Origin of the sequence: Marinobacter xestospongiae (assembly GCF_023156385.1) — a bacterium.
Lineage (GTDB): Bacteria > Pseudomonadota > Gammaproteobacteria > Pseudomonadales > Oleiphilaceae > Marinobacter > Marinobacter xestospongiae.
Genome location: NZ_JAKZAK010000001.1, coordinates 339876 through 387707 on the forward strand (window position 1 = coordinate 339876; position 47832 = coordinate 387707).

The following is a 47832-nucleotide window of genomic DNA, read 5'->3' on the forward strand; positions in this document are numbered from 1 at the left end:
GCAGTAGGAGACCTGGTGGAGATTTCCGGCTTTCAGCGTGAGTCTGACGGCGTTGGCTACCTGGAAGTGTTCAAGCTTGAGCGTGAATCAGCGGATGACGATGACGATCAGGAGCCCTTTGAGCTGCAGGGGCGCGTCACTGACGCGACGGAAACCTCCATTACGGTATTGAGTGTCGAACTCCTGGCTGGTGATGTCGATATCTCTGATATCGAAGCGGGTCAGAAAGTCGAGGCTGAGTACGTGCCAACGGAAGGCGGGCAGTACAAACTGCTTGAGGTTGAGGCAATCGCCGGTATTGAGGACTGACGCCCTCAACTCTGATGAATGGAAGTAGGGTCGGTGCTGTGTTTTCCTTCGCAGTTACCGGCCTGCTTTCTGGTGTTATCCCTTCTATGGGAATACAATCCCAAACATGAGCACATCTGAAGATCGTCCCCTCCACAAGGCCCTGTTCCGTATACTGCGGCCACTGGCTAGGCTGTTGCTGCGTAATGGCATTCCCTATGGGGAATTTGCCGAGCTGGTCAAGCGCGCCTATGTCCAGGCGTCCCTGGAGGATTTCAATCACGGTCGCCGAAAAACCACGGACTCCAAAGCCGCGGTGATGACCGGCTTGACCCGTAAGGAAGTCAAGAGATTACGGGAATCCCTGGCCGACGAAGAGGCAACAGTTGAGGACCGGGTTCACACCAATCGCGCATCACGGGTAGTCTCCGGCTGGGTACACGATACGGATTTCCAGGATGATCAGGGAGAGCCCCGGGTACTGTCTTTTGATGGTGAGCTGGGCTTTTCGGAGCTGGTTCGTCGATACAGTGGCGATATGACGCCTCGGGCCGTTCTGGATGAGCTGTTGCGAGTTGGCGTTGTGGCACAGGCGGAAGGCCTGGTGCTGCGCAAGCGCGCTTACGTGCCAGTTGGGGACGATGCCGAACTCCTCAACATCTTCGGTGAGGATGTCTCCGATCTGATCTCGACGGTGGACTTCAATCTGGTCAGTACTGAAGCCGGACATCAGCCCCTGTTCCAGCGCACCTTGACCTACAACAATATCCCCGCCGAGGTTCTGGACGCCTGGCGTGATTACGCTGCCGACCAGTCCCAGGCACTGCTAGAATCTCTCGATCGCTGGTTGGGACCCTATGACAGGGACATATCCGGCAAACATGAAAGCTCCCAGTCCGTTCGGACCGGTGTGAGCATTTTTTACTTTGAAGATCCGATCCAGCCACCCAAGGAAAGAGAGCACGAATCATGACCGATCCGAAATCGCGCCCATCGCTGAAACTGGTACTGGGTGTCTCCGCACTGGGAGTCCTGGCGGCCTGTGACGGTGGCATTGATATCGCAGATGGCGGTATCCGGGGCACTGGTGACAGTGTAGGCCCGGTTTCGGGCTTTGGCAGTGTCTTCGTAAACGGCGTTCGCTTCGATACCAGCTCGCTGAATGGAAAGATCACCAGTAACGATGGTATTGACACTGAAGCCCTACTTGAAAAGGGCATGATCGTTCGAGTCGAGGGCAAGTGGCAGGATGATGGCCAAGGCACCGCCACAGCTCTGGAGTATGACGATACCCTGCGAGGCAAGGTATCTGATGTGGTCTTTGACGAAAAACGGGATCGTCTGACGTTCTCTATGTACGGACAGGCGGTGCGAGCGGATACTCAGACTGTATTCAAAGATACCAAACTGTCCTCGCTGAAAGACGGTGATTTTGTTCGGGTGAGTGCCTGGTTGGCAGATAATGGCTATCGTGCGTCGTTCATAGGGTTGATTGAAGACGGCCTTGAGGATGACATCGAAGTTGAAGGTTCGGTCGACAGCTTCTCGATGCAAACGAACCTGAACAGCTTCCGGATTAAGGGGCAGTTGGTTCAGTATTCTTCCGCCAGCCTGGCATCCAGTGGCCTCAGCGAAGACGCGCTGGGCGATGGCCGTTTGCTGGAAGTGGAAGGCGCACTGGTGGATGGCACCATTGTGGCGCGCTCCATACGTCCCCATGATGGCGCGCGCTACCGCAGCAGTGAGGGTGCGGATACCGAACTGTCTGGGCCTGCCAATGCTGTCAACCCAAGTTTGGGTTTCTATCGGGTTGGCGGACAGTTGGTTGAATTAAGTGCTGATACCGAGTTCGCTGGCTTGAATGCCGAAGACTTCGGCAACGATCTCCTGGTCAAAGTTGAAGGCGAAATCCGCGAAGGCGTCCTGGTTGCTGAATCGGTTGAGCGTCGGGAATCCGGTGCCAAAGTAGAAGCCGTTATTACCCAGGTTCCAGACCTTTCAACCCAGCGGCTGGAAGTGGGTGGCGTGCCGGTTCTCGTCAACTCCTCGACCCTGATTGCAGACGATGATCAGGAAGGTCTTCGAATGACCTTTGAGCGATTGCAGCTTGGCGATAGCATTGAAGTTGATGGTATTGAAAAACTGGATGCCGCAGGCAACGTTTACCTCGAGGCCGTCAAGATTGAACGGAACTCGGAGGATGGAGCCGACGGTGATAGTGATGAGCCGGGTGCAGTGGCCAGCTTTGAACTGGAGGGCAACCTGATTCAGTCCTCCATGACCGATCTGCAGATCCTCGGGGTGACCATGGCCATCACCGAGAATTCCACTCTCGACGACGCCGAGGCCCTGCTCCCGGGCCGGGTGGTTGGTGTCCAGTACCGCCTGCTGGACAATGGCTCCTATGAAATCCTGGAAGTCGACGTCGACGACGATGATGACGACTGACGCAAAGCCGGGCCTCTGAGCGTCAGAGGCCCGTCACCCTCACACCAGCCGGCTGCGGGCGTTGCGGTATTCCGTCTGCAGTTGGCTAACCAGTGACTCAACGGAGTCCACCGTATCGATCAGGCTGACACCCTGCCCCGCCGACCACACGGTTTTCCACGCCTTTGCCTCATCGTCCATGGGCTTCAGCTTTTCCCCGTAGTTCACATCCCCTGCCTGATTCAGCTTGTCCATCGGGAAACCGGCGGCTTCCAGGCTCTGGCGCATGAAACTGGCGGGTACCCCGGATACTGCAGGTGTATGGATAATGTCCTCGGAGGCGGATTCAATGATCATCTGCTGGTAGGCCTGCTCAGCCCGGGATTCCCGCGTATTGATAAAGCGGGTGCCCATATAGCTGAGGTCCGCACCCAGGGCTTGGGCGGCCAGCAGGTCTTCGCCTTTGGACAGGCCACCGGCGAGGATGACGGTGCCGTCGAACACCTGCTGGATTTCATGGACCAGGACCAACGGATTGGTGGTACCGGCGTGTCCACCCGCTCCCGCGGCCACCGCAATGATGCCGTCAACACCGGCCTCGGCGGCCTTGCGGGCGTGTTTTCGGTTGGTGACGTCATGAAACACCAGACCGCCATAGCTGTGCACGGCTTCGACCACCTGGCTGGCGGCGCCAAGTGAGGTAATGACAATGGGCACCTGGTGTTTCACGCACAGTTCCAGGTCTGCCTGCCAGCGCGGGTTGGTCCGGTGGACCACCAGGTTGACGGCATACGGCGCGACCGTGGTATCGGGGTGCTGCTCGCGGTAGGCGGCCAGCTCCGAGTTCATCTGCTCCAGCCAGTCTTCGAAGCCTTCACTGGTGCGCTGGTTGAGGGCGGGAAAGCTGCCGACAACGCCTGCCTTGCAACAGGCCAGGGCCAGTTCCGGGCCAGAGATCAGGAACATGGGGGCAGCAATCAGCGGCAGGGAGAGGGTGTTCTGCAGGGGGGTAGGTATGGCCATCGTAACTCCTGTTATTATCGTGTTGTCATAAAGCCAGGGGAGCTGATCAGAGGCTCCCAAGATACATAGGCACCTTACTAACTGTCGATCATAGCGGTTTCCCGCTCTGACACAAACAACCCGAATACAACGGAGACATTATGGGCGAGGCAAAGCGCCGCCAGACGGGTGGAGCACCAACGGGTCAAAGCCGTGGTGGCAAACGCACGGGATGGATGATTACCGGAGGCGCCATCGCGCTGGCATTGGTGGCCGGTGTGGTCTGGCTCAGCCAGCCGCCGGCGGCGGAATCGCCGTCGTTGCCGGTGGCGGCAGAGGACGCCGGGCCTTTCCCGGCGGAACTGGATCAGTATGGTGTCAGCATCGGCCCGGCGGATGCCCCGGTGGTGGTGCGTGAGTTCGCTGACTATCAATGCCCTGCCTGTGCAAACTTTGCTGAGGCCAGCCAGAAACTGAAGGCCGAGTTTGTCGCTTCCGGTCAGGTGCGTTTCGTGTACTTCGACCTGCCGCTGCGCCAGCATGCCAATGCCATCCCGGCTGCCATGGCCGCTCGCTGTGCCAGTGATCAGGACCAGTACTGGCCGATGCACGAACGCCTGTTCGCCCGGCAGAGCGCCTGGAGCGACAGCGAGTCCGCAGCGGAGATCTTCACCCGCTATGCCGGCGACCTGGGGCTGGATCAGTCCCGCTTCCGTCGCTGTATGGCAACCGACCTGCACCGGGAGGCCATCGAGAACAGTGCCGCGGTGGCCCGTCAGTTGCGGGTCATGAGCACGCCGACGGTGATGGTCGACAACATCCCGCTGACCCGGCCCGGTTGGGGGCAGTTGTCCGCTGTGGTTGAACGCGAACTGGCGCGCTGAAAGCGGCATGTGTAGACCGGCGGCGAGACGTTGGCATTGCCTCGTGGAGGCTACGGACTTGCGTCGCGCCGCCTGAGCCTTAGAATGCCGGACACTGGCGTCACCGCCGTGTCCACCCATCGTGCTCCGGATTTACGATCCGGCCCGCAGGAGAAAGTTATGAGTCAATCCGTTGTCGTCTGCGCGCTTTACAAGTTCGCCGTTGTTGATGATTTTCAGACCCTTCGCCAGCCACTGCTGGACCTGATGCTGTCCCGGGATGTTCGCGGCACCTTGCTGCTGGCCCGTGAGGGTATCAATGGCACCATTGCCGGCAGTCGCGAGGGTATCGATGCCGTGAAAGCGTGGATCGATAGTGACCCGCGCTTTGCCGGCGTTGATTACAAAGAATCGTTTGTCGATATCCAGCCGTTCAAGCGCACCAAGGTGAAACTCAAGAAAGAGATCGTCACCATGGGTGTGGAAGGCATTGATCCCAAGAAGGTTGTTGGCACCTACGTTGACGCTGCCGAGTGGAATGAGCTGATCTCCGATCCGGAGGTGTTGCTGATTGACACCCGCAACCAGTACGAAGTGGAAATCGGGACTTTCAAGAATGCGGTCAACCCGGCTACGGACACGTTCCGGGAGTTTCCGGATTACGTCCGCGACAATCTCGATCCTGCCAGGCACAAGAAAGTGGCAATGTTCTGCACGGGCGGTATCCGCTGCGAGAAGTCCACGGCCTATCTCAAGGAACAGGGCTTTGATGAGGTTTATCACCTCAAAGGCGGGATTCTCAAGTATCTGGAGGAAGTCCCCCAGGAACAGTCGCTCTGGCAGGGCGAGTGTTTCGTGTTCGACGACCGGGTCACCGTGGACCACAACCTTGAGCGGGGCGACTACGACCAGTGCCACGCCTGCCGCCGGCCCATCACCGACGCCGACAAGCAGCGGCCGGAGTATCGTCAGGGCGTCAGCTGTCACCAGTGTGCCGACAGCCTGACCGAGGCCCAGAAAGCCCGCTTTGCCGAGCGCGAAAAGCAGATGCAGCTGGCGCGGCAGCGGGGGGAAACCCATGTCGGTGGCGAGGCGGCCCACATTATTGCCGAGCGTAAGGCCCGCAAGAAAGCGGAGCGTGCGCGGCAGGCCGAACTCAGTCAAGCCGGGGAGAAAGGCTGACACCCCGGCCCACTCATCCTGAAACGAGGCGACCCATGCAACGTCTGCTATCCACTCTCATTCTGATGGCCTGCGCCTCCGGCGCCGGCGCCGTAACCAACCAGGAAGACTGGGGTGGGGAAGCCGAGCTGGGGGTGCTGATCACCTCCGGCAACACCGAAGAGACCAACATCAATACCCGCGTAGCGTTGGTGAATGACGTGCCGGGCTGGCGCAACCAGCTCAAGCTGGCGTCGCTGTATTCCAAGGCAGATGGTGAAACCACCTCGGAGGAGTATCGGGCCTCAGCCCAGACCGACTACAAGTTCAGTGAGCGGCAGTTCTGGTTTCTCCGCGGCAGCTATGAGGACGACCGCTTCTCCGGCTACGATTTCGAATCATCGCTGACCTCCGGTTACGGTCATCGGCTATGGCAGCAGGGGGAGCGATCTTTCCTGGAGCTGTCCGCCGGTGGCGGTTATCGCTTCAACCGGTTTGATGAACCGGATGATACCGGTGAGCGGGAAGAGAAAGAGGCTATTGCCAGACTCTCCGGGAGGCTGGATTACAGTCTGTCGGAAACCGCTCTGGTCCGACAGACGCTCAGCACGGAAGTGGGACTGGACGACGGTAATACCGTCAGCGAATCGGAAACCTCGCTACAGGCCGCCATCAATGGCAGCCTGTCGATGAAGCTGGCGTTCCGGCTCAAGCACCTGTCTGAACCGCCAGGAGACAGTGAAAACGTCGATACCGAGACTGCGGTGTCGCTGTTGTATGGCTTCTGAAGTGAGGGCTGAGCCCGGGTTAAACCCGGTTTCTCAGCCCCAGTTCGTCGGGGTAGGGGGTGAGGTAATGCTGCATTTCCACATAGTCCACCGGTTCCCGGCGCTGCGCCATTCGCAGTAGTGTCATGGGCACCACCAGCGGGGTTTCGCCCCGGTGGTACGCCTCGATCTGTTCCACCAACACCGCCCGATCCTCGCTGCCCATCGAGGCCCGCAGGAACCCCATCAGATGCTGCATGGCATTGACGTGGGCTCCGCGACTGACCTTCTGGGTCATCGCACCCATGAACGCTTGAATGTAACGATCCGCCAGTGCCTCAAGGGGCTGGGATTTCAGGTCCGCCAGCATTGGTCCCAGTTGGCGGTAAACCGCCTCGCTGTGAGCCAGCAACTGGAATTTGTGGCGGGTATGGAAATCGATCAGAGCCTTGGGCGTCAGGTCTGCCGCTACGTTTTGCAACCAATCGTCGTACACAAACACCCGCTCGACGAAATTCTCCCGCAGCTGGTCGTCGTGGAGCCGGCCTTCTTCCTCCACCGGCAGCAGCGGGTAGGCCTTCATCAGTGCTTCGGCAAACAGACCCTGGGCATCGCGTCGGATGGTGCGGCCTTGGTCGTTGTGGACCTTGATGCGCTCCATGCCACAACTGGGAGACTTGGCCATCAAAATGTAGCCGCGCAGGTGCGACAGGCCCGGCAGGGCGCGTGCGATGGTCTCATGCATGGCGTCGGTGTGGTCGGCGTCGCCCTTGGACTCCACCAGTCGAAGCTCCTCCCCGACCTCACGGAGGTGAATCGCCGGCCGCGGTGTGCCCATGCCGGTGGCCACCTCCGGACAGAAGGGCCGAAACTCAAAGTGCTTCGCCAGTACCTGCGTACAGAAGCGTGAATGCTTGTGGCCACCATCATGGCGGACGTTCTGCCCCAGCAGGCAGGTGCTGATACCAACCGGAATTCCTGTCACGGCGATCACTCCTTTCGTTGATTACCTAAAAGGCTCTACGAACCCTCAGTGTAATCCGATCTCTCAGACCCCGCCAGGGAGCGCATCAGAGCCTCCCCGGCACAGAAATACTGGCAAACCCACGATCTCCTGCAAACCCACGCCAAGCTGCTATTAATAACTAGTGTCCTGTCTGGCCAAGGAATTCGTCAGACGGGACATCAGGGCGCCTCTGATGAACTTCGAATCGCCTCTGCGCGATCCGAGGTTACCTCGACCAGCGTAATAGGTAGGCAAAAGCATAGCTGCCGGCAGGAGCACTCGGTTACCATGTCCATCAACACACCCAAACCATCCCGTCCATCGAAAACAATGGCTGACGCTTCCGCGCAGACCGCAGACGACCCTCTGGCCAACGATGAGGATCGGTTCTTCCAGCTGATCGAACAGCTGCCCATGGTCGCTGTGCAGGGTTACGACCGCGAACGGCGGGTCATCTACTGGAATCAGGCCAGCACCCGGATCTACGGTTATTCCGCAGAAGAAGCCCTGGGCCGCCGCCTGGAGGACCTGATCATTCCTCACCGCATGCGTGACGAGGTGATCGAGGCCCATCGAGTCTGGCTGGCCGAGGGGGTGGCGATTCCTTCGGCGGAGCTGGAACTGCAGCATCGGGATGGTCATACCGTGCCGGTGTACTCCAGCCACGTACTGCTACGCCAGGCCTCCGGGGCCTGCGAGATGTTCTGTATCGATGTCTGCCTGCAGGAGCAAAAGCGGGCGGAGCAGAAGCTGGTTCGGCAGGCTCATTATGATGGCCTGACGGGGTTGCCCAACCGCTTCAGCATGGAGCAGGAGCTGGCCTGCCGGATCACCCGGGCCGGGAACGAGGGGCAGCGGCTGGCCCTGTTGTTCATCGATCTGGATGAGTTCAAACTGATAAACGATACCCTTGGCCACGATCTCGGCGACCGATTGCTTCAGGCGGTGGCCGCGCGACTGGCGTTGGTGGTTGGTCCGCCAAACTGGCTCAGTCACTTTGGTGGGGATGAGTTTGTCGCCATTCTGGCGGACGTCGACGGACGACCGGAGGTTGAGGGGTTCCTGCAGTCACTGCGCGACCAGTTTGCGGATTGCCTGGTGGTCGATGACGTCGACTACGCCCTGAGCGCCAGCATCGGTGTCAGTCTGTTTCCGGATGATGGCCGTGACAGCCGTTCGCTGATGGGTGCGGCTGACGCCGCCATGCACCAGGCCAAGGCCCGGGGGCGAGACGGCTACTGCTTCTTCAGCCAGGCCATTTCCGATCAGCTACACCGTCACCAGCAGGTGGTGACCTTGATCCGCCAGGGCCTGGAGCGCGACTGGTTCCAGCTCTACTACCAGCCCCAGGTTGACTTGCGCAGCGGTCGGATCAGGTCCTGTGAGGCGTTATTGCGTTGTTTCCCGGCGGAAGGGGGGCCGGTGTCGCCGGCGGAATTTATCCCGGTGGCAGAAAAGTCAGGCCTGATCCGGGAGATCGGCCAGTGGGTGCTGCAGCAGGCCTGCCAGCAGTTGGCACAGTGGCAAACGACGCCCCTGGCCGGTCTGCGTGTGGATATCAACGTTTCCGCCAATCAGCTGATCAAGCAGCGCTTTGATGACCAGGTGCTCGAGGTGACGCGTCAGTTCGGAATCCCGCTCAAACAGCTGGGGCTGGAGCTGACCGAGCACGAAATGATGTCGAGCCAGGACGCTGAGATGGCCCAGCTGCATCGCCTCTACAACGCCGGCGGCCATATTGCCATTGACGACTTTGGCAGCGGCTACTCGTCACTGGTGTATCTGCGGCGGTTGCCGCTGTGCACCCTGAAGATCGACCGGCTGTTCCTGCAGAACGCACTCGGCAACGACGCCGACATGGCCATCCTGGAGGCGATCATCCAGGTCGGTCACCGGCTGGGCCTGACGGTCCTGGTGGAGGGCGTCGAAACCGCGGAGCAGGACCGGTTGGTCCGCGATCTGGGTTGCGATGCCGCCCAGGGGTTTTACTATGCCCTTCCGATGCCTGCTGACGAACTGGTGGCCTTTCTGGCAACCACGACAGGAGCGGATTGGTCAGCCTTCCGCTGAACGGTCGTCCTCCGGCTCGCCAAACCGGCTGGCCAGTACGGTCGCGTAGATGGTGCGAACGTCGTCAGCGAACTGCTCCACCGAATAATCCGCGGCAAATGACAGGGCGTTGTCTGCCAGGCGCTGGCGCAGCTCGTCATCCTCCAGCAACTGTTGCACCCGTTGCAGCCAGAGCTGCTGCTTTTCCGGGGTCTTGTAGCCGTTGTGATCGTCTCGTACCACGTCGTCGATGCCGCTGGAACGCACCGCCACCACCGGCAGGCCCGCCGCCATGGCTTCCAGGATCACCATGCCCTGGGTTTCCGACTTGGAGGCAAACGCGAAGGCGTCGCCAAGGTGGTACCAGGTGGCCATGTCGTCCGGGGGAACGGCGCCGACCAGGGTGAAGTGCCGGCCAAGGTCCAGCTCATCAATGCGCTTCTGCAGTCGCCGGCGCTGATGGCCATCACCAATCATCAGGAACCGGAATGGCACGTCGGTGCGACGCCGCAACTGATCGATGGCATCGATCATAAAATCGATGTTCTTCTCATTGGACAGCCGCGACACGCTCACAAACACCCGTTCATCGCCAAGTTCGAGTCGCTGGCGCAGCTTGTTGACCTCGCGGTGATCTACCTCCTGGAAACGCTGGTACTCGATACCGGTCGGTTGCACGTAGGTGGGAGTCTTGACGTCAATCATCCGCAGATACTCCTCGGTGGAGTAGGTGGGCACGATGACCGCATCGCAGCGATTGGCGAAACGCTTGATGATCTCGTGGGAGATCAGGTTACGGAACAGGCGCCCGGGCAGAGGCACGAAGTGGGCGTAGTGCTCAAGCCGGGTGTGGTAGGTGTAGACCGCCGGGATTCGCAGTGAGCGGGCGACGAACAGCCCCAGGGAGCCGATCCAGAAGGGGTGGTGAATGTGGATCAGATCGGGGCGGAAGTCGGCCACCCGTCGCCGCAGGCGCGGCAGGAAAATGTTGGCCAGACGGAACTCGCGTTTTTCGCCCAGCGCCAGCAGTGAGGGTATGCGCAGAACCTGCTCTTCCTCCGCTGGCTGGTCCCTATAGCGTGGAGCCACCACCAGCACCGAGTCGCCCAGCGCCTTAAGGCCTCGGCGCAGGCGTTCAATGGAAATGGGCACGCCACCGATGAACGGAAGGTAGTTGTTGGTGAACATGGCCACCTTCAATGGCCGTTTCAGCCAGGGTGTGGGGTCCAGGTCATAATCCGGGTAGTAGTCACGACCGACGTACACGGTGACGTAGAGCCGAATGGCGATCACCACAAACACCGCCAGCACCAGCAGGAAGTTCAGGTAGCCGACATAGAACAGGGAGTAGATGAAGAACCAAAAGCTCTCCAGTTGCTTCATCACCGGGTGCTGGCCAATCTCCAGCCGATTGAGCTCGATGGTCACGTCTGCATCCGGGTCCTCCGGCACCGTCACCCGTACGTAGTGGTAGAAACTGTCCTCGTTGTTGAGCACCAGGCCGCCGGCACCGCCGGTGGTAATGAGCCGGGTATCGTGAACTTTCTGCTCGGCGAAGATGGGAATGCTGGCAGAGAACACCGCGTCCACCCGGTGTTGCTGCAACAGGGACATCAGCGCCTGACGGAATTCCACCGGTTGCAGGTGCTTGTCCTCCATCCCAAACAGCAGGTCCTTGCCGGAGCTGAAGGGCGGGTGGTTGATGAAGACAAAGCGGTGGGGACTGTCGTCGCTGGCCAGTTGTTCGTCCAGCCAGCGGATCTGCCAGCGCCAGGGGGTCTTGCCGGTGCTGTCGAGGAACAGTAGCCGGCTGTTGCCGGCGCTCACGCTGTAGAAATGCGGGCCAAAGTGGTCGTAGAAGCGAAAGCTGCCAAAGTTTTCCTGCTCGTTTTCGCCAAAGGTCAACAGGTAAGGCATCTGCAGGTGTCCCAGGGTGCCCTGCAGTGCCCGGTACTTGTCCTCACCGCCACTGCTGACGGCGTTGCCTGCGGACACCAGGAAATCCACGCCAGAGCGGTTCAGTTCCGGCACGATACGCTGCTCGAAGATCCCGACCGAGTTGTTGATGTTGCCAACCACCGCGAACGAGAACGGCTGATCGGCGGTCAGGGATGCCTGCAGCTCGGCGACCTGGTCGGTGTGGATCGCTTCCAGTCGGGGGCCGTAAAGATTCAGGTACACCTTGTAGCCAATCAGCAGCAGGATGATCAGCAGGTTGAGGTAGAACAGCGCCTTCAGGGGGTGGCGGAAGATCATGGGGTCTTGGTGTCCTTGCTTTGGCGGGCCAGGTCGCGCTGCAGCAGAATGAGGCCGATCAGCATACCCAGGTAGATGGTGAGGAAGCGCCAGGCCACCGTCACCAGCACCAGGTGCTGGCCCGCCAGCAGGTCGCGGAAGAAGGTGCCAAACACGCCCTCGGAGATGCCGGAGGCACCGGGGGTCGGCGCGAAATACATCACGAACGTGGTGACCGTCATCAGGCCCAGGGTCGTCAGGTAAGGAATCTGGTAGTCCAGTGCCGCCAACAGGACCGCCGGCAGACTGAACAGGCACAGCAGGAACCCGACGGTACACAGCACCGACAGCGCCACCCAGCGGCGGGGGCCGGCGAGATAGGCGCGGAAACTCTGGGCAAAGCGGATCAGCTCCCGCTTCAGCCGGAAGCGCCAGCGGCGATAGCGGTCGTCACCCAGCGCATGGGCCCGGTGCAGGCCCGCCAGCATTGCCTGCAACGGCACCAGCAGCCAGCGGGTACGGAACAGCACCAGCGCGAAGAAGGTCAGGTAGATGGCGGCGAACACCGCCAGGGCAGTGCCCAGCTGCTGGTTGAGCGAGAAGGACTGCAGGGCGGGCAGCCACATCAGGAACAGCGGAGCCAGGGTAAAGATCACCGCCACTGCCAGCACCGTGCGGATGGTGGTGGCAGCGGTGGCCCGGCCAAGGGGAATGCCGTGCTGGCGCAGGTATACCACCTGAGCGACGCCGCCACCGGTGGCCATCGGTGTGACGTTGGAAAAGAACAGGTTGATGAACACCAGCTTGAACAGCGCGGCCATCGGTAGCCGGTGCCCCAGGGCCCGGAGGGTGAAGTGCAGACGCAGCCCGTCCATCAGGAAGTACAGCAGCACCAGACCGGTGATGGCAATCAGGGAAATGGGGGACAGCAGGCGGTCATCGAAGGCAATGCTGCGACCGGCAAAGCGATCCCAGATGGTGTAGAGCCCGAGGGCGGTCAGCCCCAGGAACAGGGCACTGAAGAGCAGCAGGCGTGTGCCGGAGCCCTGGTTTTCTTCCCTGTTGGACGAGGTCTGGGACGGCGAATCAATCCGTGTGTCACTCATGCGCGTTCCATCGAAGGATGACGGCGCAGTGTAACCATTCCGGGGCCACCTGGCTAATGGCCAGCCGGACTCCCGGTGGCCGGATCAGTGGCCGTAGACCAGGAAGGACGCATCCTGGATGTTGATGTCGGTCATGTACACCGAGCCGATGCTGTGACCGCCCACCTTGAACCGGTCGATGTCGAGATCCGCCCGGAAATCGACGTTGTGAATCGACAGGCCATCCTGCCCGCTGGTACCACTGGTGCCCTTGCTGATGGACGCCTCGGCGTAGGCCATGCCGAAGTGGCCCAGCATGTCGTCGCCGCGGTTGTTGTGCAGGCGCAGCCCTTCAATGCCCACTGCGGCGAAGTTGAACAGAATGGCGAAGTTGCCCACGTTCCAGTCGAGCTGGCCGTTGGTGATGGCAAAGTGGCTGCTGATGTGGGTTTCGGCGCCCTGGACCAGGGTGCCGCTGGGCAGCACACGGCTGTTGTCAGTGTTGCCAACCACAATGTCGGTGGGGCCCAGGTAGCCTTGCAGCAGGATGTTCTCAAACATGGTGGTGCTGGTGGGCTGGCCGCCGGTGACAATGGAGTCGATGGCCAGCTCGAAGTCCACCGCATTGAGGTAATCGTTCAGGCTGGCGGGATCGCCGCTGTCCACCGGGCTGAGGTGAATCACCAGATCACCGTCGTTGTACTGACGACCGAATTCGCCAGCCACCGAGTAGCGGTTCATGGCGTCCGCCACCTGCCAGTGATTCGGGTCCAGAATGCCCTGGTCGCCCCGTCGAGCCAGTTCCGAGAAGCCGTAGTCGAGCACTTCGCCCGGGCCGGCGACGTCCAGGGTCAGTTTGAGGTTGTCGAGCATGGTGCCGTTGTGGCCAGACAGCCGCACCTGGTTGAAATCCAATGGCGCCTCATCGACATAACGCACCTGCCCGATGTCGATCCGTGCCGCCAGTTCCATGGTGATACCTGCCTGGCCGGTCACCACCCCCATCTCACCGTCGTCCAGACGCTCCAGTGCCTGGGTCGGCATTGCTGTCAGCCACAATCCGGCGGATACCAGCAGGCCGGCAGCGGCACTGGCGGAGAAGGAGTCTCGATTCAGAGGCATGGGGCGATCCTTGGCATGGGTGGGGCTGAACCCCGGATTCTTGTTGTAAGGTTACATGTTGTTACAGTAGACGCATCGGGGTATCTGGTCTGTGATTACTCTCACAGACCGGCGCGAATCACAGATCTGGCCCGTCGGGCCAATGGCAGGGTGGTTCAGGCGGAGCGGGACGAGGCCGGTGTGGTGTCGTCCGGGGACAGTGCCTGCAGGATGAGCTGGCGCTGGTGGTTGAAAAACTCGGTGATTTCATGGGCCGCCGCGACCCGGTCCCGGTCCAGGACCGCCTGGGTCAGCCCCTTGAAGAAGCTGGCGGTACGGCGAAGATCCTGGCGATAGCGATCGGCGCTGAGGTAATAGGTGCGACTGACGGCAGGCTTGAAGTTGGTCAGTGCCTCGGTGAGGTAGGGGTTGCCCACCACCTCACAGCAGACATCCATGACATCGAAGCTGGCCTTCACCACCGCCAGCACGTCGGTGCGCTCCTGCAGCCGCCGGGATACCTGCTCGATGTGGCCCAGCAGGCGATCTCGGTGTTCGGGCTGCCAGCGGTCGATCAGACGTTCCACCAGCATCTGCAGCAGGTGCATGTAGACATCGTAGAGCTCGGAGGCGTGCTCGGCGTCAAGCCAGGTGGCGACAGCACCCTTGCGGGGGATGATGTCGACCAGGTGCCAGCGCTCCAGGGTGTACAGCGCTTCCTTGACCGAAGCACGGCTTACCTCCAGTTCGGCGGCGATCTTGACCTCATGAATGCGCTCGCCCGGCCGAATCTGACCAGTCATGATCCGTTCAGCCAGGAAGTTGGCAATCTGTTCGGCGAGGGTGTTGGGGACCTGAAATTCCATGGCGCGAGTTTAGCACACCGGGCCAGAGTGCCATGTCACCTGTGTCACGCCCTTGAAATCCTGCTGACACGCACACAGGTATAGGGTTTACATGGGGCCCGGCGATGGCAGCAGCACCGCGACGCCGGTAGCCCCGGCGAATGAACAGAACAGGGAGCCCACCATGCCCAAGCATTTCGAAGAGGCCCCCGGCCTCTATGATGCCCCGATTCCTGAGACCGAGGGCTACGTCTTCAACCAGACCATGATGCGAATCAAGGACCCGGCCGTCAGCCTGGACTTCTACACCCGGGTGCTGGGTATGAGCCTGGTTCGCAAGCTCGATTTCCCGGAGATGCAGTTCAGCCTCTACTTCCTGGGTTACCTGGATGAGCGTCAGGCGGCAGCCGTACCCCGGGACGAGGCCCACCGCACCACCTTCACCTTCGGGCGCGAGGCGATGCTGGAGCTGACCCACAACTGGGGGACCGAGGACGATCCGGACTTCCACTATCACAATGGCAATGACCAGCCCCAGGGCTTTGGCCACATCGGCATTGCGGTACCGGATGTGTATCGGGCGGCGGAGCGTTTTGATGAGCTTGGGGTGGAATTCATCAAACGGCCGGATGACGGCAAGATGAAAGGTCTGGCCTTCATTCAGGACCCGGATGGTTACTGGATCGAGATCCTCCAGCCCAACATGCTGGAAAAGCAGCGCCGCGACCACGACTGATCGCGGCGGTCCGGCGGGTAGCAGTGCCCGTCGGCACCGTCCGGCATCAGTGCGATCAGCCCAGCACCAGCACGATCAGCTCCCGCGGGCCGTGAACGCCATAGGCCAGGGTCTGTTCGATATCGGCGGTCTTGGAAGGGCCTGAAATCAGCAGGGCGTTGGTCGGCATCCCCGCAGACCAGCCCTGCTGGCGCAGGGCATCCAGAAACGTGCTGTACAGCTGGTCGGCGTCCAGCACCGCAATGTGAATGGGTGGCACCAGACTCATCAGTCTCGGCTCGTCCCGGGTCGGCCACAGGATCAGCGAGCCGGTTTCGGCGATGCCGCCAAGGGTCGACGTCAGGCTGGCATCAACGTCGTTGAACAGCGATGGCTGCCAGGCCTCGATCACCTGGTCGTACGCCAGCAGTGTTGGCAGGTCGTCACGGCCACTTTGCCGCAGGGCCTGACCAAGTGGGTGCTCCACCGGCGCCAGCAGATTGCGTACCTTCCGGGCCTGCAGAATCTCCGCCAGCCGGAGCAGCCAGTGCGCCCGGTCGACCCGGTGAACCTCTCCGTGCACCGACTCCAGTGTTTGCTCAAACCGTTGCAGGCACTCCTCCTGACTCCACGGTGGCCGCTCCATTGAGGTGAAGTCCAGCGGTGTTGCCTCAGCCGCGGTGTCCGTTGCGGCCCTGAGCCGATCCAGAATCTGTTTCCGTGCGTTCATGATTCGTCAGACTCCTGCTTGGACCGTTGTCGCACCCATTGGTGCAGGCTGCGGCTGGCCAATCGTGGTGCCGTACGGTACTGGGTCCAGGCACCCAGGTTTGCGGGCTGCAGACGGCGGAAGCGGGTGGCCAGGGCGGTACCCAGCCGGTAGCGGCCGCCATTGCTGTGCAGCCAGCGCCAGCTGCGCCAGGCCACCGCTTCCACCGGGTTGCGCTTACTGCCATGGCCGGCGACCCGGGACGGGTGTAAGCGGTCGCCGTCCACCGCCTCCCGGCGCAGGCGGACCAGCAGATCGGGGATCGGGATGCGTACCGGGCACACCTCACCGCAGGCGCCACACAAGCTGGAGGCACTGGGCAGGTGGCGGGTCGAGGCCAGGCCAAGCAGATGGGGCATCAGGATCTTGCCAATGGGGCCGGGGTAGGTGGTGCCGTAGGTGTGGCCGCCAACCCGAGTGTAGACCGGGCAATGGTTCATGCAGGCACCGCAGCGAATGCAGCGCAGGGTGTCGCGCAGCTCCGGGTCCTGGTAAAGCGTGGCGCGGCCGTTGTCCACCAGCACCACGTGAACTTCCTCGGGGCCGTCCAGCTCGTCCGGCTGGCGGGGGCCGGAGATCATATTGAAGTAGGTGGTGATGTGCTGGCCGGTGGCGGAGCGGGTCAGCAGTGCCAGCAGTACCGCCACTTCGTCCAGGCCCGGCACCACTTTCTCGATGCCGGTGACGGCAATGTGGCAGGGTGGCACGGTGGTGGTCATGCGGCCATTGCCCTCGTTCTCCACCAGGCACAGGGTTCCGGTACTGGCGACCGCGAAGTTGACCCCGGAAATGCCCACATCCGCCTGCATGAATTTCTCCCGCAGTTGCTGGCGGGCACTGGCGGTCAGGTACTCGACATCGTGGGAACGCCGGGTGCCGGTCTTGTCGTGCAGCAGCTCGGAGATCTCATCGGTGTTCTTGTGGATCGCGGGCATGATGATGTGGGAGGGCGTTTCCTCCGCCAACTGGACAATGTACTCGCCCAGGTCCGACTCCAGCGCCTCGATGCCGTGCTGCTCCAGATAATGGTTCAGCTCCATCTCCTCCGACACCATCGACTTGCCCTTGATCACCCGCCGGGCGTCGCGGGCGCGGCAGATGTCGGTGACGATGCGACAGGCATGGTCACCATCCACCGCCCAGTGAACCTGAATGCCGTTGGCCTGAAGTTGTTGCTCCAGTTGCTCCAACAGGTTGGGCAGCTCGGCCAGGGCGCGCTGGCGAACCGCCGCCCCCAGGTCCCGCAGGGCGTCCAGATCCCAGTCGGCGAACGCAGCCTTGCGTTTGGCCATCAGCCCATCCATTGCGCGACGGAAGTTCTGTCGTACCTGGGGATCACTCAGCGCGGCCCGGGCCCGGGGGTGGAACTGTTCAACGTCGGACGGGGGTGGCTGGGCGGTCATGGCGTGACCTCTCTATCCTCTCGATCCTGTCCACCCGGTCCACCCTGGGTCCGTTGCCACAGGAACGATAGGATATGCTGGCCCCGCAGTGGTTGCTGTTCCTTCTCGGCGTGGCCATCGATGTTCATCAGGCAACCACAGTCGGTGGTGACAAAGGCGCGGGCGCCGGTATCAACCAGGCTGCTGACCTTCTCATTGACCATGGCGCCGGAGATCTCCGGGTGGCGTACCGCAAAGGTGCCGCCAAAGCCACAGCATTCCTCCGCCCGTACCTGTTCCACCAGGGTGACCTTGTCCAGCTGGCCAAGCAGTGCTGGCCCCACGGCGGCGATGCCCATTTCCCGCCGTGCGGAGCAGGAGGTGTGCATGGCGACCGTCACTGGTTCACCCTGATCCCGCAGCTTGATGTGGCAGACGTTGAGCAGAAAGTCGGTCAGCTCCCAGACTCGGGCCGCTACCTCATTGGCCAGCGCCTGCTGCGGCGTGTCCTGAAACAGTGCGGGGTAGTGCTGGCGCATCATGCCGGCACAGGACCCGGAAGGCACCACAATGGGCCATGGTTCGTCAAACAGCGGAAGTTGGGCGGCGGCGACGGCGCGGGCGTCGTCGTGGTAACCGGAAGTGTAGGCGGGCTGGCCGCAGCAGGTCTGGGCCTGGGGAAACAGCACCTCAATGCCTTCCCGTTCCAGCAACTGGATGCCGGCCATACCGGCATCCGGGAAGAACAGGTCCACCAGACAGGTGCCGAAGAAGTACACCTTTTGCGGTTTGGCGGGATAGACCTTAACCGGCTCTGTCATCAGACCTCCCACTGCATGCGGACTCGGTGGCTGCGCACGCGCAACCACACCGACGTCTCCTAAACTTATGCAGCGGGAGCGAGCCTGTCCAGAAGCCCGTTAACCAAACTACGGCGTGGCGGGACGGTCCACGGTCAGCCGGGGGCTGTTCTTGGCCAAGGTCTGGTTACCAATGCCCCGGACCTTGGTGAGGTCCTCCGTGCTCTGAAAGGGGCCGTGATCATTGCGGTAGCTGACGATCGCCTGGGCCTTGGCCGGGCCGATGCCATCCAGTGCGGTCAGTTGTTCGACGGTGGCGGTATTGATGTTGATGGGGGCGACAGCGTTCGCCGGGTCCGCCTGCAGGGGCAGGGTCAGCAGCGACAGCACAAGTGCCAGAGTCGCGAGGATCGGGCTGCGATGAAGGGGTTTCCGGGGTACGAGGTTGTGCATGGATTTCTCCTGGGCGCATGGACTCGCGGACCAGGATCTGCAAGATCAGGTGCTGCCGGTGGCAGACGATTGGCTGGATAACCCGCGGTCCGGTGTTGGTAACAGCGACAAGGGGTTTGGCTCGGCCACGCAGGCCGACACCAGCCAATAACCGGTATGCCTTGAGAAGGCGCCCGACAACGAAAACAGACAGAGGGAAACATGCAGGTAATGCTGGGGGAGAAAGGGGCACGGAAAGGCTCACAATCCTTGTAAACCTTCTCCGTCGCCGGCCTGACGCCCGGTCCTTCGGGCTGCCCTGATCCGTGGGCAGTCGTCCATGTACGCTCACATCCTGTGAGCCCATCCGTTCATCCGTATGCCTGCTTCCGTGCGGGCTTGTCATCCTTGACACTGTCTATTCTAGGTAAGTGCCGAGTTGGTGCCAAAGGACATTGCCGACGGTTCGTGTGCGATATCTCCTACAGTGGTGTAGGCGCTGGCGCACCAAATGAGATCAATTCCTGTTCATATTTTTCAGCTGCGCCAGCAGTTCCCCGGCGGGCCAGGCCCGGCGTCGGGTTTCGCACTGATGAACCAGCCTGGTGAGGGTGTCGTTGATCGGTGCCTGGCGGCCCTGGGCATGGGCGAGAGCGACCACTTCGCCGTTGATCCAGTCCACTTCGGTGGCGCGGCCGGCCTCCAGATCTTCCCACATGGACGAGCGGGCGACCGGGTCCATGGCCAACATTTTTTTCGCCAGCCGGGTGAACAACCAGTCCGGCGCCCGCATCAGCGTGGGTATCCAGCGGGTGGGCAGACCGGTCAGTTTGATCACCGGAATGCCTGCTCGGTCCAGCAGAGTCAGGGTTTCTTCCTGGGCCAGCGCCAGGCAGCGCCGGTAGTCCCGCTGGGAGAGTTCCTCCAGCAGCGGCACGCCAGACAGGGCGTTGATGGGGTTGTTCAGGTTGAGCAGCAGCTTGGACCACATCACCGAAAGCATGTCCTGACGTAGCTCCAGCGGCAGACCCGCGGCGTTGAACAACCCCAGCCAGGGTTCCAGAACGGCGTCGTAAGCTGCCATCAGATGGCCTTCGGTACCCTGATGAAAGTGCCCGGGGGCCTGCTGCAGAACATTGAATGGCACCATACCCGCCAGTACACGGGCATCGGGCATGGCCGCCGCCAGGGTGTCGGCGTTGGAAATGCCATTCTGCAGGCTGATCACCGGCGTGCCAGCCGGCAACACCTCTGCCAGTTGATGGCCGGCTTCCGCGGTAGCGGCGGATTTGACCGTGACCAGTACCAGGTCTGCGTCAGCGGCCGCGCTGGGGTCGGTGACGTAGTGGCCCTCGGACAACTGCTGGCTGTGGCGGAAACCCTGGTAATCGCTGGCGACCAGTGGGTGTTGCTGTAACACCGCCTGTAACCGGGGGCGACCGATGAAGCGGACCTCTGCGCCTGCGGCCAGTAGCCGGGCGCCCAGGTAGCAACCGACGCTGCCGGCGCCAAAAATGGCGATCCGGCCGGGGGGATTGGTGGCGGTGTGATCGTAGGTGTGGGCCATGGCGACATCCTGGGGCGGCGTTTTTGTTGTTCTGACAGCTTGGGAGCCTCTGCCATCTTTTCGTGACATCTGACGATTGTGACATCAGGCCAAGTAACCATACTGTCCCCGCGAGCCGCGTCAACTACTCTTCGGCAGCGGTCGCCTGTTGGCGCTGGTATTCGGCGGCCTCGCGGATGCGCTCCATGGTGATTTCCTTCACCGCGTCCTGACTGCTGCGGATGTGGCTGGCCAACAGGTCGGCGGCGTGGCTTGCTTCGCCCCGGCGGAGGGCGTCGAGAATCTCCGCGTGCTCCTCGTAGGTGGCGTCGATGCGATCGTCACGGGTGAAGTCGAGCCGACGGATGATGCGCAGGCGTTCGGTGATCTCCCGGTGAATGCGAGTCATCTCGCGATTGCCGGCAGCGGCCACCAGGTCACAGTGGAAGCTCTCATCCAGCGCCCGCACGGTACTGCCCACCGCCCGTTCAGAGGGATGATCCGGGTTCCAGATCGCCGTCAGGGTGCGCAGGGTCGGCGGTGGTTCCGGCAGAAGACAGAGCTTCTCCACCGCTGCCCGCTCCAGGGTGATGCGCAGATCGTACAGGTCGGCCACCTGCTGGAAGTCCAGCGGCCGCACCTGCCAGCCGCTGCGGAACAGCACGTCCACATAGCCTTCCCGCTGCAACCGGTACAATGCCTCGCGCACCGGAGTGCGACTGGCCTGCAGCCGGCCGCCGATATCGCCCTCACTGAAACGGTCGCCAGGAATCAGGCGGAACTCGAAGATGTCTGCCTTGAGGGCCTCGTAGACCCGATCGGCCATGCTTTCCTTGCGACGGCCCGGGGATTTTTCTGTCATGACTCTTGCTCCCTAAGTCACCGGGCACCCTCAAACAGAGGAGGGCGCCCGGCCTGGATTATACCTCAATGCTAAGCAACGGTTCGCCCGGCGTCACGGCCTTGCCGGCCTGAACATGCAGGGCCGAGACAGTGCCATCGTGGCTGGCGAGGACTTCAAACTCCATCTTCATGGCCTCCACCACCAGCACCCGGTCGCCCTTGCTGACCCGGTCCCCGGGTTTCACCAGGCACTGCCAGATGTTGCCTGCCATGTCCGCGCTCACCAGCTCGCCGAAGCGGGCCAGATCGGCGGTGTCGGTTGCCGGTGGCGCCTTGGCCAGCCGCTCCAGGGTGTCGGCTTCGCTGTCTTTCCAGCGCGCCACCTCCTGTTGGTAGGCCGACCGCTGGCTCTGGCGGAACTTGGCGATGGCGCCAGCGTTGGCGTCCAGAAAGGCCTGGTGGGAGGCCAGCTCAAAGGTGGTGTGTTCAATCTCGATGCTGAGCTGGCCGGCGCGGAACAGATCCCGCTGACGCTCCAGTTCCTGCTCCGACACCGGGTAGTAGCAGACCTGATCAAAGAAGTTCAGCAGCCAGGGCTGGCCGTCCTGAAACTGCGGGTTCTTCAGGTAGCGGTTCCAGATGGGCAGGGTCCGCCCCACCAGCTGGTAGCCGCCCGGGGAGTCCATGCCGTAGATGCACATGTAGATGCCACCAATACCCACCGTGCCCTCGGCGGTGTAGGTGCGAGCCGGGTTGTACTTGGAGGTCAGCAGCCGGTGCCTGGGGTCCAGCGGCACCGCGCAGGGCGCCCCCAGGTAGACATCGCCGAGCCCGAGCACCAGATAACGGGCGCTGTAGAGTACGTCGCGAACCTGCTCCCGTTCCGCCAGGCCGTTGATGCGCTGGATAAAGTCGACGTTGTTGGGCAGCCAGGGCGCCTCATCCCGCACCGACTGGCGATAACGCTCCACCGCCTCGAGGGTGGCGCTGTCCTCGAACGCCATGGGCAGGTGCAGCACCCGGCTGGGGACGGACAGCTCGTGGGTTGGCGGCAGCCGCTCCTCCAGCGCCAGCAGCTGATCCACCAGCGCCTGCTGGGGCAGCTCCCGGGGATCGTAGCGCAGTTGCAGCGAGCGTACGCCGGGGGACAGCTCCAGCAGCCCCGGCGGCAGCCGTTCCTTCAGGGTTTCCATCAGTGCATGGATGCGCAGGCGGGCCCCCAGGTCGAGCTCGTTGGGGCCGTATTCCATCAGGATGTACTGATCCCCGGCCTGGCGATAGCACACTTCCGGGCGCTGATCGGTGCCGGCCAGGTGTCCCAGCAGGGTGGCGGACCGTTCCGCCTGCGGCGCCAGCGACGGCCGCTGCCAGGGTACCGGGGCGCTGGCGGTGAGGCTCTCGACAGCGCGGTCGCAGTGCTCTGACAACGCCACCGCCGTGGCCTGGTCCATCGCCACAAAGCGGATGGTGTCGCCGGGTTTGACCTGTCCCACTTTCCACAGCTCGGCACTGGCGATGGTCACCGGGCACACGAAGCCGCCCAGACTGGGGCCGTCGCGGGTCAGGATCACCGGCATGTCGCCGGTAAAGTTGATGGAGCCGATGGCGTACTCGCAATCGTGAATGTTGGACGGATGCAGCCCGGCCTCACCGCCGTCGGTACGGGTGAACGACGGCTTGGGGCCGTTCAGGCGGATGCCCAGGCGGTTGGAGTTGTAGTGCACCTCCCAGTCCTGCTGGAAGAATTCCTCGATGGAGCGCTCGGTGAAGAAGTCCGGCGCGCCATGGGGGCCATACAGCACGCCGATCTGCCAGTGGCTGGGGTAGTCCGGTACCAGTGCCGGGTCGGCCGCCGCCGGCGCGTGGGTGGGGGCCGGCGTGGTGCAGGCCGGCAGCTCCGGCTGGCTGATGGCGAGGGTGTCCCCGGGGCGCAGCGGCCGGCCACCATGGCCACCGAACTGGCCCAGGGCGAAGGTGGCGCGGCTGCCCAGGTACACCGGCACATCGAGCCCGCCCCGTACCGCCAGATAGGTACGGCAGCCCGAGGTGGCCTTGCCGACCGCCAGCACCTGGCCGGCACGCACGGTCACGGGGGTCCAGAAGGGCACCGGCTGATCATCCAGGGTGGCCGGGGAGGGCGCACCGGTGAGGGCGATAACGGTGTCCTGATGGAACGTCAGTTCCGGTCCCACCAGGGTGGCTTCCAAGCCGGCGGCGTCGGGGTGGTTGCCTACAATGCGGTTGGCCAGGCGGAAGGCGTAGTCGTCCATCGGCCCGGAAGGAGGCACCCCGATGTGCCAGTAGCCCATCCGGCCCGGGCAGTCCTGCACCGTGGTGTAGGTGCCCGGCTGGCGCACCGAGACCGCCGCCGGCTGGTAGTCGAAGCTGTCCAGCGCGCGGGTGGACACCTCACCTGCGGCGAAGGCCGGGTCGGCCACCACCTGGCGCAGGTAATCGAGGTTGGTGGCGATGCCCATCAGCCGGGTGCTGGCCAGCGCCTGTTGCAGCCGCTGCAGCGCCTCGGCACGGTCGGCGCCGTGAACAATCAGCTTGGCGATCATCGGGTCGTAGTGGGCCGAGACCTCACTGCCGTTCTCCACCCAGGTGTCGATGCGGACCTCGCCGTCCGGCCAGTGCACGTCTGTGAGCTCGCCCGGGCTGGGCTGGAAATCCCGCAACGGGTCTTCGGCGTAGATCCGTACCTCCATCGCGGCGCCGGACAACACCGGGCTGAAGCTGGCCAGGTCCGGGCCCTGACCGGCGGCGATGGTGAGCATCCACTCGATCAGGTCGAGCCCGGTGACCGCCTCGGTGACCGGGTGCTCCACCTGCAGCCGGGTGTTCACCTCCAGGAAGTAGAACTCGTCCCGCTGGGCGTCGTAGATGTACTCCACGGTGCCGGCGGAGTGGTAGTTCACCGATTGCCCCAGGGCCACGGCGGCGTCCAGCATTTTCTGGCGGGTGGCTGCCGGCAGGTTGGGGGCCGGGGTTTCCTCCACCACCTTCTGGTTGCGGCGTTGCAGCGAGCAGTCCCGTTCGCCAAGGGCGACCACCTGGCCGGCGCCGTCGCCGACGATCTGTACCTCGACATGGCGGGCGCGGGCGATGAAGCGCTCCAGAAACACGCCACTGTCGTTAAAGAAGCTCTGGCCCAGACGCTGGACCGAATCGAAGGCGTCCCGCAGGGCGGCCTCATCGTCGCAGCGGGTCAGGCCGATGCCGCCACCACCGGCGGTGCTCTTGAGCATCACCGGGTAGCCCAGTCTGGCGGCGGTGGCGAGGGCTTCGTCCAGGTCTGCCAGCAGGCCACTGCCCGGAGCGAGCGGAACGCCGGCCTGCTCTGCCAGTTCCCGGGCACGGTGCTTGAGACCAAAGTCCCGCATCTGCTGCGGGGTAGGGCCGACAAAGGCAACGCCGGCGGCTTCGCAGGCCTCGGCAAAGCCGGCGTTCTCCGACAGGAAGCCATAGCCCGGCAGGATGGCCTGGGCGCCGGTCTGGCGGGCGGCGGCGAGGATCTGCTCGCCGTCCAGGTAAGTCTCACTGGCGCCCTGGCCGGTCAGGGCAATGGCCTCATCCGCCTGCTGGACGTGCTGGCTGTGGCGGTCCGGCTCGGCGTACACCGCGACACTGGCGATGCCCAGCCGGGCCAGGGTGCGCAGCGAGCGGACGGCGATCTCACCGCGGTTGGCAATCAGTACCTTGGTGAACGGCAGGGGACCGTTAACTGGGGTCGGAATCGGGTTGGTCATGGCGGTCTCCTTATGCCTGGCCGTTAGTAAGGGCGGTGATGTAGGGACGCCAGCCGCCGAAGGCGGTGACATCCCGGGCCTGCTCCAGGGCATAGCCTTCACAGATAAAGCCTTTCACCCAGCGGCCATCGGCCAGCTCCACGTTGCCAATGCCCAGGGGCGGCGGCACCAGGTCGACAAACGAGCCGAAGCGGTTGGCCTGCATGCGCCATACCTCTACAACAATAGCCGCGCCGTCCTCCCTGGCGACCCGCCGCAGGCCAGGTTTGGGGGGCGTGGTTTCCGGCAGCGCATAGAGCCGGTAGTTGGGGGTGGTGGTTGTCTGCTCCAGCAGTTCCGCCTGGCGTTCGGTGAGCTGACCATTGAGCGGCATGCCGCTGAGGTGAGCGCCCACCACCGCCACGGTGATGGTGTCATCGCCGGGTTCTGGGCTTGCCGTTTGGCTGCTGTCGGGGCCGGTTTCCAGTGGTCGCGGGCGATCGGTGGCGCCCAGTGGCAGTGGGTGGCGGTTCAGCCATTGGCTGGCGAGGGTCTGCAGCGCCTGGTCTTTCCAGGCACCGCTGATCAGGGTGACGCCAAACGGCAGGCCGTCTTCACGGAACCCGGCGGGAATGGCCAGGGCGCAGAAGTCCGCCAGGTTGACGAAGTTGGTGAAGGTGCCGAGCTGGCTGTTCAGTGTCAGTGGGTCTGCCTGCACCGCCGCAATGGTGGGGGCAATGGGGGCGGTGGGCACCAGCAGGCCATCGACGTCGGCCAGGGCCTGGTCAATCCGGCGCAGCAGCTCTTCGCGACGGTACTGCGCCCGGAAGGTGGTACTGGCGTCAAACTGGCTGGCGGATTCAATGATGCCCCGGACCACCGGATGTACCGACTCGCCCTGTTGCTGGAGAAAATCACCGATGGCGGCGTGGCGCTCGGCAACCCAGGGGCCCTGGTACAGCAGCTCGGCGAGTTCCAGCAGCGGATCAAACGCCATCGGCACCAGTTCAATCCCCAATTGCGGCCAGTCCGCCAGGGAGCGCTGCCAGGCCGCGACGGTGGCGTCGTCCCCCAGCCAGTGGTGGGGCGCCGGAATGGCCAGCCGGCGAATCGGGCCAGGCCGGCGGATGGCGGGGCCGTCGCCCGCAGCAGTCCCGGTGCGGGAGAAAACATCGCGGTCGTCCAGACCGGTCAAGCGGGCGCTCACCGCAGCGGCATCGTCCACCGTCAGCGCAAACACCGAGACACAGTCCAGCGAGCGGCAGGCGGGTACTACCCCGGTCATGCTGAAGGCGCCCCGGGTTGGCTTCAGCCCCACCAGGTTATTGAGGCCGGCGGGAACGCGGCCCGAGCCGGCGGTGTCCGTGCCCAGGGCAAAGGGCACCAGTCCCCGGGCAACCACCGAGGCAGATCCGGAGCTGGAGCCGCCGCTGATCACTTCCGGGTCGAAGGTGTTGGCCACGGCACCATAGGGAGAGCGGGTACCCACCAGGCCGGTGGCGAACTGGTCCAGGTTGGTCTTGCCAATCACCACCGCGCCGGCGGCTTTCAGTTTCGCCACCACGGTGGCGTCCTCCGTGGGCTGGTAGGCAAACTCGGGGCAGGCGGCGGTGGTGGGGAAGCCGCGGGCATCAATGTTGTCCTTCACCGCGCAGGGTACCCCATACAGCGGGAGCCGGGCGGGATCGCCACCGGCCTGCGCCAGAGTGACGGCCAGTTCGGTCAGAGCCTGGTCGAGGCCAGGCTGGTCGAGCAGGGCAATCCAGGCCGGATCGTCCGCAGTGCACTGAGCCAACAGCTGTGGCAGCAGGTCGTCGGGTTGGGCGCCTTGTTGGTAGGCCGCCTGCCAGTCATTCAGGGTCCATCCGGAAACATCGAACATGGGCAGAGTCCTTCATCTGAGGTTGCGTGAACTTGTATACAACCTGCATGGCAAGGCCTGTGCCATTTCGAGTGGGTGGATATAAGTCTACATATAACAATGGTTTAAAGAGATTCGGCTGGTATCCCGACAAATCGAACTGCACCGTTATAGCGCGCTGGCACCAAATAGGACCGACCCCGGTTTTACTGCATCGTGATTGATTGTTGTGTTTTGGTGTTTTTATTAGTTGGTTGATATTTATGGGTTTTCGGTGGGTTTTTCGTCATGCCACACGGTTGTGCACGACCAGAGGCCGGCGCCGGCTTACGCCCAGCGATGAGGCCCCAGGCCCTTGAATGACCCCCGATTGGTCTTGCTCTGTCTTCTTGTATACATCGCAAACTTCTGAAAATTAAAGACCTTTTCCTGTGTTGGAACGGTAGCTGCACTGGTGGCTGGGCGTTTTGACCGATGTCCCATCAAACAGGAAAAGGACGTAAGACATGACCATTAAAAAACACGTGACTCTGGGCCTCTCCGCACTGGCGCTTTCCATCTCCATGCAGTCGATGGCGGCGGAAGACCCGATCAAGGTCGGTATCCTGCACTCCCTCTCCGGCACCATGGCCATCAGTGAATCCACCCTGAAAGACACCATGCTGATGCTGATTGAAAAGCAGAACGAAGCCGGCGGTGTGCTCGGTCGGCAACTGGAACCGGTAGTAGTGGACCCGGCCTCCAACTGGCCGCTGTTCGCCGAAAAAGCCCGGGAACTGCTGGAGAAGGAAGACGTTGATGTCATCTTCGGCAACTGGACCTCGGTTTCCCGCAAATCCGTGCTGCCGGTGGTGGAAGAGCTGAACGGCCTGCTGTTCTACCCGGTTCAGTACGAAGGTGAAGAATCCTCTGAAAACGTGTTCTACACCGGCGCGGCGCCCAACCAGCAGGCGATTCCGGCGGTGGACTACCTGATGAACCAGATCGGCGTTGAGCGCTGGGTACTGGCGGGCACCGATTACGTCTACCCGCGCACCACCAACAAGATCCTCGAAACCTACCTCAAGGACCATGGCGTCGCCGCTGACGACATCATGATCAACTACACCCCGTTCGGGCATTCCAACTGGCAGTCCATCGTCGCTGACATCAAGCAGTTCGGCAGCGAAGGCAAGAAGACCGCCGTGGTCTCCACCATCAACGGCGACGCCAACGTGCCGTTCTACCGTGAACTGGGCAACCAGGGCATCGAAGCGTCCGACATTCCTGTGGTGGCGTTCTCGGTGGGTGAACAGGAGCTGTCCGGCATCGATACCGGCCCGCTGGTAGGTCACCTGGCGGCCTGGAACTACTTCATGAGTGTGGATGCCGACGCCAACTACGACTTCATCGACGCCTGGGTGGACTACAGCGGTAACGAGGAAGCCGTCACCAACGATCCGATGGAAGCCCACTACATCGGCTTCAACATGTGGGTGGAAGCGGTGCGCAAAGCCGGCACCCCGGAAGTGGACGCGGTCAAGGACGCCATCATCGGCGTGTCGGTGCCCAACCTGACCGGCGGCTACGCCACCATGATGCCGAACCACCACATCACCAAGCCGGTGCTGATCGGTGAAATCCAGGACAACGGCCAGTTCTCCGTGGTCTGGGAAACCCCGTCCACCGTGGCTGGCGACGCCTGGTCCGACTTCCTGCCCGGTTCCAAGGACCTGATCAGTGACTGGCGCAAGCCCCTGGCGTGCGGCAACTACAACGTGGTGAGCCGCAGCTGTGGCGGTGCCGCCGAAGTGGCTGCCGAGTAACCGAGACCCGGCGGGACCATCGCGGCCACCGGGCCGCGGTTGTCCCCGCCCGCCCGGCGCTCCGGCGCCCGGCTGAAGGCAAGACCGAACCCTATGCGTTACCGCCAACAACGCTCACCCCTTAGCTACAGGAAGACACCCATGAGCATCTCCCGATCGCTCACCAGCCTGCTGTTGCTGTGTCTGCTGGTCCTGGCGCCGATGGCCCAGGCCCAATCGACGGACAGTGAGGCCACGGCGCTCTTGCAGGCGCTGGCCGATTCCTCCTATGCCCAGAAAAAAGATGTGATCGCAGAAATCGCAGGCAGTGGAGACGAACGTGCCCGAGGCTGGCTGGAAGCCTTTGCCAATGGAAAACTGAGCCGCATCGAAGACTCCGGCCAGTTTGTTATCGTACTGTCCAACCGCGGCCGTAACTGGACCGTGGCCGACGCCCTCAGTGGCGAATCCCTCGGCGAAGTGTCCCGCCGTGACCTGGACAGCATCCGAATCAACAACGCGCTGCGCAACGAGCTGGACGGCATTCTCTCGGTCATCGACCTGACCGTGGCCAACCCCGACACCCGCCTCGCCGCCGCCCGTGATTTACGCGGTGAAGTGGACGCTCCACTGGCCGAACGCATCGACGGCCTGCTGCAAACCGAAGACAACAGCGACGTCCGCGCCGCCCTGACCAAAGCCCTGGCCATCTACCAGGTGGAGCAGGGCGACGTGGCCGCCGTGGCCATTCTCGACGGCAGCCTGAACGCCCGCGCCCGGGTGGCCCTCAACGGCGCTGCCCAGAGCGACGACCCGGAACTCGCTGCGGCCGCCGCCCAGGCGCTGAAGAACATCGAAACCAAACTGAAGATCAACAGCGCCGCCGAGACCCTCTACTTCGGCCTCTCCCTCGGCTCGGTACTGGTGCTGGCGGCCATCGGCCTGGCCATCACCTTCGGCGTCATGGGCGTGATCAACATGGCCCACGGTGAGCTGATCATGCTCGGCGCCTACACCACCTGGGGCATGCAGCAGCTGCTGCCGGGCCAGCCCGGTCTGGCGCTGATCCTGTCGATCCCCGCCGGTTTCCTGGTGGCGGCGCTGGCGGGCATCGCCATCGAACGCAGCGTGATCCAGCACCTCAAGGGCCGTCCGCTGGAGACCCTGCTGGCCACCTTTGGCGTCAGCCTGATCCTGCAACAACTGGTGCGCACCGTGATTTCTCCCCTCAACCGCACCGTGATCACCCCGGAATGGATGAGTGGCTCGCTGATGGTGAACGAAGCACTGTCGCTGACCCTCAACCGCCTGTACGTCATCGGCTTCGCCCTGGTGGTGTTCGCCGGGCTGATGCTGATCATGCGCAAGACCCGCCTCGGCCTGGAAGTCCGCGCCGTGACCCAGAACCGCGCCATGGCCCGTTCCATGGGTATCAAGGCCACCCGGGTCGACATCCTCACCTTCGGCCTCGGTTCCGGCGTGGCCGGCCTGGCCGGTGTGGCGCTGTCCCAGATCACCAACGTCGGTCCCAACCTGGGCCAGAGCTACATCATCGATTCGTTCATGGTGGTGGTGTTCGGCGGCGTCGGCAACCTCTGGGGCACCCTGGTGGCCGGACTCTCCCTCGGCACCATCAATCAGGTGCTGGAACCCTGGGCCGGTGCGGTCCTGGCGAAGATCGTGGTGCTGGTCTTCATCATCCTGTTCATCCAGAAACGCCCGCGCGGACTGTTCCCGCAGAAGGGCCGGGCTGCCGAAGGATAAGTCATGGTTGCATCTACACTGAATACCTCCAAGCCGTGGCTGCTGCGCCCCTTCAACGAGCGCTCCACGCAACTGTTCCTCGGCATCCTGTTTGGTGCCGTCGCGCTGGTTACCCTGCTGCACCTGGTCTTCCCGGAAGGCCACGCCCTGCACGTCAGCGCCTACACCGTCACCCTGCTGGGCAAGTACCTGTGTTACGCCCTGCTGGCGGTGGCCGTTGACCTGGTGTGGGGCTTCCTCGGGATTCTCAGTCTGGGCCACGGTGCCTTCTTCGCCCTCGGCGGCTACGCCATGGGCATGTACCTGATGCGCCAGATCGGTGATCGCGGCGTCTACGGCGACCCGGTGCTGCCGGACTTCATGGTGTTCCTGAACTGGCAGGAGCTGCCCTGGTTCTGGCACGGCTTCGACATGGCCTGGTTTGCCTTCGCGATGGTGCTGCTGGCGCCGGGCCTGCTGGCGCTGGTGTTCGGCTTCCTGGCGTTCCGCTCGCGGGTGACCGGGGTGTACCTGTCGATCATCACCCAGGCGCTGACCTTCGCGCTGATGCTGGCGTTCTTCCGCAACGAGATGGGCTTTGGCGGTAACAACGGCCTCACCGACTTCAAGGACATCCTCGGCTTCGACCTGCGTTCCGACGCCACCCGCCTGGGCCTGTTCATCGCCACCGGCATCGCCCTGGCCATTGGCTACGTGATCTGCCGGGGCATCGTGCTCAGCAAGCTGGGCCGGGTCAGTGTCGCCTGCCGGGATGCCGAGGCCCGCACCCGTTTCATCGGCTACCGCGTCGACCGGGTGCAGCTGTTCGTGTTCGTGGTCTCCGCCATGCTGGCGGGGGTCGCCGGTGCGTTGTACGTGCCCCAGGTGGGCATTATCAACCCCAGCGAATTCTCGCCGCTGTTCTCCATCGAGGTGGTGGTGTGGGTGGCCCTGGGTGGTCGCGCCACGCTGTACGGCGCCGTTATCGGTGCGTTGCTGGTGAACTACGCCAAGACCGTGTTCACCGGCGTCATGCCAGACGCCTGGCTGTTCGCCCTTGGCGGCCTGTTCGTGCTGGTCACCGTGCTGTTGCCCAAGGGCATCGCCGGCTTGCTGCAGCGCAGGAAGAAAGCCGAAGACAGTGACAACGTCGCCGGCCAGGAGGTCACCGCATGAGCATCTTCCAGGAACTGACCAACCGCGATCGCGTCTTCGAATTCCTGACCCCGGCGGCGTCCCCGGTGGACGTTCGCCACGGACCGATCCTCTACCTCGAGGACGTCAACGTCAGCTTCGATGGCTTCAAGGCCATCAACAACCTCAACCTCACCATCGATGACGGCGAACTGCGCTGCATCATCGGCCCCAACGGCGCGGGCAAGACCACGATGATGGACATCATCACCGGCAAGACCCGCCCCGACACCGGCTCGGTGTGGTTCGGCAGCCGCCACAACCTGCTTACCATGAACGAGCCGGACATCGCCACCCTCGGCATCGGCCGCAAGTTCCAGAAGCCCACCGTGTTCGAGGCCCTGACGGTGTTCGAAAACCTCGAACTGGCCATGGCCACTGACAAGCGGATACTGCCGACGCTGACCGCCCGGCTCACCGGCGAACACCGGGACCGCATCGAGGAAGTGCTGCACCTGATCGGCCTGGCGGAGCTGCGCTACCGCGAAGCCGGCATTCTCTCCCACGGCCAGAAACAGTGGCTGGAGATCGGCATGCTGCTGATGCAGAAACCCCGGCTGCTGCTGGTGGACGAGCCGGTCGCCGGCATGACCGAGCAGGAGATGGAACGCACCGCCGAGTTGCTCACCAGCCTCGCGGGCAAACAGTCGGTGGTGGTGGTCGAGCACGACATGGGCTTCGTCCGCTCCATCGCCAGGAAAGTCACCGTGCTGCATCAGGGCAGCGTGCTGGCGGAAGGCACCATGGACCAGGTCTCCAACGACCCGAAAGTGATTGAAGTGTATCTGGGGGAGGGCGCCTGATGCTGAAAGTCGACAAACTCAACCAGTTCTACGGTGAGAGCCACACCTTGTGGGACCTGGAACTGGACGTGCCCAAGGGCCAGTGCACCTGCGTCATGGGCCGTAACGGCGTGGGCAAGACCACGCTGATGAAATGCATCATGGGCGAGGAATCGGTGAAATATGGTTCTTTGCACTATAACGGCGGCACCGAACTCACCCAACAGAAAGTGGAAGACCGCTCCCGCCTGGGCATCGGCTACGTACCCCAGGGCCGGCAGATCTTCCCGCTGCTGACGGTGGAAGAGAACCTGCGCACCGGCCTCGCCGCCCGCAAGGATGGCAGCAAGCAGATCCCCGAGCGCATCTACGAGCTGTTCCCGGTGCTCAGGGAAATGAAGCACCGCCGTGGCGGCGACCTCTCCGGCGGCCAGCAGCAACAGCTGGCCATTGGCCGGGCGCTGGTGATCGAACCGCAACTGCTGATCCTCGACGAGCCCGGCGAAGGCATCCAGCCCAACATCGTCGCGCAGATCGGCGAGGTCATCCGCAAGCTGATCGCCGAAGACGGCCTCACCGTGTTGCTGGTGGAGCAGAAACTGCCGTTTGCCCGCAAGTACGCCGACCGCTTCGCCATCCTCGACCGCGGCCGCCGTGTGGCCCAGGGCGAGATCGGCGAGCTGTCTGACGAACTCATCAAACAGCACCTAACGGTATGACCGCGTTTCAGGCCATTGGCGGTCGCAAGGCCGCCAACGACTCCGGCCACCGCTTCGACGCCGACCGGCGCTGGGCAGCGTCGCTGGCGCTGGGCTTCGTGGCGCGGCAGGAGCAGGGCGACACCGTCACCCGGCTCACCCGCCGCCACCACACCGGACCGCTGCGGGTGCAGCGCCCCTTCTACCCGGAAGGGTGCACCGGCTGCTGCCATGTCTACTTGCTGCATCCGCCGGGCGGATTGGTCAGTGGTGACGCCCTCACCATCTCTGCCGACGTGGGCGAGGGCGCCCACGCCCTGCTCACCACCCCGGCGGCGGCCAAACTCTACAAGGCCGACAGCCACGGCGTGGCCTGGGCCCAGCACACCCATTTGACGGTGGCGAAAGACGCCATCCTCGAATACCTGCCCCAGGAAACCCTGGCCTTCGACGGCTCCCGAGGCGAGCAGAGCACCACCATCGACCTTGAGAGCGGCGCCCGCACCCTGGGCTGGGAAATCCTCGCCCTCGGCCGTCCGGCTAGCCGCTTGCCGTTCGTTTCCGGCCACCTGGAACAGCGCTTTCGCCTGACCCTCGACGGCCAGCCCCTGTGGCTGGAACGCCAACCGCTGGACCCCAATCACCCGCGCTTTGCCGGTAAGTGGGGGCAGGGCGGCGCCACCGTGCAGGCCACGCTGTGGGCGGTTGGGCTGGAAGACGAAACCGACGCCATCGAAGCGGTACGCGACGCCCTGCCTGAGTCCAACCGCTGGGCCATCACCCGCCGCCGTGGCGTGGTGCTGCTGCGCTACCTGGGCAACGAACGCAACGAGGCCTGGGCGCTGTGCCAACAGGCCTGGGAAATCCTCCGGCCCCGACTCACCGGGCACGAGGCGCATGTACCAAGAATCTGGCTGACCTGATCATCACCAATACCAGAGCCAACAAACACAACGGAGTGAATGATGGAACTAACACCCAGAGACAAAGACAAGCTGCTGCTGTTCACCGCAGCGCTGCTGGCCGAACGGCGCAAAGCCAAGGGCCTCAAACTCAACTACCCCGAAGCCATCGCCCTGATCAGCGCCGAGATCATGGAAGGCGCCCGCGAAGGCCGCTCCGTGGCCGAACTCATGAGCTCCGGCACCGAAATCCTCACCCGAGACGACGTCATGGACGGCGTGGCCGACATGATCCACGAAGTCCAGGTCGAAGCGACCTTCCCCGACGGAACCAAGCTCGTGACGGTTCATAACCCCATCGTTTGAGGAGCGAGACATGATCCCCGGCGAATACCAACTGCAAGACGGCGATATCGAACTCTGCGCCGGCCGCGAACGCACCACCATCGAAGTGGCCAACACCGGCGACCGCCCCGTGCAGATCGGTTCCCACTACCACTTTGCCGAAGCCAACCCGGCGTTGGAATTCGACCGCGCTGCGGCCAAGGGCCTGCGCCTCGACATCGCCGCTGGCACCGCCATCCGTTTCGAACCCGGCCAGACCCGCGAAGTCACTTTGATTCCGTATGCAGGCGGCCGCGAGATCTACGGCTTCCGTGGCGATGTGATGGGCAAGCTGGACGGCTAGCGCAAGCTTTGGGGAGCGAGTGGCAATGGCTTTCCGAAACTGTGCGGAGCCATGGATGGCGGAGCTCAAGCGCCACATGGATGTGCTTGAGCGGGTTTCGGAAAGCCATTGCCACTTGCTCTTGCACCCAAACTGAAAACGAGGGATAGCATGAAAATCAGCAGACAAGCCTACGCCGACATGTACGGCCCCACCGTGGGTGACCGCGTCCGCCTGGGCGACACCGACCTGTGGATCGAAGTGGAACAGGACCACACCCACTACGGCGACGAAGTGAAATTCGGCGGCGGCAAAGTCATCCGCGACGGCATGGGCCAGAGCCAGCGCAACGACGACAGCGTGATGGACACCGTCATCACCAACGCCCTGATCCTCGACTGGTGGGGCATCGTCAAAGCCGACGTCGGCATCCAGAAAGGCAGAATCGCCGCCATCGGCAAAGCCGGCAACCCCGACACCCAGCCCGACGTGCAGATCGTCATCGGCCCCGGCACCGAAGTCATCGCCGGCGAAGGCAAGATCCTCACCGCCGGCGGCATCGACCCCCACATCCACTTCATCTGCCCGCAGCAGGTGGAAGAAGCCCTGATGAGCGGCGTCACCACCATGCTCGGCGGCGGCACCGGCCCGGCCACCGGCACCAATGCCACCACCTGTACCCCGGGGTTCTGGCACATCGGCAAGATGCTGCAGGCGGTGGACGAACTGCCCATGAACATAGGCTTCCTCGGCAAAGGCAACGCCTCCCTGCCGGCGGCGCTGGAAGACCAGATCAAGGCCGGCGTCATCGGCCTCAAACTGCATGAAGACTGGGGCACCACCCCGGCCTCCATCGACAACTGCCTGACCGTGGCCGACCAGTACGACGTGCAGGTCGCCATCCACACCGACACCCTCAACGAGTCCGGCTTTGTGGAAGACACCCTGGCCGCCTTCAAGGGCCGCTGCATCCACACCTTCCACACCGAAGGTGCCGGCGGCGGCCATGCCCCGGACATCATCACCGCCTGCTCCAAGGACTACGTGCTGCCGTCCTCCACCAACCCGACACGGCCCTACACCGTCAACACCGTGGACGAGCACCTGGACATGCTGATGGTATGCCACCACCTCGACCCCAACATCCCGGAAGACGTCGCCTTCGCCGACTCCCGCATCCGCCGCGAGACCATCGCCGCCGAGGACATCCTTCACGACCTGGGCGTGATCTCCATGATCTCCTCCGACTCCCAGGCCATGGGCCGGGTCGGCGAGGTGGTGTGCCGCACCTGGCAGACCGCCCACAAGATGAAGGTCCAGCGCGGCCTGTTGCCGGAAGACGAGGAGCGCGGTGCCGACAACTTCCGCGCCAAGCGCTACATCGCCAAGTACACCATCAACTCCGCCATCACCCACGGCATCGCCCATGACGTCGGCTCGGTGGAAGTGGGCAAGCTAGCGGACCTGGTGCTGTGGAGCCCGGCGTTCTTCGGCGTTAAACCCGCCTGCATCCTCAAGGGCGGCATGATCGCGGCGGCGCCCATGGGCGACCCCAACGCCTCCATCCCCACCCCGCAGCCGGTGCACTACCGCCCCATGTTCGGGGCCTACGGCAAGGCCGCCAGTGCCACCCGCCTGACCTTCGTCAGCCAGGCCGCGCTGGACGCCAACATCGGCGAGGAACTGGGGCTGGACAGCCCGCTGTCCGCCTGCAAGGGCGTACGGGAGGTGCGCAAGGGCGACATGAAACTCAACGACGCCTGCCCACACCTCACCGTGGACCCACAGACCTACGAAGTACACGCCGACGGCGAACTGCTCACCTGCGAGCCCGCCGCCGAACTGCCGCTGGCTCAGCGCTATCATTTGTTTTGATGGCACAGCCTGACCCAGCGAGAGGAGAACGAATATGCTGGAAATGAATCAACGCATCGCCCCGGTGGAATCCACCGAGGTACTGGACACCCTGACCCTGCCGTACGAGCTGCGTATCCGCGGCCGCCTGCGGGCCACCACGGACAACGGCCACGACGTCGGCCTGTTCCTCGACCGTGGCCCGGTGCTGCGGGAAGGCGCCCACCTGATGGCCAAGGGCGGCGAGATCGTCCGCATCCGCGCCGCCGACGAACCGGTGGTCACCGCCCGCATCGCCGACGGCCTGCCCCTGGCCCGGCTGTGCTACCACCTGGGCAACCGCCACGTGACGTTGGCAATAGGGAATGACGACAAAGGCAGCTGGGTCCGCTTCCCGCCCGACCACGTGCTGGAAGAACTGGCCGAACGCCTCGGTGCCACCCTGGAACACCACCAGGGCCCGTTCGACCCCGAGCCGGGTGCCTACGCCCAGGCCGGGCAGGGCCATGGTCACTCCCACGGGCATTCACATGGCAACGGTCATTCACACAGCCATTCCCACGACCACCGGCACAGCCATGGCCATCACCACCACTGACAGCCAGACCGGCGACCTGGCCCTGCTGGGCCTGCTGCAACTGGTCAGCCCTGCGCTGCCCATCGGCGCCTTCGCCTGGTCCCAGGGCCTGGAAAGTGCGTTCGAACTGCAGTGGGTAACCAGCGAGGCAGAGCTGGGCCAGTGGCTGGAAGGCGTGCTGGACGACGGCCTCACCCGCTGCGAACTGCCCCTGCTGGCCCGGCTGCAAATTGCCTGGGCCGAGGGCGACAGCGCCACGGTGGCCAACTGGAACCAGTGGCTCCACGCCACCCGCGAGACCGCCGAACTGACCGACGAAGACGTCCGCCTGGGCGCGGCGCTGGTACGGCTGCTAAACAGCCTGGAGCTCCTACCGCAAGCGGACGACGGCGAACTCCCGGCTGAACCCGGCTACGTCACCGTCTTCGCCTGGGCCGCCCACCTGCGCAACGTCCCCCAGCGCCAGACCCTGCTCGGCTTTGCCTGGGCCTGGCTGGAAAACCAGCTGGCGGTGGCCTGCAAAGCCATGCCCCTGGGCCACACCGCCGCCCAACGGTTGACCGAACAGCTACGTCCCAAACTGGTGGCGGCGGTAGACAAGGCCCTTGGCCTGAGTGACGACGAATTGGGACCGGTGCTACCAGGGCTCGCCCTCGGCAGTGCCTTACATGAAACACAGTATTCAAGGCTCTTTCGGAGCTGAATAAAAGCTGTTGAATACCACTCCGAAGCTCGGCGTGGTGAGCGGGGGAAGTCCTTCCGGGAACGTGCGGAGCCATGGATGGCGGAGCGCGAGCGTTACAGGGATGTACTTGAGCGTGTCCCGGAAGGACTTCCCCCGATCACCGCGCTACACGGAGTCAAAGAAATAACGACGAAGAGGTACACAACCCATGACACATTGTCTAAGAGTAGGCGTCGGCGGCCCCGTCGGCTCCGGCAAAACCGCCCTGCTGCGCCAACTGTGCAAAGCCCTGCGGGACCACTACAACATCGCCGTAGTCACCAACGACATCTACACCCGCGAAGACGCCGACTTCCTGCTGCGCCACGAAGCCCTCGACGCCGACCGCATCCTCGGCGTGGAAACCGGCGGCTGCCCCCATACAGCGATACGCGAGGACGCCTCCATGAACCTGGCGGCCATCGACGACCTCCAGTCCCGCCACCCGGGCCTGGAACTGGTGCTGGTGGAATCCGGCGGCGACAACCTCTCCGCCACCTTCAGCCCGGAACTGTCCGACCTCACCCTGTACGTCATCGACGTCTCCGCCGGCGACAAGATCCCCCGCAAAGGTGGCCCCGGCATCACCAAGTCCGACCTGCTGATCATCAACAAGATCGACATCGCCGAACAGGTCCACGCCTCCCTGGAGGTGATGGAACGGGACAGCAAGAAAATGCGCGGCGAACGGCCGTTTGTGTTTACCAACCTGTATGACGGGGTAGGGCTGGAAGAGATCATCAGCTTCATCCTTGAACGGGGCATGCTGCCCGAACGTCGGCCAGACAAGATTGCCGAATCCGCCTGATACCCGATTGAAACCTTTACGATTAATGCATTACGGAGAACACGCAATGAAGCGACTCACCAAAATCCTCGCCACCGTCTGCCTGATGCTCACCGCCACCACCGCGTTCGCCCACCCGGGCCACACCGAAGGCGGCTTCACCAGCGGCCTGCTGCACCCCATGCTGGGCCTCGACCACCTGCTGGCCATGGCGGCCATCGGTTTCTGGAGCGTGCGCCAGAGCAAACTGATGAAAAACGCCACCCCCGCCTTTGTAGTCGGCGGCATGATCCTCGGCGCCGCCCTGGCCTGGGGCGGCCTGGGCCTGCCAGGTGTGGAAACCGGCATCACCTTCTCGGTACTGCTGGCGGGGATTCTGATCGCCACCCTGGTCAAGCTGCCCACTGCCGTGGGTGGCTCTCTCGTTGGGGCGTTTATGGTATTTCATGGTTTTGCCCATGGCACGGAAATGCCAGAAGGCGCAACCCTGGTCGCCTACCTGACCGGCTTCTCCATTGCCACACTGCTGATTACGTTTGTGGGGCGTGGTTTGGGCGCGTTGATGTTGAAAGCCGACAGCCGGTTTAGTCGGGGTGTTGGTGGTGTGCTGGCGGTGGCTGGGGCGTATCTGTCTGTGGCCTGATTGTTGGCATCTCTTGCCCTTAGTGGGCAAAACAAGAAAAGTCGTGCGGGAGACCGTGCGGCTTTTTTTGTTGGGGCTTGTTTGTTAACGATGTTTTGCAGATGAGGGTAGTCCAACGGCGTCAACTTGGGCTAATGTGTAGTGAGATAAAACGGACTTGTGTGCTTTCTGTTAGGGACGACGGATGGACTACTCCCCGGTTCTTCAGCCTCTTTTTACCGCCCTCTGGTATCTGATTCCGCTCATGATTCTCGCGGGCGTGGTCAAGTCGCCCTGGTTCAAGGGCAAGGTAGGCGAGCTCCTTGTTAATACCTCCGCACGCCTGTTCCTCGACAAGCAACGCTACCACCTGATCAAGAACGTCACCCTGCCCACCGAAGACGGCACCACCCAGATCGACCACATTATTGTGTCCCGGTATGGGGTGTTCGTGGTGGAAACCAAGAACATGAAGGGCTGGATCTTTGGTAAGCCGAATCAGCGGTATTGGACTCAGAAGATCTTCAAGTATTCGCAGAAGTTTCAGAACCCGCTGCATCAGAATTACAAGCATGTGAAGACGTTGCAGAGCCTGTTGGGGCTGAGTGATCAGCAGGTGCATTCGTTGGTGGTGTTTGTGGGGGATTCGACGTTTAAGACGGAGATGCCTGGGAACGTGACGCAGGGTGGGGGATACCTTCGCTTCATCAAATCGCACTCTGAAGAACTGCTCTCTGAGGCTGAGGTTCAGAAGGTGATCGGAACCATTGAATCCGGGCGACTAGCGGCTACGTTCAGAAATCACCGGAAGCACGTGGCGCATGTGAAGGAGGTCGTGGCGAAGAAAAACAGTGAGCCACGATGCCCGAAGTGCCTGGGTGAGATGGTAAAGCGCACGGCGAAGCGAGAAGGGGGTATTGGGAAGGAGTTTTATGGCTGCAAGGCATTTCCTAAGTGCCGGGGGATGGTTGGTGCTTCTAACGAAGCTGTCAAATGATTACAGCGCCACCCGAATGTTAACGAAGCGTATCGAATTGATTGCCATGGTTTAAATGGTGAAATCTGAATTTTTGGTTTTGAGCGTTTATTGACGCTGAAATGATCGCAATAACGAAGCGTGCTATCTAATCATTTTAAGCCGTTTCACAACAAAAGGAGGGGGTGTGGTAATACGAGGCTTTGGCAGGTGTGAAACATGTGATTCAAACTACATGTTAAGAGCTGGTGTCGGTATTGAAAACTACCAACTCCACACTTTCGATTGTTTGGTGTGTGAGCTTCCCATCCTTGTAGCAGTGAGGTCCAGAGCACCTCAAGCGTATTTCGAAGCGGAGGAAAATTTTTATCTGTGCTCAGAAATTGAAGATGATTACACGGTTATCAACCTTCATCCGAACTTTGCGTTCAAGCAAGACACTATACACAAACCTAATTCTTTTGCGTCAATAGAATATGTTAGGAAAATAACGCCTCATCTCAGGATGCTTCCTGGGAAGCATCAGGATACCGCACTGCAATTTGACGTCCCTAACGCCAAAGATTTATGGGGTATCGTTAAGAACATCTTGACGCTTGAAAACAAACAAGGGCAAGAGAAGGCACTTAATAAAAAAATAAATAATTACGAGGGGCAAAGAAAAAAATATTTTCCGGACACCTCCATAAATAATCCTGACGAGGCAATATTTAATTTTTTTGACAGTTTGTTTTACCCAAGAATAAACCAATTATTTGAGCCAGCTAAACGCTTTGCAGAATCGGCTAAGGTCTCTTTTCCAAAGCAGTTTAATGATTTCGTAAATTATCACAACGACCATCTGAAAGAAGATCAAGAAAAAAGATACATTTCATCATTTTCAGACTACTTCAGGATCTACACGAGTCTAAGCCAAATGATGGTTCACGCAAGGCTTGATGATGACGATGTTGATGACAGAGTTGTTGGCTCAAAATTCTTTGATGAGATTAAGCTTTACTATGGACAGGTTTACGAAACCCTAACTGCAGCATTTGTGACTCTCGCATGTCTCAATAACATAAAATCTGGCAGGAAGTTTGATCAATTTAATTCAATGACGCTTAACAAATATTTAAAAGACGTTGACAAGTCAAAGCGAGCTGATCCTTTTGCTCAAGTGCCTGAATTAGTGGAATTCGCTGCGGATTTAGATAGTGCATTGAGGAATGGCTCCCACCATGCTTCAATTTGGAGGGATGGAGAGAAAATTCTGTTCCGTAGCGGTGGAACTGGGCAAGAAAGAGAGATCACATACGCAAGATATTTGCATCTTTGTAACAAGCTTACCATTGCTCTTGCAGCAATTTGGCTTCTTGATCGACATATAAAAAATGGCTAGCAAATGCAAGTGCAGCGACGCCCATTACATTCCGCCTTCGGCTCCAATCAATGGGCGCGCATGCTGCAAGCGTTATCTCAAAAGGAAATCGAATTATGTCTGCAATTTATGATTCGCTTGAATTCGAAACGCCATTGCTTGCTAAGTGGGCGGCATTCTTCGACCTGGCGGGCTGGAAGTGGGATAAGGCGCCGGCAGCAATCGGGAATTGGAAGCCAGATTTTAGGGTTACCTTTATCTGCAACCACTCTGAATGCGGGGGTAGCCATACAATCCTTGTCTCAGTTCTTGATGTGGACCGGATCGAAAGCGTGAAAGGGCATCCCGCAATGACTCAAGGATTCTCTACGCCTGGGGAAAATGGAAGTTTCGTTGCTGACGCAGGTGCATTATTTGGATCATCTCCCAATGTCACATATTGGGAGATGGCTCATGGAGCTGGCGGCGGACAAGAAGAAGTGAGCCGCTGGGTTGCTGATGCGGCCCAATTATGGGACCAAGCAAAAGGCCTAATCGCAAGAGAGAATGGATAAAATACAAGGCGACGCACGCGACAAGCGCGTGATTTCGGTTTTATACGGTTGCTCTACTGGCCCGCTTTCGACCCAAAGCGGACATTAAGGTTGCAGTACAGCAAGGTAACATCGAATTCTGAGCTCTGCTTAATATATTCAAAAATATACTTCGAAACATATAAATAATGAAGAAAACTCATACCGAAAAAACAAGTGCTGCTGACAAAGCTATTGGTTTTGATTTCCAATACTATCATTTTCTATGGAGACTTCTTACCATGAAGAGTGATGAGAGTGTTGGGTTAGAAGTGTTAGATGATGTGCATGCGGAGTTGGCAACAAAGCGTAAAATATTTATTCAGCTTAAGCATACAACGCAGACGAATGCAGACGGCACCCCTAAAAGCATGACCCAGCTTGATGTGGATATGTGGAAGACGTTTTCAAATTGGTGCAAGGTTATCGCTGATAAGGAAAGCGGTCGAGGAAATGTTAGTGAGCAATTAGGCTTTGTTAAAGATACTGATTTTGTTCTTTCTTCTAATAAGATCGATAATTTAAAAAACTCTGTATTGAATGATATTAGGGCGATCCAAAAAGGTGACAAAAAATATAGCACCTTTAAGAACGGTATGTCAGATTTAAAAAGTAAGACCAAGGATGGTAAGATTAAAGCTTATATTGATACAGTCTTGGCTTTAGATGCTGATGTAGCAAATATATTTTTTAAAAATATTTATTTTGATTTAGGTTGTGATGAAATAATTGAAAAATGCAAAACGGCAATAAAAGAGCATCACATAGATGATAGTAAGATTGATGATGTTTTTAGCGATATTGATTCAAGATTGCGTCAAGAAAACTTTTCATTGACTAAAAATAAAGAAAAAATCACCTTTAGTTTTGATGATTTTCGTAAAAAATATCGAATTTATTTTGATCAAGCAAGAAATGGAAGGCTTAGAATAATTCGGTTTAATGGCGTGCTACCTGAGAATTTGGCAGATCAAATATTCATACAGCAGCTAATAGATATTAACGATCTCGAGCCAGAAGATACAGAGCATATCGCAATGTATACGCGATGCTTGCTTTACATGGTAAATAATTTTGACCGCTGGGAAAAAGACGGTGATATAAGCAGGGGTCAAATAGATGATTTTAAACGTGAGGCAATGGCTAGATGGCAAATTGAGTTCGATAGTGTGTACCGAAGAAGGTTAAATGAAGATGAGATACTGGAGAAGGCCTTAGGCATTTTTGACGCAATTAGAAAAGAAAAGTTAGAGCTAGATGGGCAACTATTGCCTACAGAGATGAACAACGGTTGCTATTATCATCTTTCCAATATTCCGAAAATTGGGTGGCATAAATATTGGGAAAGTAAATACAAATGAGTGATACTGAAAGGTTATATAACAATATAGGTGTTCAGGCCTTAGCCATATTGCTGGTCGTCCAACATGCTCAGATTTTGCCTTTATCTAAGGCGTTATTAGTATCACCTATAATAACGCACAACGAAATGCTAAAGTATTTATCCAATGGAAATGTCAAGATTCAGGGGATAGAAAAGCTTATTATTGAAAAAACCAGATTTTTCGCGAATTTTAACAATCGTTTTTACGATCAACTGTGTAGCTCAATAAATGCAATTCAGCTTTTGCATGAAATAGATGCCATTGCGTTAAGTGAGGGTGCATTGATTAAAAAAGGTGGTTCTGAGCCATTGTTTATAGCTGGTAAAGAGGCGGGGAATAGAGCTTTTAAAATTCAGAAAGCAGTTCCTAATATCGCAAAAATGATGGAATCATCCGCAGAAAATCTTTATTTGAATTTAAGGGTGGAGCTGTGAATTTTTATTTTGATAATTTGGTTCTATTTCTTAAGAATGGCAAAAAACGCACGCTTGCATTTATGCCGGGTAAAATTAATGTTATTACTGGTGACAGTAATACTGGGAAAACTGCAATATTAGCAATTATAGATTATTGTTTGTTTTCTAGTACGCACGATATTTCTGAGAGTATCATAAACGAAAATGTTGAATGGTATGGTATAAAAATATCAATCAATGATAAGTGTTACTTCATTGCTCGGAAGTCACCCTCAGAAAGTAATGTCTCTCATGACTACTATTTTTCGTCTGTAGGGGATATTCCAGAGGGTGCTCCAACAGCTAACATTACGGAATCTGCCCTTAAAAGAACGCTAGAGGCGGAGTTTGGCATAGATAGTGATACTAGAGTAGCGTATGGAGGAAGGATACTTAGTTCAGGTTCGAAAGTATCTTTAAGGTATTTTTTACTCCTAAACACTATATCGCAAGACATTATCACACATAGCCAGGAATTTTTTGATAAACAGAAGAATGATAAGTATAGGGAGGCTCTGCCTAGAATTTTTGATTTAGCTGTTGGGATTGACACAGTTGAAAATATCCTGAAAAGAGAGAAACGTGAAGAGATTGAGCGTGAAATAAGAAAGCTTGAGAAAGAGTCTGAACGTATTAGTCGTAAATATGATGCATTTTATTCCCAATTAAAAAGCACAATTCAGACTGCTAGAGAGTATGGTCTGTTACCAGAGGAAGGTGATGTCGGAGAAGCGGTTGAACAGCTCAATACAATGGTTGGAAGCGCTGAGAGTGTTGCTAGGAACGGAACAATAGACCGTTATAATGAAATCAATGCTAATATTGGCAAGCTCACCAGAAAGATTAGAAATCTCAACAGTTTTGCAAGCGAATATAAAAGATATAAAGCCAACCTGAAAGAAACCAGTGACAGCCTAAAATCCTTGGATTTTATTTCTGAGCATTATAATGATGTGTTGAAAACCTCAATTTTTAAAGAGGTTATAGCTGGTCTAGAAGCAGACCATAAAAAAATCAAAAAAGCTGTGGCAAACAAGACACCTTTAGATAGCAATATATCAACAACGATTAAAGAATACGAAGCTCAATTGAGGGATATGGTGGATGAGCGCGATACAATGCCGCGAGAAATTAAAGCATTTGAGAATGACAAAGAAAAATATATTTTTGTAGGTGAAGTGAAAGCCAAGTTAGATCTGTATCAACCTCAGACTGGCGCCAACAATAATGAGAGTGAGGAGAGGATAAAATATTTAAATAATAGGCTGGATGAGCTTGTTGTATATAATGTTGGTGAGCGAAAGGATTTGTTTGTCAAAACCTTGGATGAGATAATTCAAGAATATATAGAATTCACAGGATCAGCTTTGGCAAATTATAAAGACTATAAAGCGTCGTTTAATTACAAAGATAAAGTCTTACAATTGAGGAAGCCTCGAAGCAACCATGTTGAAAATGTAGGAAGTAGTTCTAATCATATGTTCCTGCATTTGTTTTTATTTTTGGGGCTTCATGAGCAAATTATTAGAGAAAAAATTCCTTATGTGGCTCCTTTTCTCATCATTGATCAATTTAGCAGGCCGTATTTTGAAGATCGAAATGGAAATATTAAAGAGAATATGGATAGCTCTGACATAGCCAAAGTAACTGCCGCTGTGAGTTTGTTGGATGATTTCGTTACAAATATGAAAGAGCTTGGTGGTAATTTTCAGATAATAGTTTTTGAACATATTAGTCCTGAAACATGGAATGGCTTTAGTAATTTTCATTTAGTTGAAAGTTTTAAAGATGGTAATGCATTGATACCCAACAAAATTAAATAAACTAAAGGGGTCAGATCGATTTTAAATTGATCAATCCGGCCCCGCCCCGAACATCCGATACAATCCTTCCGAAGAGCTAACGGATTGGCTCAAAACCCTCAAATGGAATTGCAACATGCCACGGAAGACACGGATGTATCTCCCGGGCGTTCCTGCTCATGTGGTTCAGCGTGGCCATAACCGGGATGCCTGTTTTTATGCGGAAGAGGATTTCGAAGCTAAAGGGGTCAGATCGATTTTAAATTGATCAATTCGGCCCCGCACTGCACATCCGATACAATGCTCCCCATGAGCTAATGGATTGGCTCTAACCCCTCAAACGGATTTGAACCATGCCACGGAAGACACGGATGTATCTCCCGGGCGTTCCTGCCCATGTGGTCCAACGCGGTCACAATAGGGATGCCTGCTTCTTCGCGGAAGACGATTTCCGCTTCTATCGCCAAGTGCTGGCGGAAGGCCTGAAGCGCAACGGCGCTGAGCTTCATGCGTATTGCCTGATGACCAACCACGTTCATCTGTTGATCACGCCGCAACATGCGGACAGTATCTCCAGGCTCATGCAGCATGTGGGGCGCCAGTACGTTCAGTACATCAATAAAAACTACCGGCGATCAGGTACCTTGTGGGAAGGGCGGCACAAAGGGAGCTTGGTGGACGCCGAGAACTACCTGTTGAGCTGTTACCGCTACATTGAGCTTAACCCCGTCACGGCAGGTATGGTCGATCAGCCAGAACAGTATCCCTGGAGCAGCTTTCGTCGTAATGCTTTAGGTGAACCGAATGAAACTAAAGGGGGCAGATCGATTTTAAATTGATCAATTCGGCCCCGCCCCGAACATCCGATACAATCCTTCTGACAAGTTAACGGGTTGGCTCCAAACACTCAAACGAAATTGCACCATGGCACGGAAGACATACACCTTCGGGGTCAGGTCTTGCCTTTTGCCCTTCCGGCCTGAGAAAAGCCAAATAGCAAAATACAAGACCCGGGGGCACTCTTACTGAACGTATGCCAGTCGCAGGTAGAAAGATGCAACGCCTAACACAAACTTTATTAATGGGGTCAGAGCGCATATTTATTGCATGGGCGCATACTTTTGAACTTCTGATTGAGTACGATTTCACGTTTTAATTTATTGCCCTAGTTATAATAATTTCTGAGGCCATAATCTTCTAACTCAATTTAAAATCGATCTGACCCCTTTTTCACCTTTTTCATTGATGCCTTCCTGGGAGGATGCGGAATCAAACAGCGCAAGCAGGTTCAGTTCGGCAATCTGGTCGGGTGAAAACGGCATGGCATGTCCTCTGTGTTGTTTTGGCTTGGAATTCCTGAAGTCAAACAATAAGTGCAGCACCACTCGTTGGTAGTGCCCCGGAATATTCTCCCCAGAACACCTCCGCCGGTGTGCGGTACCCCAGCCGTTTTCTGGGGCGATTATTGATCTCATCGACCACCCGATTCAGGGCTCGCTGACTGACCGCTGAGAAGTCGGTTCCCTTCGGATAATACTGCCGTATCAAGCCGTTGGTATTTTCATTGGTCCCACGCTGTCCTGAGCAATAGGGATCACAGAAGTACGTCGCCATGCTCAAGGCTTTGGCCATTCTCTCGTGGTCTGCGAACTCACTGCCATTGTCCAGCGTCAGGGTGCTGACGGCGCCGCGAATCGGCGTCATCAAGCGGATGATCGCATTCGTCGTCAGGTCGGCTGTGACACGCGCCAACCGGCCTGCCAGCAAGTATCCGCTACGACGTTCCACGAGCGTTACGATGCCTGACTGCTTGTGGCCGTGCAGAACCGTGTCTCCTTCCCAGTGACCCACCTCCAGACGCTGGTCTATCTCGGCAGGTCGATGCTCTATACCCCTTCGATTCGGGATCTTGCCCAGTCCCGCGCGCTTGGCCATATCTCGTTGAGCGCGGCGCCTCCTGGAGTGCCGGCCGTAGGTCCAGAGCTTGCCGCCGTTGGCGCGGTCCCGAAGGATCAGGTCATAGATCCACTGGCGGCTGACCCG

The 47832-nt window shown here is 59.6% G+C and carries 45 protein-coding genes (1 of these 45 cut by a window edge); 29 read left to right on the forward strand and 16 right to left on the reverse strand.

The genetic code is table 11. The annotated features are described in order from the left end of the window. The 3 genes from MLD24_RS01550 to MLD24_RS01560 all read left to right on the forward strand — a co-directional run. Window positions 1-309, forward strand: the 3' end of a protein-coding gene (locus tag MLD24_RS01550) for a DUF5666 domain-containing protein (protein ID WP_248163320.1). The gene continues 1161 nt to the left of window position 1, outside the view; only the last 309 of its 1470 coding nucleotides appear in the window; the start codon falls outside the window, past its left edge; its stop codon occupies window positions 307-309. A gap of 106 nt (window positions 310-415) precedes the next feature. After that, window positions 416-1261: a DUF6502 family protein gene (locus tag MLD24_RS01555; RefSeq protein WP_248163321.1), complete on the forward strand. Its 846-nt coding sequence runs from the start codon at window positions 416-418 to the stop codon at window positions 1259-1261. After that, window positions 1258-2736, forward strand: a complete 1479-nt coding sequence (locus MLD24_RS01560) for a DUF5666 domain-containing protein (protein ID WP_248163322.1) — start codon at window positions 1258-1260, stop codon at window positions 2734-2736. Before MLD24_RS01555 ends, MLD24_RS01560 begins: the two co-directional genes overlap by 4 nt. 39 nt (window positions 2737-2775) lie before the next feature. Here MLD24_RS01560 and MLD24_RS01565 read toward each other — a convergent pair whose 3' ends face one another. Further along, a complete protein-coding gene (locus tag MLD24_RS01565) occupies window positions 2776-3738 on the reverse strand; it encodes an NAD(P)H-dependent flavin oxidoreductase (RefSeq protein WP_227174499.1) in 963 nt (320 codons plus the stop codon). A gap of 140 nt (window positions 3739-3878) precedes the next feature. Here MLD24_RS01565 and MLD24_RS01570 point away from each other — a divergent pair, with 140 nt between their 5' ends. The 3 genes from MLD24_RS01570 (at window position 3879) to MLD24_RS01580 (ending at window position 6529) form a co-directional block, all read left to right on the forward strand. Then, window positions 3879-4601 carry a DsbA family protein gene (locus MLD24_RS01570; RefSeq protein WP_248163323.1) on the forward strand — a complete coding sequence of 241 codons (723 nt, stop codon included), beginning with the start codon at window positions 3879-3881 and terminating at the stop codon, window positions 4599-4601. A 159-nt stretch (window positions 4602-4760) separates the two neighbouring features. Beyond that, the gene (gene trhO, locus MLD24_RS01575) at window positions 4761-5762 is read left to right on the forward strand and encodes an oxygen-dependent tRNA uridine(34) hydroxylase TrhO (RefSeq protein ID WP_248163324.1); all 1002 of its coding nucleotides are present in this window, start codon (window positions 4761-4763) and stop codon (window positions 5760-5762) included. 35 nt (window positions 5763-5797) lie between these two features. After that, entirely contained in the window at window positions 5798-6529 is a 732-nt protein-coding gene (locus tag MLD24_RS01580; protein ID WP_248163325.1) for a DUF481 domain-containing protein, read from the forward strand. A 19-nt stretch (window positions 6530-6548) separates the two neighbouring features. Here the strand turns inward: MLD24_RS01580 and MLD24_RS01585 are convergent, their stop codons facing one another. Next, the gene (locus tag MLD24_RS01585; protein ID WP_248163326.1) at window positions 6549-7493 is read right to left on the reverse strand and encodes a YbgA family protein; all 945 of its coding nucleotides are present in this window, start codon (window positions 7491-7493) and stop codon (window positions 6549-6551) included. Between the two features lie 351 nt (window positions 7494-7844). Here MLD24_RS01585 and MLD24_RS01590 point away from each other — a divergent pair, with 351 nt between their 5' ends. Next, window positions 7845-9584 (forward strand): putative bifunctional diguanylate cyclase/phosphodiesterase, encoded by a 1740-nt coding sequence (locus MLD24_RS01590; RefSeq protein WP_248163327.1) that lies wholly within the window; start codon window positions 7845-7847, stop codon window positions 9582-9584. Here MLD24_RS01590 and MLD24_RS01595 read toward each other — a convergent pair. The 4 genes from MLD24_RS01595 to MLD24_RS01610 all read right to left on the reverse strand — a co-directional run bounded on the left by MLD24_RS01595 (window position 9570) and on the right by MLD24_RS01610 (window position 14850). Next, window positions 9570-11819 carry a glycosyltransferase gene (locus tag MLD24_RS01595; protein ID WP_248163328.1) on the reverse strand — a complete coding sequence of 750 codons (2250 nt, stop codon included), beginning with the start codon at window positions 11817-11819 and terminating at the stop codon, window positions 9570-9572. The two genes, MLD24_RS01590 and MLD24_RS01595, sit on opposite strands and share 15 nt — an antisense overlap. After that, the gene (locus MLD24_RS01600) at window positions 11816-12904 is read right to left on the reverse strand and encodes a lysylphosphatidylglycerol synthase transmembrane domain-containing protein (RefSeq protein WP_248163329.1); all 1089 of its coding nucleotides are present in this window, start codon (window positions 12902-12904) and stop codon (window positions 11816-11818) included. Before MLD24_RS01600 ends, MLD24_RS01595 begins: the two co-directional genes overlap by 4 nt. A gap of 84 nt (window positions 12905-12988) precedes the next feature. Then, complete coding sequence (locus MLD24_RS01605; RefSeq protein WP_248163330.1) at window positions 12989-14005, reverse strand: DUF6160 family protein; 1017 nt, start codon at window positions 14003-14005, stop codon at window positions 12989-12991. Between the two features lie 155 nt (window positions 14006-14160). Continuing rightward, window positions 14161-14850, reverse strand: coding sequence for a GntR family transcriptional regulator (locus tag MLD24_RS01610; RefSeq protein WP_248163331.1), 690 nt, complete (start codon window positions 14848-14850; stop codon window positions 14161-14163). Window positions 14851-15013: 163 nt separating this feature from the next. Here MLD24_RS01610 and gloA point away from each other — a divergent pair, with 163 nt between their 5' ends. Further along, the gene (gene gloA, locus MLD24_RS01615) at window positions 15014-15565 is read left to right on the forward strand and encodes a lactoylglutathione lyase (protein WP_227174514.1); all 552 of its coding nucleotides are present in this window, start codon (window positions 15014-15016) and stop codon (window positions 15563-15565) included. Window positions 15566-15620: 55 nt separating this feature from the next. Here the strand turns inward: gloA and MLD24_RS01620 are convergent, their stop codons facing one another. The 4 genes from MLD24_RS01620 to MLD24_RS01635 form a co-directional block, all read right to left on the reverse strand. Beyond that, window positions 15621-16274, reverse strand: coding sequence for a LutC/YkgG family protein (locus MLD24_RS01620; protein ID WP_227174516.1), 654 nt, complete (start codon window positions 16272-16274; stop codon window positions 15621-15623). Then, window positions 16271-17716 (reverse strand): LutB/LldF family L-lactate oxidation iron-sulfur protein, encoded by a 1446-nt coding sequence (locus MLD24_RS01625; protein WP_227174518.1) that lies wholly within the window; start codon window positions 17714-17716, stop codon window positions 16271-16273. The genes MLD24_RS01620 and MLD24_RS01625 overlap by 4 nt, the downstream gene beginning before the upstream one ends. Then, window positions 17713-18516 (reverse strand): (Fe-S)-binding protein, encoded by an 804-nt coding sequence (locus MLD24_RS01630; protein ID WP_248163332.1) that lies wholly within the window; start codon window positions 18514-18516, stop codon window positions 17713-17715. The genes MLD24_RS01625 and MLD24_RS01630 overlap by 4 nt, the downstream gene beginning before the upstream one ends. Before the next feature lie 108 nt (window positions 18517-18624). Further along, window positions 18625-18948, reverse strand: coding sequence for a ComEA family DNA-binding protein (locus MLD24_RS01635; protein ID WP_227174522.1), 324 nt, complete (start codon window positions 18946-18948; stop codon window positions 18625-18627). On the opposite strand from MLD24_RS01635, the gene MLD24_RS01640 reads away from it, so the two are divergent. Beyond that, window positions 18947-19099, forward strand: a complete 153-nt coding sequence (locus tag MLD24_RS01640) for a hypothetical protein (RefSeq protein WP_227174523.1) — start codon at window positions 18947-18949, stop codon at window positions 19097-19099. The genes MLD24_RS01635 and MLD24_RS01640 overlap by 2 nt on opposite strands. A 345-nt stretch (window positions 19100-19444) precedes the next feature. Here MLD24_RS01640 and MLD24_RS01645 read toward each other — a convergent pair whose 3' ends face one another. The 4 genes from MLD24_RS01645 to atzF form a co-directional block, all read right to left on the reverse strand. Further along, on the reverse strand, window positions 19445-20494 hold the full coding sequence (locus MLD24_RS01645) for a 2-dehydropantoate 2-reductase (RefSeq protein ID WP_227174525.1): 1050 nt from the start codon (window positions 20492-20494) through the stop codon (window positions 19445-19447). 124 nt (window positions 20495-20618) lie between these two features. Continuing rightward, complete coding sequence (locus MLD24_RS01650; RefSeq protein ID WP_227174527.1) at window positions 20619-21335, reverse strand: GntR family transcriptional regulator; 717 nt, start codon at window positions 21333-21335, stop codon at window positions 20619-20621. A gap of 58 nt (window positions 21336-21393) precedes the next feature. Then, complete coding sequence (gene uca / locus MLD24_RS01655; protein ID WP_248163333.1) at window positions 21394-25065, reverse strand: urea carboxylase; 3672 nt, start codon at window positions 25063-25065, stop codon at window positions 21394-21396. A 10-nt stretch (window positions 25066-25075) separates the two neighbouring features. Further along, on the reverse strand, window positions 25076-26926 hold the full coding sequence (gene atzF, locus MLD24_RS01660) for an allophanate hydrolase (RefSeq protein ID WP_248163334.1): 1851 nt from the start codon (window positions 26924-26926) through the stop codon (window positions 25076-25078). A gap of 485 nt (window positions 26927-27411) precedes the next feature. Between atzF and urtA the strand changes: the two genes are divergently transcribed. The 20 genes from urtA to MLD24_RS01760 all read left to right on the forward strand — a co-directional run bounded on the left by urtA (window position 27412) and on the right by MLD24_RS01760 (window position 46628). Beyond that, window positions 27412-28710 (forward strand): urea ABC transporter substrate-binding protein, encoded by a 1299-nt coding sequence (gene urtA, locus MLD24_RS01665; protein WP_227174533.1) that lies wholly within the window; start codon window positions 27412-27414, stop codon window positions 28708-28710. 141 nt (window positions 28711-28851) lie between these two features. Further along, window positions 28852-30453: an urea ABC transporter permease subunit UrtB gene (gene urtB / locus MLD24_RS01670; protein ID WP_248163335.1), complete on the forward strand. Its 1602-nt coding sequence runs from the start codon at window positions 28852-28854 to the stop codon at window positions 30451-30453. 3 nt (window positions 30454-30456) lie between these two features. After that, window positions 30457-31608 (forward strand): urea ABC transporter permease subunit UrtC, encoded by a 1152-nt coding sequence (gene urtC, locus MLD24_RS01675; protein WP_248163336.1) that lies wholly within the window; start codon window positions 30457-30459, stop codon window positions 31606-31608. After that, window positions 31605-32429: an urea ABC transporter ATP-binding protein UrtD gene (gene urtD, locus MLD24_RS01680; RefSeq protein WP_248163337.1), complete on the forward strand. Its 825-nt coding sequence runs from the start codon at window positions 31605-31607 to the stop codon at window positions 32427-32429. The genes urtC and urtD overlap by 4 nt, the downstream gene beginning before the upstream one ends. Continuing rightward, entirely contained in the window at window positions 32429-33127 is a 699-nt protein-coding gene (gene urtE / locus MLD24_RS01685; RefSeq protein WP_248163338.1) for an urea ABC transporter ATP-binding subunit UrtE, read from the forward strand. The genes urtD and urtE overlap by 1 nt, the downstream gene beginning before the upstream one ends. Beyond that, window positions 33124-34029, forward strand: coding sequence for an urease accessory protein UreD (locus tag MLD24_RS01690; protein ID WP_248163339.1), 906 nt, complete (start codon window positions 33124-33126; stop codon window positions 34027-34029). The genes urtE and MLD24_RS01690 overlap by 4 nt, the downstream gene beginning before the upstream one ends. 42 nt (window positions 34030-34071) lie before the next feature. Continuing rightward, window positions 34072-34374, forward strand: a complete 303-nt coding sequence (gene ureA, locus MLD24_RS01695; RefSeq protein WP_206644057.1) for an urease subunit gamma — start codon at window positions 34072-34074, stop codon at window positions 34372-34374. A gap of 10 nt (window positions 34375-34384) precedes the next feature. Then, the gene (locus MLD24_RS01700; protein WP_248163340.1) at window positions 34385-34696 is read left to right on the forward strand and encodes an urease subunit beta; all 312 of its coding nucleotides are present in this window, start codon (window positions 34385-34387) and stop codon (window positions 34694-34696) included. Window positions 34697-34846: 150 nt separating this feature from the next. Beyond that, complete coding sequence (gene ureC / locus MLD24_RS01705; RefSeq protein WP_248163341.1) at window positions 34847-36550, forward strand: urease subunit alpha; 1704 nt, start codon at window positions 34847-34849, stop codon at window positions 36548-36550. 34 nt (window positions 36551-36584) lie between these two features. Continuing rightward, window positions 36585-37127, forward strand: a complete 543-nt coding sequence (gene ureE / locus MLD24_RS01710; protein WP_248163342.1) for an urease accessory protein UreE — start codon at window positions 36585-36587, stop codon at window positions 37125-37127. After that, window positions 37108-37809, forward strand: a complete 702-nt coding sequence (locus MLD24_RS01715; protein ID WP_248163365.1) for an urease accessory protein UreF — start codon at window positions 37108-37110, stop codon at window positions 37807-37809. Before ureE ends, MLD24_RS01715 begins: the two co-directional genes overlap by 20 nt. Window positions 37810-37999: 190 nt before the next feature. Then, window positions 38000-38638, forward strand: coding sequence for an urease accessory protein UreG (gene ureG, locus MLD24_RS01720; RefSeq protein ID WP_091817832.1), 639 nt, complete (start codon window positions 38000-38002; stop codon window positions 38636-38638). A gap of 46 nt (window positions 38639-38684) precedes the next feature. Then, entirely contained in the window at window positions 38685-39260 is a 576-nt protein-coding gene (locus tag MLD24_RS01725; protein ID WP_248163343.1) for a HupE/UreJ family protein, read from the forward strand. 184 nt (window positions 39261-39444) lie between these two features. After that, window positions 39445-40236 (forward strand): nuclease-related domain-containing protein, encoded by a 792-nt coding sequence (locus tag MLD24_RS01730; protein WP_248163344.1) that lies wholly within the window; start codon window positions 39445-39447, stop codon window positions 40234-40236. A 166-nt stretch (window positions 40237-40402) separates the two neighbouring features. Continuing rightward, complete coding sequence (locus MLD24_RS01735) at window positions 40403-41596, forward strand: hypothetical protein (RefSeq protein ID WP_248163345.1); 1194 nt, start codon at window positions 40403-40405, stop codon at window positions 41594-41596. 95 nt (window positions 41597-41691) lie between these two features. Beyond that, entirely contained in the window at window positions 41692-42129 is a 438-nt protein-coding gene (locus MLD24_RS01740) for a hypothetical protein (RefSeq protein ID WP_248163346.1), read from the forward strand. Window positions 42130-42296: 167 nt separating this feature from the next. Continuing rightward, a complete protein-coding gene (locus tag MLD24_RS01745; protein ID WP_248163347.1) occupies window positions 42297-43508 on the forward strand; it encodes an ABC-three component system protein in 1212 nt (403 codons plus the stop codon). Continuing rightward, window positions 43505-43966: a three component ABC system middle component gene (locus tag MLD24_RS01750; RefSeq protein ID WP_248163348.1), complete on the forward strand. Its 462-nt coding sequence runs from the start codon at window positions 43505-43507 to the stop codon at window positions 43964-43966. The genes MLD24_RS01745 and MLD24_RS01750 overlap by 4 nt, the downstream gene beginning before the upstream one ends. After that, window positions 43963-45810 (forward strand): DUF3732 domain-containing protein, encoded by a 1848-nt coding sequence (locus tag MLD24_RS01755; protein WP_248163349.1) that lies wholly within the window; start codon window positions 43963-43965, stop codon window positions 45808-45810. The genes MLD24_RS01750 and MLD24_RS01755 overlap by 4 nt, the downstream gene beginning before the upstream one ends. A 332-nt stretch (window positions 45811-46142) precedes the next feature. After that, on the forward strand, window positions 46143-46628 hold the full coding sequence (locus MLD24_RS01760) for a transposase (protein WP_248163350.1): 486 nt from the start codon (window positions 46143-46145) through the stop codon (window positions 46626-46628). Window positions 46629-46991: 363 nt separating this feature from the next. On the opposite strand, the gene MLD24_RS01765 is transcribed toward MLD24_RS01760, so the two are convergent. Further along, a complete protein-coding gene (locus MLD24_RS01765; RefSeq protein WP_248163351.1) occupies window positions 46992-47111 on the reverse strand; it encodes a DUF5669 family protein in 120 nt (39 codons plus the stop codon). Window positions 47112-47151: 40 nt separating this feature from the next. Next, window positions 47152-47832 (reverse strand): IS30 family transposase (locus MLD24_RS01770; RefSeq protein ID WP_248163352.1); only part of this gene is annotated, 681 nt, incomplete at its 5' end.

Coding starts and splice junctions, on each gene's coding strand:
- MLD24_RS01555 (WP_248163321.1), top strand. CDS start 416: ATGAGCACATCTGAAGATCGTCCCCTCCACAAGGCCCTGTTCCGTATA.
- MLD24_RS01560 (WP_248163322.1), top strand. CDS start 1,258: ATGACCGATCCGAAATCGCGCCCATCGCTGAAACTGGTACTGGGTGTC.
- MLD24_RS01565 (WP_227174499.1), bottom strand. CDS start 3,738: ATGGCCATACCTACCCCCCTGCAGAACACCCTCTCCCTGCCGCTGATT.
- MLD24_RS01570 (WP_248163323.1), top strand. CDS start 3,879: ATGGGCGAGGCAAAGCGCCGCCAGACGGGTGGAGCACCAACGGGTCAA.
- trhO (WP_248163324.1), top strand. CDS start 4,761: ATGAGTCAATCCGTTGTCGTCTGCGCGCTTTACAAGTTCGCCGTTGTT.
- MLD24_RS01580 (WP_248163325.1), top strand. CDS start 5,798: ATGCAACGTCTGCTATCCACTCTCATTCTGATGGCCTGCGCCTCCGGC.
- MLD24_RS01590 (WP_248163327.1), top strand. CDS start 7,845: ATGGCTGACGCTTCCGCGCAGACCGCAGACGACCCTCTGGCCAACGAT.
- MLD24_RS01595 (WP_248163328.1), bottom strand. CDS start 11,819: ATGATCTTCCGCCACCCCCTGAAGGCGCTGTTCTACCTCAACCTGCTG.
- MLD24_RS01600 (WP_248163329.1), bottom strand. CDS start 12,904: ATGAGTGACACACGGATTGATTCGCCGTCCCAGACCTCGTCCAACAGG.
- MLD24_RS01605 (WP_248163330.1), bottom strand. CDS start 14,005: ATGCCTCTGAATCGAGACTCCTTCTCCGCCAGTGCCGCTGCCGGCCTG.
- MLD24_RS01610 (WP_248163331.1), bottom strand. CDS start 14,850: ATGGAATTTCAGGTCCCCAACACCCTCGCCGAACAGATTGCCAACTTC.
- gloA (WP_227174514.1), top strand. CDS start 15,014: ATGCCCAAGCATTTCGAAGAGGCCCCCGGCCTCTATGATGCCCCGATT.
- MLD24_RS01620 (WP_227174516.1), bottom strand. CDS start 16,274: ATGAACGCACGGAAACAGATTCTGGATCGGCTCAGGGCCGCAACGGAC.
- MLD24_RS01625 (WP_227174518.1), bottom strand. CDS start 17,716: ATGACCGCCCAGCCACCCCCGTCCGACGTTGAACAGTTCCACCCCCGG.
- MLD24_RS01630 (WP_248163332.1), bottom strand. CDS start 18,516: ATGACAGAGCCGGTTAAGGTCTATCCCGCCAAACCGCAAAAGGTGTAC.
- MLD24_RS01640 (WP_227174523.1), top strand. CDS start 18,947: ATGGATTTCTCCTGGGCGCATGGACTCGCGGACCAGGATCTGCAAGAT.
- MLD24_RS01635 (WP_227174522.1), bottom strand. CDS start 18,948: ATGCACAACCTCGTACCCCGGAAACCCCTTCATCGCAGCCCGATCCTC.
- MLD24_RS01645 (WP_227174525.1), bottom strand. CDS start 20,494: ATGGCCCACACCTACGATCACACCGCCACCAATCCCCCCGGCCGGATC.
- MLD24_RS01650 (WP_227174527.1), bottom strand. CDS start 21,335: ATGACAGAAAAATCCCCGGGCCGTCGCAAGGAAAGCATGGCCGATCGG.
- uca (WP_248163333.1), bottom strand. CDS start 25,065: ATGACCAACCCGATTCCGACCCCAGTTAACGGTCCCCTGCCGTTCACC.
- atzF (WP_248163334.1), bottom strand. CDS start 26,926: ATGTTCGATGTTTCCGGATGGACCCTGAATGACTGGCAGGCGGCCTAC.
- urtA (WP_227174533.1), top strand. CDS start 27,412: ATGACCATTAAAAAACACGTGACTCTGGGCCTCTCCGCACTGGCGCTT.
- urtB (WP_248163335.1), top strand. CDS start 28,852: ATGAGCATCTCCCGATCGCTCACCAGCCTGCTGTTGCTGTGTCTGCTG.
- urtC (WP_248163336.1), top strand. CDS start 30,457: ATGGTTGCATCTACACTGAATACCTCCAAGCCGTGGCTGCTGCGCCCC.
- urtD (WP_248163337.1), top strand. CDS start 31,605: ATGAGCATCTTCCAGGAACTGACCAACCGCGATCGCGTCTTCGAATTC.
- urtE (WP_248163338.1), top strand. CDS start 32,429: ATGCTGAAAGTCGACAAACTCAACCAGTTCTACGGTGAGAGCCACACC.
- MLD24_RS01690 (WP_248163339.1), top strand. CDS start 33,124: ATGACCGCGTTTCAGGCCATTGGCGGTCGCAAGGCCGCCAACGACTCC.
- ureA (WP_206644057.1), top strand. CDS start 34,072: ATGGAACTAACACCCAGAGACAAAGACAAGCTGCTGCTGTTCACCGCA.
- MLD24_RS01700 (WP_248163340.1), top strand. CDS start 34,385: ATGATCCCCGGCGAATACCAACTGCAAGACGGCGATATCGAACTCTGC.
- ureC (WP_248163341.1), top strand. CDS start 34,847: ATGAAAATCAGCAGACAAGCCTACGCCGACATGTACGGCCCCACCGTG.
- ureE (WP_248163342.1), top strand. CDS start 36,585: ATGCTGGAAATGAATCAACGCATCGCCCCGGTGGAATCCACCGAGGTA.
- MLD24_RS01715 (WP_248163365.1), top strand. CDS start 37,108: ATGGCCATCACCACCACTGACAGCCAGACCGGCGACCTGGCCCTGCTG.
- ureG (WP_091817832.1), top strand. CDS start 38,000: ATGACACATTGTCTAAGAGTAGGCGTCGGCGGCCCCGTCGGCTCCGGC.
- MLD24_RS01725 (WP_248163343.1), top strand. CDS start 38,685: ATGAAGCGACTCACCAAAATCCTCGCCACCGTCTGCCTGATGCTCACC.
- MLD24_RS01730 (WP_248163344.1), top strand. CDS start 39,445: ATGGACTACTCCCCGGTTCTTCAGCCTCTTTTTACCGCCCTCTGGTAT.
- MLD24_RS01740 (WP_248163346.1), top strand. CDS start 41,692: ATGTCTGCAATTTATGATTCGCTTGAATTCGAAACGCCATTGCTTGCT.
- MLD24_RS01745 (WP_248163347.1), top strand. CDS start 42,297: ATGAAGAAAACTCATACCGAAAAAACAAGTGCTGCTGACAAAGCTATT.
- MLD24_RS01750 (WP_248163348.1), top strand. CDS start 43,505: ATGAGTGATACTGAAAGGTTATATAACAATATAGGTGTTCAGGCCTTA.
- MLD24_RS01760 (WP_248163350.1), top strand. CDS start 46,143: ATGCCACGGAAGACACGGATGTATCTCCCGGGCGTTCCTGCCCATGTG.
- MLD24_RS01765 (WP_248163351.1), bottom strand. CDS start 47,111: ATGCCGTTTTCACCCGACCAGATTGCCGAACTGAACCTGCTTGCGCTG.